This window comes from Pseudoalteromonas sp. NGC95, assembly GCF_015864705.1.
GTDB lineage: Bacteria > Pseudomonadota > Gammaproteobacteria > Enterobacterales > Alteromonadaceae > Pseudoalteromonas > Pseudoalteromonas arctica.
On the sequence record NZ_JADYWR010000020.1, the window covers coordinates 1 to 57,671 of the forward strand.

Below are 57,671 nucleotides of genomic sequence, written 5' to 3' on the forward strand. Positions count from 1 at the left end.
CTGAAGGGCCGTTGAAGACTACAACGTTGATAGGCAAGATGTGGAAGTGGTGTGAGCCATTAAGCTAACTTGTACTAATTACCCGTGAGGCTTAACCATACAACGCCAAACGCGTTTTATGTGATAGTGAAACAAGCGAAGAAGTTAATATAACTAAAGTAGATATTACTTAGAAAGACTTAAAAAATATTATCAGATATTTTCCAAATTCAGTTAGTGCGTAGTAATACGGATTAACGCCCAAATTTGCTTGGTGACAATAGCGTTTTGGACCCACCTGATTCCATGCCGAACTCAGTAGTGAAACGAAACAGCGCCGATGATAGTGTAGCATTTGCTATGTGAAAGTAGGACATTACCAGGCTTCAAATTGTAGAAAGCCCGAATCTAACGATTCGGGCTTTTTTACGTCTGCAGAAAAGTGAAATACGCACAATTAATGCACACTCACATCAACACCCATCACGTAGGTCGGGCGAGCGCAGCGACTCCCGACGCTAAAATCACAACAAAATCCCTCAATAACTCAGTCGGCCAATACAGCAGCATTTGCTATGTGACTCTCCACCGCTGTGGGCACTACGACATCACCAGGCTTCAAATTGTAGAAAGCCCGAATCTAACGATTCGGGCTTTTTTACGTCTGAAGAAAAGTAAAATACGCACAATTAATACACACTCACATCAACACGCATCACGTAGGGCGGGCGAGCATAGCGACTCCCGACGCTAGAATCACAGCAAAAATCCTCAATACCCCAGTCGGCCAATACAGTAGCATTTGCTACGTGACTTTCTACTGCTGTGGGCACTATGACATTACACAAGCTTCACATTGTAGAAAGCCCGAATTTAACGGTTCGGGCTTTTTTACGTCTGCAGAAAGTAAAATGTGAACCAATAACGAACAATCAATGCCATAACATCATCGAGTAATTGCATTAAATACCTTCATGATGAAACTAAACCCGAAAGGTTCTCGTTTTTGAAAAGTGTAGTAAGGTTAAACGTAGGTGAATAGCGTACTACTTATTTAACTATCTTAATTCATATTTAATCTTTTTTACTTTCTATAAAAGCTAATTACTCTCATTTCCTTAGATAACAAATTTAATTTTGCTTTGTTACTGTCTTTGATTTAGGATCAAATCAGTTTAAAACCAAGAACTAACAGCCTGTGTATAGATTATTAATTAGCGCCATATCCATTTTATTTTGTTTTTCTGTGTCGGCAGTTGAAGTAACTGATCTATATCAAGATATTTTAAAAGTGGATGACAAAACACGAGACACTCGATTAGCTGCGAGTCGTAAAGCTTTGCTCAATGTTTTAGTGAAAGTAAGTGGTGATGAAACTGCGGATCAAAATAAATTAGCGCAGCAACGTACTAAAGATATTTCTGATTATATGCTTAAGTTTGAATATGACGAGAGAGCAAATGGACAATTGAAACTCGTTGTTAAATTTGAAGCTCGAAAGATCAACGCGCTAATCAAAGAGTTAAACTTACCTTTATGGGGAGTACAACGCCCATTAGTCGCAATATGGTTAGGTATTGAAGACAATTGGCGCAGAGAATTAGTAACACAAGAAAGTTACCCGCAATTAGAGCAGTTAATTTATGACAAAGCAGGACGCCGTGGTCTGCCTGTCGTTGTGCCATTACTTGATTTACAAGATAGACGTTTAGTAGGTATTCCTGAGGTATGGGGTAACTTTTCTGAACCAGTAGAAGAGGCCTCTAGACGCTACAGTGCTGAGCGAAGTATTACAGCAAGAATGTATAAAGAAGCGGATAGCGAAAATTGGATTTTAGATTGGCGTTTTACTAATGATGATCAATTTGATTCAAATAGATTAACGGGCGATAAGCAGCAAATAGTGAGTCAAATGATTGATACCTTAGCTCGAGGCCTTGCAAGCGAGTACGCTATTGATCCAAATGCTTATTATGAACAAGCCGCGGCCACGCTAACATTAAAAGGCACGCAAAGTTTTGTTGATGTTGAATTAGCAAAGCAAAGATTATTGAACTTAAGCGTTGTTACGCAAGTTAAAATTGTTCGTAAAACACCAGAATTTGTAGAATTTAAACTAAACCACACTGGTAATCTAAGTGATCTTAAAAAAGGGCTAGGGTTAGACTCCTCATTTAAAGATTATGAGGATCCACGCGCTTTTTATCATGTTGTTGATAAAAATAGCTTAGAGTATCAATGGATAACGCCATAATGCTAACTTCTGAGCCGATGCAAATGGCATTACCGGTTACCTTGCCGGATGACGAAACATTTGCATCGTACTTTGGTGGGGAAGATTCGTTAGAGGTTAACCATTTAAAAGATAGCTTTTCGAAGTTAGCTAAAAAGTTTCAGTATACTTATTTATGTGGGTTAGGTGATTCGGGTAAGTCTCACCTTTTGTATGCAACCTGCATTAAAGCACAAGAGCGTGGCCTATCTAATATGCTGCTGTCTATGCGCGAAGTAATTGACTTTGGACCTATGGTATTAGACGGTTTAGAAGCACTTGATGTTCTATGTATTGATGACGTGCATTTAGTTGCAGGCAATGATGCATGGGAAAAAGCACTATTCAACTTTTTTAACCGGTTTAACGAACCCGGAAAAATGTTAGTAGTAACTGCCGATTTACTTCCTAGCATGCTTAATATCTCGCTGCCTGACTTAGAGTCTCGCTTAACGTGGGGAACAACCTTTCAAATTCGTTCTATGAGTGATGACGATAAAGCACAAGCACTTGTTAAGCGCGCTCATATGCGCGGCCTTGAATTAAGTGATGAGTGTGCACGCTTTTTACTAACCCGTTTAAGCCGTGATATGCGTGCTTTATTAGATGTACTCGACAAATTAGATCATGCATCTATGGCAGCACAGCGAAAATTAACTATTCCTTTTATAAAATCAACGTTAAAGCTGTAGTAGGTCTAGAATCTAGACCCTTCTTTCAGTTATCATAAGCTATTATCAGAGCGTGTTTACCTTTCCTGATTGGAATTTGTTTAACTTAAGAGTGCTTTAATCGCGTCGTGAGGGCTTTAGCGTAGTATTTATATGCGAAACCCGAACAACAAAGAACGTAGCCTCCGAGATAAACACTTCAAACTGCATGTGTTTGGTCTTTATTTAGCGTTATTGCATCACTTATGTAGGAAACTACAGTCCAATGCTTAACCTTATTTAATAACCAACCACACTGTTGTAAAGCAATCTTGAAAGGCCAACACGCTCTTAAGCAATCACCTTCTGTGAAAGATCAGGTATCGAATGAACTTAGAAAACATATTAGCGCAAGCACTTGAGGCGGTAGCCAGTGCCAGTGAAATAGCGCAGTTAGAAGATATCAGGGTTAATTACCTTGGTAAAAAAGGCGAAATCACTAGCTTACTTAAAACGTTAGGTAAAATAGCACCTGAAGAACGTAAAGAAGCAGGCCAAGTTATAAACCAAGCTAAACAAGATGTACAAGCTGCTATCAACGAAAAGCGTGAGTTGCTAGCAAGTAAAGCACTTGAAGAAAAACTAGCTGCTGAAACTATAGATGTAACTCTACCAGGGCGTGTTATGCCTACTGGCGGTTTACACCCAGTTACGCGCACTATTGAGCGCATAGAAAGCTTTTTCGGTGAGTTAGGTTTTGAAGTTAAATCTGGTCCAGAAATCGAAGACGATTTTCATAACTTTGATGCGCTAAATATTCCAGAGCACCATCCAGCACGTGCTGATCATGATACCTTTTATTTCAATCCTAAATTAGTACTACGTACACAAACAAGTGGCGTGCAAATTCGTACTATGGAAACTGAGCAGCCGCCACTGCGCATTATTTCACCTGGACGCGTATACCGTAACGATTACGACCAAACACATACACCTATGTTCCATCAGGTTGAAGGTTTAATGGTTGATACCGATGTTAGCTTTACTGAGCTAAAAGGTATTTTGCATGATTTTTTACGTAACTTTTTTGAAGAAGATATGGAAATTCGTTTCCGTCCTTCATTCTTCCCGTTTACAGAACCTTCAGCTGAAGTAGATGTTATGGGTAAAGACGGTAAGTGGCTAGAAGTACTAGGCTGCGGCATGGTACATCCGAATGTACTTAAGTCTGTGGGCATTGACCCAGAAAAATACACCGGCTTTGCTTTTGGTATGGGTGTAGAGCGTTTAACTATGTTGCGCTATGGCGTAAACGATTTGCGTGCATTTTTCGAAAATGACTTAAAATTCCTGAACCAGTTCCGTTAAGAGTGAAACAATAAAATGAAATTTAGTGAAAAGTGGTTAAGAGAGTGGGTTAATCCTGCTATTGATACGCAAGCTCTTTCGGAACAGCTTTCAATGGCTGGTCTAGAAGTTGATGGCGTTGAGCCTGCTGCTGCCAAATTTAATGGCGTAGTTGTAGGTGAAGTTGTTGAATGTGGACAACACCCAGATGCAGATAAACTGCGTGTTACCAAAATTAACGTAGGTGGCGATGAGCTACTTGATATCGTGTGTGGTGCACCAAATTGTCGTTTAGGTATTAAAGTTGCTGTTGCAACTGTGGGCGCTGTACTGCCTGGTGACTTTAAAATTAAAAAAGCCAAACTACGCGGCCAACCTTCAAACGGAATGCTATGTGCTTTTGTTGAGCTAGGTATTAGCGAAGAAGGCGACGGCATTATGGAATTGCCAAGCGATGCACCAGTAGGCACTGATTTACGTGATTACCTAGGTCTTGATGATAATATTATAGATGTTGATTTAACACCAAACCGTGGTGACTGCTTAGGTATAAAAGGTCTAGCACGCGAAGTAGGCGTTTTAAATAGTATTGACGTAAACGTATTAGATATTCCAGCTGTTACTCCAACAATTGATGACAAAGTATCAATTGAGCTAGTTAATGAAGATGCATGTCCTCGTTACCTTGGTCGTGTGATAAAGGGCATTAACCTTGATGCAGAAACACCGCTTTGGATGGTTGAAAAGCTACGTCGCAGTGGCGTACGTTCAATCGACCCAGTAGTTGATGTTACTAACTATGTATTACTTGAACTTGGTCACCCAATGCACGCGTTTGATTTAAATGCGATTGAAGGTGGTATTAAAGTACGTAGTGCAAACGCAGGTGAAGAACTTGTTTTATTAGACGGTAACACCGCTAAATTAAACGACACAACACTTGTGATAGCCGATCATAACAAAGCACTTGCAATTGCAGGTATTTTTGGTGGTGAGCAATCAGGTGTTACAGATAAAACATCTGATATATTACTTGAAAGCGCATTTTTTAATCCTGTAGCAATTGCAGGGCAAGCACGTAGCTACGGTTTACACACTGATGCTTCACACCGTTATGAACGCGGTGTTGATTTTGCTCTACAACATGATGCAATGGAACGTGCAACAGCACTTCTTCTTGAGATTGTAGGTGGTCAAGCAGGCCCTGTAGTTGAAGCTGTTGCGGCCGATAAACTACCAAAAGTGACTGAAGTACGTCTTCGTCGTGCACGTTTAGACCGTGTTATTGGTCATCATATTGAAGATGCTAAAGTAACAGATATTCTTACGCGTTTAGGTCTTGATGTTAAAGTAGAAAATGAAAGCTGGAGTGCGGACGTACCAAGCTACCGTTTTGATATTCGCATCGAAGAAGATTTAATTGAAGAAGTAGCACGTGTTTACGGTTACAACAGCATTCCAAATGTTGCACCAACTGCAAAACTTAAAATGACGACACATAACGAAGCAACTATTGCGCTTAGCAAGTTCCGCAATACGTTAGTGACTCGTGGTTACCAAGAAGCAATTACATACAGCTTTGTAGACCCTAAAGCACAAGCTATTTTACACCCAGAGTGTAAAGCAATGGTATTACCGCATCCTATTTCAATTGAAATGTCAGCGATGCGTGTAAGTTTAATGCCGGGTTTATTAGCGTCTGTAGCGTATAACCAAAATCGCCAACAGCCTCGTATTCGTTTATTCGAACATGGTCTTAAATTTATAAGCGACGAAAGTGCAGAAAATGGTGTTTACCAAGTCCCGGTTATTGGCGGCGTTATTACGGGTCTTGTAAATGGTGAACATTGGGTTGAAGAAAAACGTAACGTTGATTTTTACGACCTAAAAGGTGATGTTGAAGCCTTACTTGCAATTACTAATGACGTTACTCGCTTTGAAATTAAAGCCGAGCAGTCAGATGGACTTCACCCCGGTCAATCAGCTGTAATATATGTTGATGGCAAGAAGGTTGGTTTTTTTGGTGCTTTACATCCTCAAGCTCAAAAGTCGTTAGATATCAACAACGCAACTTTTGTTTTTGAAATTGAAATGTCAGCAATAGAAAAAAGAAATTTACCGCAAGCAGAAGGGGTGTCTAAATTCCCTTCAAATCGCCGCGACATCGCGATTTTAGTGGCAGACAGCGTTAAATCTGGCGACATTTTAAGCGTGATCGAAAAAGTTGGCGGAAATCAATTGGTTGACCTAAACTTATTCGATGTGTATAAGGGCAAAGGTATTGAGCCAAATTATAAGAGTTTGGCGATTGCTCTAACACTGCAAGCGGTTGATAGAACACTCGAAGAGAAAGATATCAATCTAGTAGTTGATAACGTGGTGGCCGAATTGGCCGAACAGTTTAATGCATCGTTGAGGGACTAGATATGGCGCTTACTAAAGCCGACATAGCTGAACACCTATTTGAAAAGCTCGGGATCAATAAAAAAGATGCCAAAGATTTAGTTGAAGCGTTTTTTGAAGAAATCCGCTCAGCGCTAGAAAAAGGCGAGCAGGTTAAGCTCTCTGGATTTGGTAACTTTGATCTTCGAGACAAAAAAGAAAGACCAGGCCGCAACCCGAAAACAGGCGAAGATATTCCTATTTCGGCACGTCGTGTGGTGACTTTTCGACCAGGTCAAAAGCTTAAAACCCGCGTAGAAGTGGGCACAAGCAAAGCAAAATAAAAAAAGGCAGCGTAAGCTGCCTTTTTATTTGCCTGAATAACCTAGTTATTAAATTATACCAACCTGCATAAATCTTTGATCAATTTAACGAATTAAATTGCACTATAACGTCGTTAAAAATGTTTTATTTAGAACAACTAGATACAAAAATTTTTGCCTAGTTCTAGCGTAATTCCCTTAACGTTAAATAGACCCCATATATAAGCAGATTGGTATTAGGTTATTTTTGCGATTATAAATTAAAACTCTCGAGGAGATACAAAATCACCTGCCATTATTTGCTGAAATGTTTGCTCGGCAAGTACATCTAGGCTGTCTAAGCTTTTACCATTCGTTATTAATTGCTGCTCAATTTCAAACACGTCAATATTTTCAATCCCCGACATTTGCGCTACTTTAGAAAATATATATGCATGCTTAAATTTATCATGTTTATAAAAAAGACTAATAAGTGATGTATACACTTCAGGATTCGGTACGTTGTCTTTTTTATTGAGTTCTAAAGTTTTATAAAGCAAATCGATGGTTTTTTCATCGTCGAACTTAATATAGTACGATGCTAAAAAAAATTGCATTTCGGCACTTTGCGTTACACTTTTGTCATTTTCTATCGCCAATAATTTAGTCAGTGCGTTTTGGTTATTATTTCGTGACCATTGGTAGTAGAGCAAACCTGGATGGTTCGTATTCTGGGTATCTTGATATAAGCGAGTCATTTCTTTAATGCTCGTTAATTGACCGTCAATACGTGACGTTTTTTTAGCTTTTAACTTAATATGTTCAATTTTGGCAGCCACAGTTATACATTGGTTATAGGATTCAAAGTCCTTGAGTAATTGGTATTTATTTTCATCAGTAGGGTCTTTGTATTCTATGTAACGTTTGATAATTACATCAGAACGCTCATCCTTGCAGTGGCTGTCTTTGTTTAAGTCGCTACAAAAGCCAGGTGTTTCTTTGCACACTTGTGCGAGTGTCAAGGGCTCTTCACACCCTGTCAACGTTAGCAAACCCAATAGTACACTTGCTTTTTTAAGCATCCCTTAACCCCAAATGAATATCTACCTTGTTATTCTAACGCAATCATTTAACGCCTAACAGTAGAGAATAACTTCAGATTAAATTAGAATAGCCCTGCCTGAAGTGCATTACTCTCAAAATATAGTGCATTTTTAAAGGCTATCCGTTCAAAATGATAAACTTAGGTAAATAAAATGACCTCATCTCACGAGTTAGAATACACAAATAGTTGGCAAGAGCGCCAAGATTACGCAGAAAGCATGCAACCAATCATTGGTAAACTTTACCGTAATCGTGGTATCGAAATCGCTGTATATGGCCGTCCTCTCGTAAATGCCAGTACTATCGATATTATCAAATCTCACAAAACCGTTGCTCAGTTTGAAGGCACTAAATTACGTTTGCGTGAAAGCTTCCCATTTTTAGAAGCTATCAGCAAAATGGAATTAAACTCTGCACGTATTGATATTGGTAAGCTTGCATATAGTTATTTGTTCACTGAAGCTGCAAAAGGCCGCTCAGTAGAAGAATTTGTAAAAGATGAACTTGCAGAAATAGCTGACTTACCAGCGAAAGAACCACGCGATGTTGTATTGTATGGTTTTGGTCGTATTGGTCGTTTACTAGCGCGTTTATTAATTGAAAAATCAGGTCCATATTCAGATTTACGTTTGCGCGCTATTGTTGTGCGTGGCGGTAAAGATGGTGATCTTGAAAAGCGTGCAAGCTTACTGCGTCGTGATTCAATTCACGGTCCGTTCAATGGCTCAATCACTATTGATAAAGAACGTAACGCAATTAAAGCCAACGGTAGCTACATTCAGGTTATTTACGCTAACTCTCCTAGCGAAATTGATTACACTCAATACGGTATCGACAATGCATTAATTGTTGATAACACCGGTATTTGGAAAGACGAAGCGGGCCTTGGCCAGCATCTAGAGTGTAAGGGGGCTGCAAAAGTATTATTAACAGCTCCTGCAAAAGGTAATATCAAAAACATCGTATATGGTGTTAATAACAAAGATATTTTACCTGAAGATAAAATTGTTTGTGCAGCAAGCTGTACAACCAATGCAATTACACCAACGCTTAAAGCACTAAACGATAAGTTTGGTATTAATAATGGGCATGTTGAAACTGTACACTCGTACACGAACGATCAAAACCTTATTGATAACTACCACAAAGCAGAGCGCCGTGGCCGTGCCGCAGCACTTAACATGGTAATTACTGAGACAGGGGCTGCAAAAGCGGTTTCAAAAGCATTACCAGAGCTTGAAGGCAAATTAACAGGTAACGCAATCCGCGTACCTACACCTAATGTGTCGCTAGCTATTTTGAACCTTAACTTAGCAACAAGCACATCAGTTGAAGAGCTAAACGCATTTTTACGCGATACTGCACTTCATTCAGACTTACGTGACCAAATTGATTACACAGCATCAACGGAAATTGTTTCTACCGATTTAGTAGGTAGCCGTTACGCAGGTGTTGTTGATTCACAAGCAACGATTGTTGAAGATAACCGTATTGTTTTATATGTATGGTACGACAATGAGTTTGGTTACAGCTGCCAAGTAGTTCGTTGTATGCGGGATATGGCCGAAGTGTCATTCCCAAGCTTACCTCGCTAATTTATTTGCAGTGACTTAAAAGCCAGCATGTTGCTGGCTTTTTTGGTCGTGTATTATTTTTAAAGCGTATGCCTTGTGATAGGCTTTAATTAAGAAAATGCACATTCGTTTTACTATTTACAAAATAATGTCAGTTCTGTGAATTAATAAGCAGATAAACTTATTCAACCTAAAGGTTTTTTTCATGAAAATCAGCAGCAATTTCGACAGTGGTAATATCAAAGTTATTGAAGCCACCGATCCTTTAAATATTCAATTAGAAATTAATAAAGATCACCAGTCTGAATTTTATCAGTGGTTTCACTTTCGTCTTGAAACAACGCCTTACCAATTGCATAAGTTAAATATTAATGAGCTTGATAAATCAGCTTACCCAGATGGTTGGGAAGGGTATCAAGCCGTTGCATCATATGACCGCCAAACATGGTTTCGTGTACCATCAAGCTATAAAAATGGCACATTAAGCTTTGAAATTGAACCAGAGTGCGGCAGCGTGTATTTTGCTTACTTTGCGCCATATAGTTACGACCGCCATTTAGATTTATTATCTTGGGCACAAAGCCAAGGCGCTTGCCAATTAATAACGCTTGGTGAAACACTTGATGGCCGCGATATGAGTGTGCTCAAAATTGGTGAGCCAAGTGAAGATAAGAAAAATATCTGGATCACAGCACGTCAACATCCAGGTGAAACAATGGCCCAATGGTATGTTGAAGGTCTACTGCACAAACTTCTTGATGACGAAGACCCACATGCAGCTGCGCTTCTATCAAAAGCAGTGTTTTACGTTGTGCCAAATATGAATCCAGATGGCAGCGCACGCGGACATCTGCGTACTAACGCTAAAGGCGTTAACTTAAACCGTGAATGGCAAACGCCAAGCATGGAAAACAGCCCTGAAGTTTACTTAGTGCTTAATAAAATGCGCGAAGCTGGCTTAGATATGCACTTAGATATACACGGAGATGAAGCTATTCCGTATAACTTTGTGGCAGGCAGCGAAGGTATTCCAAGTTACGATGCTCGTCTTAAAGGCCTTGAAGATAGCTTTAAAGCTGCGCTTTTAACTATTACTCCAGAGTTTCAAGATGAGCATGGCTATCCAAAAGATGAGCCAGGCCAAGCTAACCTTACGGTAGGTTCATCAGCTACTGCTGAAGAATTCAAAGCATTAACGTACACAATTGAAATGCCATTTAAAGACAACAACGATTTACCTGATCCAGACTATGGCTGGTCAGACCGTCGTTCGTATCAATTTGGTCAAGATACGTTAGCGGCAATTGTTAATGTTGTTGATAATTTAAGATAAAACGTTTATTTGAAGGGTATCAATAGTTTTGATGCCCTTTTTGCTTTTAGTAAAACCCCTTTTACAAAAAATAATAATCATATAGCAACTTCACTCCAAAACGTTTTTAACGTTTCTTCGCCGCGTATCATCACCGTATCGGTACAAATCAATCTACTTTCCTTTAAATACTGCTGATGTAGTGCCTTACAATAGCTACGTAATTAGATGTTTTGAAAATTAAGTGTTAACAAAGTTGGGGTACTTAAGTTAAGATTAATTAAATAATGAGTCGGGACGGGAGAGGTAAAACCTTATTTCGTGAAACTTATGTTGCGTAGTAGCTAAAGCAGAGTCTCGTAATTAAAAATAATAAATATAACTATAGAGGATATCCATGGAAGCTTTTGTAAGCGCTGTTAATGATGTTGTTTGGAGTAATGCACTCATCTATTTATGCCTAGGCGCAGGCTTGTTTTATTCAGTATTAACTCGATTTGCTCAAGTTAGACATTTTAAAGAAATGTGTAAGTTATTATTTAGTCCAAACACGTCTGATAAAGGTATCTCATCTTTTCAAGCCCTTGCAGTATCGTTGTCTGGACGAGTCGGTGTTGGTAATATCGCAGGTGTTGCAGCAGCTATCGGTTTTGGTGGACCAGGTGCTATTTTTTGGATGTGGGTTGTTGCTTTTCTAGGTGCAAGTACCGCATATGCAGAATCTACTTTAGGCCAAATTTATAAAACAGAAGAAAACGGGCAATATCGTGGCGGCCCAGCGTATTATTTTGACCGTTGTTTAGGGCAAAAATGGCTAGCTGTTTTATTTGCTGTTTCGGCAATTATTGCATGTGGTGTTTTTCTGCCAGGCGTACAAGCAAATGCGGTAGGTAATGCATTTACTCAAGTGTTTGGCGATGGCAATATGGTTTCTACTAGCTTTGGTGACGTAGGCAGCTTTAAATTGGTCGCTTTGGCAATTATCCTTATTGTTTTGGCGTTTATTATTTTCGGCGGAATAAAGCGTATTGCGAACTTTACGCAAATAGTAGTGCCATTTATGGCGCTTGGTTACATAGTATTGGCACTAATCGTAGTATTTTTAAATTTAGATAAAGTGGGTGATATATTTTATTTAATTATTAGTGATGCGTTTACTGCGCAGGCCGGTTTTGGTGCTGCTATTGGTTGGGGCGTTAAACGCGGTATATATTCTAACGAAGCAGGCCAAGGTACTGGGCCTCATGCAGCAGCCGCTGCAGAAGTTGATCACCCTGCTCAACAGGGGTTAGTACAAGCTTTCTCTGTTTACGTTGATACCATCTTTGTGTGTACTGCAACAGCATTAATGATTTTAATAACGCAGCAATACAATATTGTGGGTGAGTTACCAGCAGGGCAATTTATTGTTCAAAATGTTGATGCAGCCACTGAAGTGGGTTCAGCAGCCTTTACACAAATGGCTCTATTTAGTGTATTTGGTAGCTTTGGGCAGGCATTTGTTGGCATCGCATTGTTCTTCTTTGCTTTTACCACAATACTTGCTTATTACTTTATTGCAGAGACTAATATTGCTTACTTAAATCGTTATTTTAAAGGCAGTATTCCGCTTGTTATCGTGAAGTTTGTGATTATGTTTATGGTTGCATACGGCATGGTAAACAATTCAGGTTATATCTGGACGATTGGTGATATTGGCGTTGGCTTAATGGCCTGGATTAACATACTAGGTATTTTAGCTATTTTCTTCGTAGCTAAGCCTGCTTTGTTATGTTTGAGCGATTATGAAGAACAGAAGAAAAAAGGCGGAAAGATCATATTTGATCCAGTTAAATTAGGCATTAAAAACGCCACGTTCTGGGAAAAACGCTTAGAGAAGCAGTCAAAAGACGCAGAGTAATTAAACTTAGTGGGCAACTTAGAAAATTATCGCCCCAAAATTAGTTATTGGTTTGAATTCAAAAAAGACAACGAGAAATAAAACAAGTACAATAAAGGCGCCGAAAGGCGCTTTTTTTATGCGTAGTATGGAGAGAAGTATGGCGATTATTCGTTGCCCAAAATGTGCAAAATCAATTTCAGATAAACATAAGCAATGTCCGCATTGCGAAAGCAACATTGCAGAGGTAAACGACGAGCAAGTTTTGCAACTTCAGCGCGAACAGCGAATTAAAAAAAAGCAGATGTTTATAAATCACTCCTTTTTGGCGCTTATCTTATTTTTAGGTGGTTTTTTCTGTTTGTACTTTTTACAACCGCAAGAAAAAACGCTTCAGTGGTATGCTTATACTGCGGCTATTGGCGTAGGGTGTATTTGGTATCTTATAAACCGAATTGTTTTAGTGACTCTAAAAAAGAAAAAATGACATGAATATCGACAATCTTGTACAAAATATTACTCCCGAATTATTCGAACGCTTACAATACGGTGCATCAACTGGCAAATGGCCAGACGGTACCGTTTTATCAGACGAGCAAAAGCAACAAACAGTGCAGTTGGTTATGTTGTATCAAGCAAAAGTGGCTCAATCAAACGAGCAATTTACGATTGGTGCTAATGGTGAAATGATCCAAAAGACAAAAGCTCAACTACAAAAAGAATTTAAATCAGACAACGAAATAGCTAGGTTTAGTGAACATGATCTTTAAGCACCTTTTTACACCGAAATGGAAACACCCTAAGCAACAAGTACGTCTTGATGCTATCGAAAAATTAGACATTGAACGTGATGCAACCATATTAAACACGTTAGCACTTGAAGACAGCTCAGCTGAAATACGCCGCAAAGCACTACAAAAAGTAAACGAGTTACCACTTTGGTGGAAAGCGTATAAACAAGATCAAGCATTAAAAGATATAGCAGAGCTTCAAATATCTAATGCTGTTTTAAATAGCGAAAGTGCACTAACACCGCAAATTAAAAACGAATACATAGAGCGTTTTGCACCCGTTAAAACACTCGAAAAGTTAGCGTTTGCAGAAAAAGAACTGCAAGTACGCGTTAAATTATTAAAACGTTTAGCAAATCCAAAACTAGTAGAAAAAGCATTTAAAGAAGGTAGCGAAGAGCTACAAACTCAATTAGTTGAACTTGTTATTACCCATCAATTAATTAAGCCATTAGTAAAGCATGCAAAGGATGGTGCAAAAGCAGCACTTGAAACGCATATTGAAAATGAGCGTTTAGCAATAGAAATGCCACTGCAGGTTGAAAGTGCAACACGTGTTATTTTAGCTAAGTTAAATGCTTTACGTGAAAAAACAGATTTTGGTGTTGTAAATCCACAAGCCGGCGAATTAATGGCCCAGTGGCAAGCACTTGAGCTCAAATGGCTAAGTGATGAGCGTGTTAAGCTTCTTGACGAAAAATATATTTCGATTACCACTAAGTTAGATGCACACATTGAACAGCTAAAAGCGATACACGACAAAGAGCAGCAAAAATTAGCGCTACAACAGCGCCAATTGCTAGCGCTTGCAACTGTTGAAGCGTTAAGTGAGGAAATAGAAAACGCCTTACAGCTAGGCCTTGAAACACCAGAGCAAATTCAACAAGATTGGCTTGATGCAAAAGTAGCGCAAGCTAAGCAAGCTATTAGCGAAACAGAACTTGCTAATAATACGCAATCTAAACTGGCTGTAAGCAAGTTAGAAAAGCTATTTACTCAAGTTGCTAAATTACCTGAGCTAACAACGGCTATTAAAGAGTACAAACTCGCTTTTGCAGCATTATGCGAAATTAAGCCAGCAGAAGATTTAGCGCAATACGATGCAACTCTAACTGAATTTAATAATGGTTTTAAAGCAGCGCGTAGTCATTTAAATATTTTAGATGGTGCACTGCAAAGTACCTTTAAAACACAGTTAAATACGCATAAAAAGCAATTTTTAGCACCAATGAGTGAGCTAGTTAAGCCACTTGAAAAAAACCAAAGCCAAGCAAAACGCAAAGCTCGTGATGTTAAACGCCTAATTGAAGAAGGTCGTTTTAATGTTGCCTTTGGCGTGTTTAAAGGGTTTGAAGAGTTATTTAATACACTCACTGAGCAATATCAACAGCCGCTTGTAAATATTAAAGCGGAACTTGAAGCGCAACTTGCAGATGCTAAAGATTGGCAAAAATACGCTGCAGCACCAAAGCGTGAAGCTTTATTAGAAGAAGTAAGTGTATTAGTAAGTGAAGAGTGTACTGACCCACAACAACGCGCAGAGCAAGTAAAAGTGCTACGCAAGCGTTGGAATGAGTTAGGTCGTTTAGATACAGATGAAGAAAAGCAACAAGGCGTGCAGTTTGATGAAAAAATCGAGCTGTTATTTGCACCTTGTCGTAGTTACTTTGCAGAGCAAGAAGTACAACGCGAGGCCTCAAAAGCACAACGCGAAAGTATTATTAGCGACATGCACGCGCTTCATTTACAGCCTACGGCTGAGGATGACTTTGATTGGAAGCAATATGAAAGCCAATACAATCGTTTAAACAAAGCGTGGCGCAGTGTAGGTAAAGTTGATCCTAAAACATACCGTACACTAAACGATCGTTATAAAAGCGAGCAACAACAAGTACTTGCTTTATTAAACGCATTTCATAAAAGTAATGCCGTACTTAAAAATGAATTAGTAGAAAAAGCGCAGCAATTATCACAAAGCGATGATTTAGCCGCTGCGTGCCAAGAGTTGAAGCAAATGCAGCAGCAATGGCAAACAATTGGTTTTGCAGGTTTAAAAGCTGAAAATGCGTTATGGCAAAAATTTCGTCAATTTAACGATGAAACATTTACTAAACGTAGTAGTGAATTTGAGCAGCAAAAACTTGATCAAAATGAGTCAGATAAACAAGCAGTTGCAGAACTTGCTGAGCTTGAAGCAGCACTTAGCGATGTAAATCAAAGAGCACAGTTGCACGACCTAGAAACAAAAGTGAAAGGGTACACGCAATTTAGATCGTTAGCGCCAAAAGTTACTAAGCTACTAGCAGCTATTGACGATAAACTTGCATTGCTTACAAGCAAATCAGAGCAAGCTAATCTAGATGCGTTAATTACAGCACTTGAAAACAATGAAGCGTTACCAAGTCAGTATCAAGCACCGCTTAAAACAGCATTAAATACAGAGCAACTTATTACGCGAATGGAAATATTAGCGAACGTAAGTTCAACTGATAAGTCACTTAGAATGGCAGAACAAGTAGCCATGTTAGATGACAAACATCGTGGCGAACATGCTGATTTAAACTATTATTTAAAACAGTTATTAGCGCTCAGTGCTGGTTCAGTTGAACCTGACACACTAACGCGACTTAAAGCGACACTTGCAGCTTAATGCACTAGGGCGTGTTGACCTTTCGTGGTTGAATTTGCAGCAGACTGTTTGGTATTTAGGCAAGGCAGAGTCTATGTAGTGTGGTTATTCCCCATAAATAGGCGATAACGCAGCATAAATGCCAAACATGCGCTGCCCTTTGGGTTCTTTCTAGGGACGATTAACTCTTTGTTGCTCGGTTTTGACTTAGCCCGCTAGGTTACAAACCTCACGCCGCGATTAAATCGACCCTAGATTGAACAAATTTCAATCCACAAAGGTCAACACGCCCTAGAACCAGCGTAATATATGCTGGTTACTATTTTAATAAGCCGCTTTAATAGCGGCTTTTTTATGTATCACTAATTTATAAACAAAAGGGTTCTCATGAGAATTTTAGTTATTATTGCAGCGTTATTTTTAACTGCCTGTAATACCACGCAAGGCATATCAGTATATTCATTTACTAACTCTGAGGTTGAGTCTGTACTGGGTAAGCAATTACCAAAGTTAAGTGAAAAAGTAAGCTTAATGGGTTTGCCAGTTCAGTTTGATGTAAACGACTTAAGTGTAAATATTGGGCCTGGTAACCGCGATGTTGTTGTTCTTGGTGCCGATTCAAGCGCTGAAATTAATGCATTCGCACTTAAATACCCAGTGCGTTTAAAGCTACAAATTGAAGGTAGCCCATTTTACGACAGTGAGAAAAAAGCGGTGTTCTTACGCAATATTAAATTACTTGATTCGAGTGTTGATGCCGGTGGTTTTAAAGGTAATTTAGGTGCACTTGATAGCCAAGCAATGGATGTGATTAATGCTTTTTTAGCGGTTAACCCTGTTTATACATTAAATATGGACGACCCTAAAATGATGCTACTCAGTAAACTTCCACTTGATATGAAAGTGGTTGAAGGTGCAATTAAGCTAGTACCTCGTCTGTAAGTAGATCTACCTACTTACAATATACGTATTAATTAGCCTGACTTTCAGGCTAATTAGGTTTTAATATTATGGCGGCTCCTCGTACTGTTCCCACTTCTCGGCTTTCTCGCTTTGCAAAATTAGGCTCACTTGCCACAGGTGTTGCTACCAATATGTTAGTTGATGGCGCTAAGAGCGCGCTAACCGGTAAAGGTTGGGACAATAAAAGCTTGCTACTACAACCTAAAAATATTGAAAAGCTAGCCATACAGTTATCACATTTACGTGGCGCTGCAATGAAGCTCGGGCAATTACTCTCAATGGATGCCGGTGACTTACTCAGTCCTGAATTAGCTCAATTACTTGCTTTACTGCGCTCGGACGCGAATCCAATGCCTCATAAGCAACTTGTAGCGGTATTAAAAGAGCAATGGGGAGATGACTGGCTAGCGCGTTTTTCTCATATTGAATTAAGGCCTTTTGCAGCGGCTTCTATAGGGCAAGTTCATTTAGCTTATAAAGAAAATGGCGATCAGCTTGCTGTTAAAATTCAATACCCTGGTATTGCTAAAAGTGTAGTAAGTGATGTCGATAACGTTATTTCGTTATTAACGATTTCTCGTTTATTGCCAAAAGATCTTAATATTAAACCACTTATTGGTGAGGCTAAGGCACAGTTATTAGCTGAGGCTGATTATAAACGTGAGGCTCAGTACTTAATACGTTATAAAAATGCATTAGCAACTAATCCCCACTTTAAAGTACCCAACGTATATCCAGAGCACAGCACACAACAAGTGCTAACTATGGAATATATAAAAGCAGAACCTATTGAGAGCATTACAGAGCTACCAGATAGTCAAAAAAGCTTTGTTGCAGAGCAACTTATTGATTTGTTTTTTAAAGAAATGTTTGAATTTAAATTAATTCAAACCGACCCTAACTTTGCCAACTTTCATTATCAGCTTGAGACCCAAAAAATTGTTTTATTTGATTTTGGTGCAACGCGAGAAATATCAACCGAGCTTAGCTTAGCGTACTTAGCCTTATTTAAAGCGGGTAGCGAAAACAACCGAGAAGGTGTACTTAAAGCGGCATCACACATAGGTTATTTTAAAAATGACTTAGTTGACGAGTATAAAAACAACGTCATTGATTTATTTTTAATGGCGTGCGAGCCGCTAAGAACAGAAGGGGAATTTGATTTTAAAAACAGCGAACTAGCGCTCAAAATTAAAAATGCAGGGCTTGCCCTCAGTGCACAATCTCAGCAATGGCATACACCGCCCGTTGATGCGCTGTTTATTCACCGAAAACTTGCAGGACTTTATTTAATTGCCGCAAGGCTAGGTGCAAAAATAGATGTAAAAACGCTATTTCAGCACTATTTATAGCGTTTTAATTTACACGTAAGTGCATTTTAAGTAATGAGTGCACTTAATGTATAAAATTGCCATAATGCTCGCGATATTTCGCGAGGTGCATTTATGATAAAACAATTTTTAAACGATCCTAAATTATTGCTAAACGCAGTAGGTGAGGGCATATACGGTTTTGACCTGTCGGGTAATGCGGTGTTTGTTAATCCTGCCGCTGAGCGCATGACAGGCTGGCGAGCAGACGAGTTATTAGGTAAAAAAATACACCAATATCATCACCATACTCATGCTGATGGCACACCTTATCCCGCTGATGAATGCCAAATTTACTGCACCATGTTTGACGGAAAGCGTCGTGAAGTTAAAAATGAAGTTTTTTGGCGTAAAGACGGTAGCTCATTTGCAGTGGAATACACCTCAACACCTGTTTATAAAAATGATGAGTTAATTGGTGCTGTAGCGGTATTTCGCGACATATCACTGCAACAGCAAACACAAAATGCACTGCAAGAGGCACTTGAGCAAGTAAAGCATTTAAGTGAGCAGCTAAAAGATGAAAACAACTACTTAATTGCAGAACTTAACGAAGATTGGCAAGACTCAGGGCTAGTTGGACAAAGTCATATATTTCAAACCATGTTAGATCAAATAAAACTGGTGAGTGAAACCGACAGCACAGTGCTTATACTTGGCGAAAATGGCACGGGTAAAGAATTAGTAGCTCGTAATTTGTATCGACTAAGCAAGCGTAGCGAACAAGCTTTTATAAAAGTAAATTGCGCTGCATTTACCCCAAGTTTGCTAGAATCGGAACTGTTTGGACATGAAAAAGGCGCGTTTACAGGTGCTAATGAACGTCGTAAAGGGCGCTTTGAGCTTGCTGATAAAGGCACCTTGTTTTTAGATGAAATAGCAGAGCTTCCACTTGAGGCGCAAAGTAAATTATTGAGAGTCCTTCAAGAACAAGAGTTTGAACGTGTAGGTGGCAGCAATACGCTAAAAGTAAACATTAGAGTAATTGCAGCGACTAATCGCGACCTGTGGGAAATGGTACAAAAAGGCACGTTTAGAATTGATTTGTATTATCGGCTTAATGTCTTTCCTATAAAAGTACCCGCTCTTAAAAATCGAAAAGAGGATATTCCTTATTTGTGCGCTAATTTAATTGCGCAGCTAAATAAACGACTGGGTAAACATTTAAAAGGGCTAAGTAAAAAAGCAATTACGCAGCTGCAAGCCTACGATTGGCCAGGCAATATTAGAGAGCTGCAAAACGTACTTGAACGCGAAGCTATTTTATCTAATCAGGCGATACTTCAGCTAAGTCAGCCTTTGCAAACGGGTGGTGAAGTAGTTATTAACCCTTCACTTACGCTTGATGAGGCCCAAAAGCAGCATATAACCTCTGTTCTCGCGTTATCGCACTGGCAAATATCGGGTGATAAAGGGGCAGCAGTTAAATTGGGCTTACCTGAAAGTACACTACGCTCAAAAATGCGAAAGTTAGGGATTGCTAAAAATTCGTGATATATCGCGCAGCGCGTTTAATATCGCGAATTTTATTTTATTGTGTTTAAATAAATTGTTTAGTATCAATGATGTAAATAAATTTTCAGCTTGGTCTGAAAGTTGCAAATACTTGCATAATACCCGTCATTATGAAGCAAGTACTATGAAGTTTGATATTAAAGAAGAAGACATGATCATTAAGCCCTATAACACCGAAGGGCCAATTTATATCCGCGAGCAAAAAGGATTTTTTCAGCGCATACGCCGTAATTTAGGTTGGCTGTTAATGCTAACTTTTATTGCAATACCGTGGATCCAATATAACGGACAACAAGCTGTGCTGCTTGATGTGGCAACGCAAACTTTTACTATTTTTGGTCTAACACTCCTTCCTCAAGATTTTATGATTTTAGCCCTGCTATTTATGGTGGGGGCTTTTGCATTATTTTTTGTAACTAACTGGCTTGGTCGGGTTTGGTGTGGTTATACGTGCCCGCAAACAATATGGATGCTCATGTTTTCGTGGGTAGAGCAACGCATAGAAGGCACTCGAAATCAGCGAATTAAATTAGATAAATCACAGTGGACGCTAAGCACTTGGCGCAAAAAAATAACTAAGCACAGTGCGTGGATTGTTATTTCAGTTTTAACCGCCACCTCGTTTATGGCATATTTTATTCCGGCAAAAAGTTTGTATATGGAAATGCTTACGTTTGAGTGGTCAGGTATAACGAGCTTTTGGGTGTTTTTATTTGCTTTTTGCACCTACGGTAATGCTGGGTTTTTACGCGAGAAAATGTGCACAATTGCTTGCCCTTATTCTCGTTTTCAGGCTGTTATGTTTGATAAAGATACGTTGCTTGTTACATATGATAACGAGCGAGGTGAAAGCCGAGGACCACGTAAACGCAAAGCTGATCCAAAAGAGCTTAACTTAGGTGACTGTGTAGACTGTAACTTGTGTGTAGAGGTATGCCCTGCAGGAATAGACATTCGAAATGGATTGCAATATGAATGTATAAACTGTGGCTTATGTATTGATGCCTGCGACGATACTATGGAAAAATTTGGTTACGAAAAAGGCTTAATTAAATACGCGAGTGAAAAACAAATGGAAGGTAAAAAAACCAATCCATTTAGGTTAAAACTAGTAGGATACGGCGCATTAACGGCTTTGTTAATCATTTCTATGTTTGCATGGATGCTGCAACGTACACCAATAGAAGCCTCAGTACTACGCGATAGGAATGCGCTTTATAGAGTGAACTACGAGGGCCTTGTAGAAAACCCTTATACACTTACAATTATTAATAAAACGCAGCAAGCACTGCATTACAGTATTGCCATAGAGGGCTTGCCAGAAGCAACACTCTCAAGTCCAAGTTCTACACTTATACAACCGGGTGCGATGAAAAGAGTCCCCGTTACTGTAACAGCCGATGGTTACGATATTGAGCGTAAAGTGAGTAAGTTACAATTTATTGTAACAGCGCAAGAAAACGCCAGCATTACGATAACCAAAGATAGTCAGTTTTACAAAAACTAAGATTGATAAAGTAAGGTCAATTATTTTATATCAGTTGGCCTTGCTTACTTTTTAAGTTGTGAGAAATAAACTGTTTAGCGCTATCTAAATCGGTAAATAGGCACTCACTAAAATTAACGTTTCTTTTTGCACACTCTAAAATGCGCTTCATTTGATTTATAGCGATAGCTGATGTGAGTACAAACGCGCTACTTAGGCAGTTGTTTGCTTTCATTAAATGGCTAATATCTATCATTTCTTTTTCTGCCTCAGGCGTTGCAGCCAAAACATCAAAAGAATCACTAATATAGGCCCAAGGCTGATTTTTGAGTGACTTTATTTTTTCGCATAGTTCAATTTTAAACGCACGAAGAAGCCCTGAGGTGATGTATCCCGAAAAGCGAGCGATAACAACGTTATTTTCAGTATAGAGGCTTACCTGTCCATATTTGTTTTTAAACCCCAATGTATACTCCTTGAATTTGAGGGAAAGTTAACCTTATACTTTTAAATTCAATAAAACCAGTTCTTTTGGGTTGTTTTTTGTTGTTAAGTTGTTACTTGTGCATAGTTGTTTTAACGGGTATCGAATTTAATGAATACCCGTATTTGAAGGGGGGATTAATCTTATATAGAGGTTTTAATGTAATTTAGCGCGCTCGTTATAACGGCTACTTGTGCCAAAATACATTCTTCATCGGTGGCTGTTGGGCTATCTGGGTATACCTCTGTTGTGGTTACATAGGGTGCATCTGTAAAGCCCATACACAAACCTAAATCGCGTGCTGCGTAATTAATCACGCCAAATTGCTCTTGAGGTACGCCTATTAGCTGGTTATTTTCATCGCTCGGTGCAATATGAGTTACCTTTGCAACGCTTTCTATAATGACTTTTTGAAACTCCGGCTCAGGCTTTTTGGTATCTGCAACTAAATAAAACCCGTCAGGTATGTTCCAGTTAGTATTTGTAGTGCCTTCACGCGCAGCGAGTGCGGGTCTAAATTCACTGTTATCACTATCTGTTGTTTCGTGTAAATCAATATGAGCGACTAAGTCAGTACCTAATGATTTTATAAACGCCATAATAGCGGCTGATTCTTGAGCTGGGCTGCCCTCGTAAAATGAGCGATTAGGATCAATAGCGTCTGGGTTCCAGCGGTTTATAGTCTCATATCCCCAAGGGCTAATGCAGGGGGCAACAATAATATTAAACTGTTCGCAATATTGCATAGCCGATGTTTTAGCAAACCTAAGTGCGCCATGTACGCCACTGGTTTCGTAGCCATGTACACCACCGGTGATTAAAACAGTTGGTTTATTAGCATTAAAGTTAGGCGTTTTTAATATATATAATGGGTAAGTGCCAGCGGTGTAATTAAGCTCGCCGTATTGCTCTATATTTAATGTGTTTTTAAGGTCATTGATTAGCGTTACGACTTCGTTTTGGTAACTGCGTTTAATGTTTTGGCGTGTTAACCACTGGGCTTTATCGTTGTTATTCCATTTTTGTCCAGATGTGCCAATAGGGTATGTGCTGTTAGTCATAATAAACCTTTATATCAATTGTTATTAGCTTTCCTATAAATAAGGAGGGCAATTACAATTGGTAGAGTTACTTAGTAAAGGCGTAGCTTAACGCTGAGTAAATTAGCGTGCAAATTAAAACGTTAAAGTCATATTTTTTATAGCGCGCGATTGCTGGGATTTAATATAGCTTTGGTTTGCGTATTCACCCGAAATACTACCGAATCGATCGCGTTTCACACTAATTGTTAAATCACACGTTTTACCTTGATCTACTTGCGAGCTGCTAAACATATCTAAACTTTGCAGATCTATTTCAAGGCGCGAAGTGTTAAGCGCAAAAAGCGTTGATTGTAAAAGTGTTTCATTATTATTGTTAGTGCAGCTACTGCTAAGTTCTACTTGGCTAGTACTATTAGGATCAGTGCCATCTAACTGAACTGTAAGGGGACTATTAATATCAAAATTTTGATTGTTACTCGGGGTTAAAATAATAAAATTTAAAGGCAACTCCACGCTCGAATTAGCATTTATGCCATCATCCCGTTTAAATTTTATATCAAACTGTTGGTTATCGTCAGTGGCATTTATATACGCTTGGTAATCAACGTCTAAAAAGTCGGTATCTTTTGTAAGTACAATAGCAGTGCTATTAACAACAGCTTGTAATGAGTCGCTATCGCTTAAAATAATGTTAGAGCCATTAGCATCGCCTGCATTTAGTTCTGCGTTAACACGCGTGCGGTTACCGTCAGAAACTAGTTCAAAACCTGCCCAAATACCTTGTGTTTTTACTAAATCCGACTCTGTTTCTGACGTGCAAGCGCATAATGCTAAAATTAAAGCCGTTGTGGTAATGCATTTTTTAAGCATGTTAGCTCCTTTAAACCACTTAATTAGGCTATAAATAATTGTTTAATTGGGGATATACCTAACAATTATATGAAGTGTAAGTTTGTATATGTGCATTGTTACACAACAAGCTATCTATAAATGTTTAAATTTGTTAACGGGTGTAAATAAAACATTAATCACCAGGTTTAAAAACTAACTTACCAATTAAATTGTTTACTAAGTAAGCACCGATTTAGCGCTAAATGTATTACAAAAGAGTATGTTACAATTAAGGTAAAGCATATCTTCATATTGAGTATTATGGCGCAGTATATTGCTACTCCAAGTTGGCTAGGCCGTTTTTTTACCCGTATTAAACACGTAGCTATTGAACAAGAGCGCCTTGTTGTGCATTTTAGAGGTGCTCCCGCACGGACATTTTTAATTAAAGACTTTTATAATTACTCAATATTTAAAAACCGTTTATTTAGCGCCAAAATTAATTTGTGCGACAGTAGTAATACATCAATTAGCTTTTTAAACAAATCACAAGCGAACGCTTTAAATACGGCCCTTAACACGCGGTTTTCAGCCCTGCTTGAGCAAAAGGTAAATAACGCAAAGATTTCGCTCAAGCGCTATGCTTTAGATGAGTTTTTACGTGATAGTTCCATAAAAACACTTAATAATGATGTGTTTTTGCTTACCAAGCAGTACGCTAAAAGTACAAGTGTGTGGCAACAGCACTTATCGCCAAGTAGTATTAAATTTTTAAATATACTGAGCACTACACCCAATACTCACGATGCAATTGCACAGTTGCGCCATAAATATGAAAAAAAACAACTAACTCTTAAAAATGACTTTTTTAATCAAGTAGAGTCAAATCCATTAACAACAGAGCAGCGCTTAGCGGTAATACGCGATAACGATAAAAATTTAGTATTAGCGGCAGCAGGCACAGGTAAAACATCTGTGATGGTAGCAAAGTCTTTAGATTTAATAGCATGCAATATTGCCAAGCCTGAGCAAATTTTGGTGCTGGCCTATAATAAAACAGCAGCAAATGAGCTTAAAGAGCGCTTTATTGAACGCGCCACGCATGCAAAATTGCATACCAAAGCACCCACTATTTTAACATTTCATGCGCTTGGGCTTAAATTACTACAAAGTGCCAAAAAGCCAATCGAGTTGTCAAAATTTGCAACTGACCCAGTTCAATTAAATAGTTGGTTAACTGGGTGGGTAAGTAAAAAAATACAAACTGAGCCACAGTTTTTAAAAGCATTTGTAGATTTACTCCATGAGCCGATTGATATATTTAGCTTTAAAGATAATGCACAGTACGAGCGGTACGTACGCGATAACGAATACCGTAGCCTTGCGGGTCATAAAGTAAAAAGTTATCAGGAAGTGCTTATTTCAAACTGGCTACATTTGAATTGCGTGGCGCACAGTTATGAGGTGAATTATCACTTTAATCAAGTCGCAGAGCTAAGTGGGCAATACCAACCAGACTTTTATATACCTCAATACGATATTTACTTAGAGCACTTTGGCATTGATAGGCAAGGGAATACTCGTGCCGATATAGATAAAAAACACTATAACGAGCAAATTGCATTTAAGCGTAAATTACATAAACACAATGGCACTACTTTACTCGAAACCTTTCATTACAACTGGGTAGAAGGAAAGCTTGAGCAAACTCTCGCAAAGCAATTAAAGCAGCATAATGTTGAATTAACACCTTTAAGTAACGATGAGATTTTTCATACATTAAATAACTCAGGGCAGTTACAGCAAGGCATTGATAAGTACATAAAATGCTTACAAGCTATTCGTGTAGAGCAATTAAGTAATAAGCAAATAGCGCAGCGCATCAAGCAAAGTGGTATTAAAAATTACCAGCAATATACAAACTTGTTAGTGCAAATTCATGATGCTTATATAAATGAACTAAACGCGCAAAGTACCATTGATTTTGACGACATGATTATTCAAGCAACAAAGGCGATAGTAAGCGGAGATTTTAATATTGTGTGGAGCCACATTTTAGTTGATGAGTTTCAAGATATATCAAGCGCGCGTATGGCTTTCATAAATGCCATATTAAAACATGGTAACGGAATACGCTTTACTGCGGTTGGTGATGACTGGCAAGCAATTTATCGGTTCTCGGGTGGTAATTTAGCGCTTACTACACGCTTTAATGAATTAGTGGGCAGCCACTCACTTACTATGTTGCAAAAAACATTTAGATATAACAATAGTATTAGTGATGTAGCAGGGCGTTTTGTAATGCAAAACCCTGAGCAATATAAAAAGCAGATCAGCACACATACACAAGTAACCACACCACAAGTTATTTTATTAGACGATTTATACCAAGGTACTAAATCGATAGAAATGAAAGTACAACAGAGCATAAGCACTATTCAAAAAAATGATGCATCAGCGAGCATTGCCATACTTAGTCGATATAGATACATGTTAAATAGCGTGCAACAGCATTTAAAAGATAAAAAGCATACAAACTCTCTTTATTTTTGGACATTGCATAGTGCCAAAGGGCTTGAAGCCGATTACTGTATTATTATTGGTTTTGAACAAGGTAAATTAGGGTTTCCTAGCGATAATCAAAATAATGTGCTGGTGGAGGCGTTATTACCAGAGCAAGATGAATTCACTCACTCAGAGGAAAGGCGTTTGCTTTATGTAGGTATTACTCGCGCTAAACATAAAGCGTATTTAATTGCAGACCCTTATGCATGCTCAGCGTTTGTAAAAGAATTAGTAAATGACAATTATCCCATTCAAATCGCTTCAACGTTGTTTAATAAGTCGCAACTAAAGCAAAGAGAGTGTAGTACGTGCAGCGACGGTTTAATAGTGCCAAAAACGGGTCAATATGGTGATTATTATAGTTGTACTAATACGCAAATTTGCGAAACTAAATTACGAGTGTGTAAAAGCTGTAGTGGCCCATCGATTGATAAAAACACGTACTCACAATGTGTGAATACAGAGTGTAAAACGCAGCACCCAATTTGTGAAAAGTGTGGTCGCGAAATGCGTAAACGCAAATCTAAGCACGGTGAATTTTTAGGGTGCAGTGGTTTCGCTCTTAAAGAAGATAATTGTAAAAACACACGAAAAATGATTGTTTAACGGCTAACAGGTAGGTTTACACTTGTCTATTTTATAGAACTATGTAAATAGAAATTACATTCATTAGATTGATTTTAACAAACTATCAATGTCTAATAGAAGAATGAGCTTTAACTGTTGTTTATTATGCATTTTTTCAATAGATTCTTTTTATTAAATGACCATTATTCAGCCCCTGGTCAGGTTGCTAATTGGCGAATAAGTGCACTGCGCATTATTCTATCATTAGTAATGGTGTTATGTTTTGCTGTGGCGTGCCACACGTACACAAGCGCTATTGAATTTAACTTAATTTATATTGTTGTATTAACAAGCAGCTTTCTTGCTACTGCATGTGGTTTACTTATAGCAAGTAAGCGTTTTTATCACTTTAGCGCTCATGCACTTTTAATAGCCATTGTAGCTGCTAGCGTGTCAATGAACTTATTTTTAACAGACCTAGAGCTTGCTAAAGTGGGCTCTATGTATATGTATTCCTGCCCGATAATAGCACTTATGCTACTTGGTTATAGAACAGCTCTTGCTTATGGAATATTAAATATTGCGCCGTTTTATATGATCATCAATAACGTTGATGTCTCGGGTTTAACTGGCATAGCTCAACAACTTCCCGACGCTGACTTATACATTACAGGGCTTATATTTTTATTTTTTAACATTTGTATTCCCCTTGCTGTGGCGCGCACTATTGTGGCTGCTAAGCGTTTAAACAAAACAATGATAAGCGCTAATACACACCTTAAAGATAAAAATGAGCTTTATCGAAGCCTGTTCACCGAATCAAATAAAGCTAAAATTATTGTTGACGAAAATCTTGTCATTACTGATTTTAATCAACATGCTATTGATATGTTTGGTATAAAAAAAGAATTAAAAGAAGGAAGCGTTAATCTTTCTCATTTATTTCCGGCCTTAGTTTTTGACGACTCTAATGCTCAAAATAAAATTGTGAAGTACAAAAAAAGTTATTTTAAAGCCAGTTATCAGCAAATAACAATGAGTACAAACTACCGTGTATATGACTTTTACGATTGCACGCAAGAGCAGCTCATTAAACAAAATTTATCGATGATGGAACAAGAAAATAAACGTTTACGCTTTAGAGACTCGCAAACAAAACTACCTAATAGAGAATGGTTTGAGCTGCAATGCGACAGATTAACAAGCAAATACCAAAAAGGTTTTTATATCGTTGTTGCGCAAAGTGCAAATAGTGAATACTTAAATTTGAAGCTCACTAAAGCCGACTCTCAAGCATTACTTATTAACGCGTACAAGCGTTTAAAAGCGATGCCAGATGGGCCGCTGTTGTGTGCTCATATAGGAGTAGGAAAGCTTGCTTTTATAATTGGCGCAAACTCGCAAAACGAGCTAGAAGATAAGCTATTGATGCAAATAAAAAATACATTAGATAAAACATATAATGTATTTGGCACTAAGTGTCAGCAATCATTTTTATTTGGTTTTGCAAAGTATCCTGATCATGGAAAAAACAGCACAACAGTACTTAGTAATGCATGCGAAGCACTTAAACTAGCAAATTGTAATATGCCCCTTAGTGGTTATAACGAAAAACAATCACAAGCTTTTATTGAAAAATACGAAATTTCAATGTTATTAGATGAAGCGCTTCAGCAGGGCGATTTGTCGGTGCACTATCAACCTAAAGTAGATGCAACGGGTCAATGTATAGGGCTTGAAGCCTTAGCGCGTTGGAACAGTCCAATACTGGGTAATGTGTCGCCAGTGGTATTTATTCCTATTGCCGAAGAATACAGAATGGTTAGTCGGTTAACCGACCTGATTATTCAAAAGGTGTGCGCTCAAATTGCCGATTGGACCAAGGCGGGTTTACCGAGTGTGCCGGTGGCAATAAATATATCTCTAATTGATTTTAGCCAAACCGATTTTATGTCAAAACTGGTTAAATACCTTGCCGACTTTAACGTAAAGCCACCTCAAATAGAGTTAGAACTGACTGAAACCTCTCTTGAGGCAAACCAAGCGCATTCGCTAAAGCTTATGCAAACGCTGCAATCGTGGGGTTTTACTATTTCGGTCGATGATTTTGGGGTCGGTTATTCTAATATTGCACGCCTTGCCGATTACCCTATTAACAAGCTCAAGTTAGATCGCTCATTAATAAGCCAAGTAACGAGCTCCACGCGTCAAAAAAGTTTAGTTAAAGCGGTGCACGTTATGTGTGAAGAGCTTGATATTAAGTGTGTAGCCGAAGGAGTAGAAACCCAAGAGCAAGTAGCAATAATGACGCAAATGGGGTGTAAAGAATTTCAGGGCTTTTACTTTGCGAAACCAATGCCAGCCGAAAATTTTGCACAGCATGTTAGTCGCCATGGCTTAGTGTTTAACCCTAAAGAGATGACGGCTCAACTTTAAATGTATTTAGTGGGCACTATATAGAACATATACACCTAAGGTATGTATGTTCTATAAAACTAGCTGGGTTTTATTACCTAATTACAGAGCTGTTGGGCGTTTATGGTTATTTCGCACTGGTGAATAGCCTCAGCTCCCCAATGCTGTATATCTGATTGAGCAGTGCAGCCTGCATCTTCAATTAAAGCAGTATTGGCATCACATAAGAGTAGCACTGCGTTATCATCTTGTACGTTCACGATAAGCGTGTATTCCCCAAAGGGTGCAAGTTTTCTTAAATCGTTATTAACAGCAGCTTTTAATAACTCATCAGTTGTTGAATAGGATGTTTCACTAAATTTTAATGTGCCATCAACGGCTGTAGCAATATCTTTTAATTGCGAGGCTAAGTCGGCCATCGCCTCTGGATTGTTATTTTTTGAAGTGTAGCAACCGCTAAGTAATACTATGAGGCTTATACAAAGTAAGTGTTTCATTTTATTTGCTCCATACCGTCATCGTGTTGTGTTCATCGTAGCCTGTATCTAGGTTCCAATTTTTAATTGCACTGTAATCAGTATCTAAAAATACGGCATTGGCAATAATGGTTATGTAGTGCTGAATATTACTAACGGCAAAGTCAAAAATATCGTTGTAATGCATAGGCTCGTGCGGCGTTTTTAGTTGTTCAATAAAAGTGGAGTCAACTTCGTTTGGGCGAGGATAAAACAAACCTAAATCAGCAGCAACATGGCGTGCGCAGGCAAATAATCGATAGCTTTCTTCAACATTATTTACTACAAGCTGAAAACCGTTATGCCATGAATTAAAGTTAGGAGCGTGTTGTGCAGCGTAGCTTGGGTGAACCGTTAATAAAGCATGTTGCCAAATTTTTGCAATATCGGTATCAAAATTATCGTCTTCATTCGTACAAGATCCAATATTTTGTTGCACGCGGTCAGCATAACCTAACTCACCTAAATTTAAACGCTGCCAAATAAATGCATCTTGGTTCATTTCGCAGGTACGGTGCGCCGTTTGATTTTGCTCATACGGGCCTACTTTTAATTCAACAACCGGATGCACTGTTATATCCGCAGCAACATGGGCCATATAACCACATAACCAAGCAAAACACTTTTCAAATGCTTCACTTTCAAGTGTTTTGCAGTATTCAATCATGGCTTTAAGTAAATCGCCTGTGTGCTCATAGTGCATTAGGTCGGCCCACGCATTTTGGCTAGGCTGCACTACAGCTAAGTAAGGATAATCGGGGGCTACACAGCCTAGTTCAAGGTATGCTTGGCGTTGGCTTAAAATAAGCTTTGCTTTTTTAGGCATATCCATTTTAGCGAGTGATTTGGTTTGCGTTGCAATATTAACGGCTGTGATGTGCGCAAAAGCACCTGGCATTGTCATATCCTTATGATTTATTAATAGGGGGACAGATTAACATTGAGAGGGGGTTAAATAAAGCCAAGTGAAGTGCTTGTGAGTGTTTAAAAGGGACTAAATTAACTGTTCAATTAGTTGTCCATCTTCGTACAGCTTAGCATATTGGCGTTTATGTTCTTCAAACAGATAGGCACGTAATTGCTCTTGTCCGCTATGAATCTGAGTGATTTTTGCTGCAATCCCTAGGCTACTTTGCCTAACGGGTTCTACATCTATCGATATGCTTTCTTTGTTGGGTAAGATAAAGCTCATGTGCTGTAATTTTTTTAAGCTCTCTACACTTTTTAACGGTTTTAAAAATATTCCAGTACTGGAAATCGATTCAATATTAAAACCTTGGCTTTTAATATTTAGCTCACTCCAGCGCCAACTACGTTGAGTGCCCTTTGTATCAATTACTTCGGGTGCGCTCAAAGTGGGGTTAATTACACCTAACTCATCAATTTTTAATTGCAAGGGAAACCAAAGTTGGTAATTAGCAACTTCAGCAAGCAAAGTTAGATTAGCGTGGGTAAAAAGGTGAGCAATACTCGCGGGTATAGAGCTTTTCATTGTAAGCATATGATCGCGAGGGGAACGTTGTTTTGTATTTGGTTTGAATAACTCAGCTAAAAAATTTACCTCTTCATTAGAAAAGTCCATATTTCACCCTAGTTACATAAAACAATGCACCACCGTAATTTAAACAATGAATTTGATCAATAAATGCTCTGTTTAAATTTGTTTAGTTAATATTTACAAGGGCAAGTATGTAAGCTAAACAATTTATTTAAATGAAGTGCTTAACGCTATCGCTTTTCAGGGGCTTGAATTATTTAACATTTATAAAAATATATTTAGGCTCAAGTGGCTAGCTGTTAAACTACAACATATTAGTTTTATAATTTATATTAGAGTTTACATTATGATATGTGCATTTTTACGTGATCAACAGCCGAAGTTACTAGGTATGTTAGTGGCATTGTTTGGTGTTGGATATTCAATAAATGCAGTGGCTCAAGAGCAAAACCAAACTTTAATTTTAGTGGGGTCAGAGCTTACTACCTGTACTAGCGCAAAGCTTAATAATTGCCAAAAAGAGACTGCTATTGATGGTAAGTCACATAATTTATATACTGTTAGCAACGCTCAAATAAAAAACATCACGCAGCACTGGCCTAATAATAACGTTGAGGCAAAAACGGCTGTATTAAAAACACTTAAAACCTTGCTAGGTAAATCGTCAAATAGCGTATCTAAAACAGATTTATTATGGCTATGGCGCGATATAAATAACCAGCAATTAGAAAGCCTGACTCAGCAAGAATACAACTTTGTATTTGATATGCTAGAAGTGCCGCTACTTGATAAAGACGGTGAGCGCTTAAAAGAGCAAGTAAATACCGATTTTAATATTGAGGTCGCGACTAATAGTATTTTACAATTTGTGTCGGGCAGTTTAAAAGTTAATAACGCAAAACCCACCATGCTTGCTATTACGGCATCGAGCCGCGACCCTTATGAGTCGGCAGATGTAGCGCAGAGTCTTTTAGCACAATCAAATATAAACACTCAATGGTTAGCACTAACGCCAGCACTTGCTAAAGCGATTACGAGTAACTCGTGCGATGAATTACCCGCTCTCAGAAATACATTAATGAATGTGTATAACCGGGAAGCAATTTATCCAGAGTACACAAAGGCCGAATACGCTTTATGCAAAAGTGGCACTAATGCACTTGTATCACTTATTAAAAATAGTACCGGTGTGATGTTTAATAGCGGTAATGCAGCATTAACTCACAAGGTATTATTTGATCAAAACAATAATCCATACCCGTGGACGCAAGCATTGCAAACTCGCCCAGTAATTGTAGGTGAAGGCGCGGGCGCAGCAATCCAAAGTAAAGTGACGGGCATGCTTACAAATACGACAAGCCTTGAGGCACTTCGCAAAAATGAAAATAACACTAATGCTGGTGGACTTGGCAGCTTTAATTTTGGTGTACTAGATACTCAGTTTAGCGAACAAAACCGTACATTTAGGCTCGCAGCGGCGTTAAATAAAAATGAAGTAAAAAAGACTAAAACAGAGATTCAACATGGTTTTGGTATTGATGAAAATACGGCTTTGGTTGTTATTAAATCGCCAGAAGGTAGTTTAATAACCGTAATAGGCAAAAGTGGTGTAGTGCATTTAGCTAACCAAGGTAAAGCACAACCTGAGAGTAAGAGCTATAGCTACTCGTATTGGCCTACAAGCAGTGTAATTGAAATTACCAATAACACGTTTACTCTAAGCAAGCGCACAATAGATGAGGCGTTACCCGCTATAAAAATACCTCCACTGCCAGTGCAGCGTTTTGGCTCAATTTTAACAAATTCAAAACTGCGATCACTTACTCAAGCTATGTGCCTAAGCCAAGAGCAAAGTGCGGTAGCTCAACAAGATGAGTTTATAATTAGCCTTACAGCAACGAGTGACACACAGTATCATCGCGTTAATGCAAAAGAGTTTGGTTGTGCACTAAGCAATTTAGAGTTAGCTATAAAGTCTATTTAGTTACTAACCTGAGCCAAGGGTTTAAGTTTTTGGCTCTTCTCTATAAAATAGCCACCATAATGATTTAAAAGCCTAGCCAAGGCCTTACTAAAAGAGTTTTAAAATGAATAATGAAAATGACGTAATTGATACTTTAGCCGAACTAGAAAGCTTTTTAATAGATGTCGAAAGCGGTGGTTTTGGACTTAAAGGTGTTGCCGGTGTTGGTATGGCTACTAATAACAAAGATGGCAGCCGTTTTGTTGCTGTGTTTGACGATAATCAAAAGCTACTTTTAGCACGCATGATTACAGAAGACGTATTCCAAACAGGGCAAGACATGGTACGAAATGGTGTAGGGCGCAAGCACTAATATTAACTTTACTGAATAACGCCACTGTAAAATGCGTTATTCAGTAAGTATTTATAAATCAAAGTATTGAAATTAAAAGTCCATTTCCCAACCTAGTTGGCACCATGGGTGCTCGTCATCAGCTAATATACTTTGCAATGTAGCAGCCGTATCATTTATTTTTTCAAATAAATCATGACTAAAATTAAAGTCAGGGTTTGGCTCGCTGTACGTTTCTTGAGTTGTAATCTTTTGCCATATACAACGACCAACTACATAACTAGTTGCATATTCTTGCCAGCTAATAAATAAGGTTTGTGCCAGTTTTCCAATAGGCTTAAGGTAATGCCATGCTTCTTCTTCGGTTAAAAAATTAACGCTAACACCACAACGACATAAAAAAGCATAGCGGCCAATATCAAAAGCTCTAATACCACAACGAGCCAGTGAGAATTTATGTATTCCTGCCCAGTCCGACATAATACCTATAGGCGTATTTTGATAGGCAGTAGATTTATTCTCAATGTAGTATCTTGCTAATAAATCATTTCTGGTGAGTTCAGCCATACAACTCATGAAAACTTGGCTATTTGATGTGTTATAAAAAACATTTAAAGTTTCAATTAATTCTTCTTTTGTTGTAACGCCATAAGCATTATCTAAAATACTTAAATTACCGTTAGCAACTGACTCGTCAGTGTAGTTTTTATTGTGATGCTTTAAGGTATTCAATGAATAGCCATTTTGCATTGAAAGGTGCCCTGAGAGGCTAATAAGCCATAATTTTTGCTCTGAACTTAAGGTCGCATCACCCGTAATTACACAAGCTACTTCACTTTGATTGTGCATCTACAATCTCCTTTGTTGTTTGCAGTTTGAGGCATATCTTATTGTAATCAGGATGTATTGGCTGTCCAAGTTCAACGAGCTTTTCACAACACTCCACTGCAAATTCAAGTGAGTATATCCCAAGCCTCTGATGTCCGTATTTATCTGCGGCTAATATTAATATAGGTATTGCTGCATCATATTGCTCTAAGGCAGCTAACGATCGCCCTTTGTAATAGTAGGTTTGTGGTAAATTAGAAAACTCGCTCATCGTGATGTTTGCGAGCTTAATACAGGTATCAAAATCATCTATATCAAAAGCTATGTGAATAAACTTTAAGCTCCAACTTGGTTGGTGTGTGATTTTTGGCATAGCTTGCTTAATCGCATAAATAGCGGCTTGTTTTATTTGCTTCACAATCGCTTTATCTTCGAAGTTTGCCAATTTAGCCATTAACGCATGTAGCATTGCCCAAGCATATTGCTGTTTATAGTCTAAATCAACATAGAGGGCGTAACCCTTGGGTTTATTGGGTTTTCCATCATGATCAGTCGCTGGAAGATCTAATGTTTTGAGTTCTAATTGTGAGTATATATTCTCTTGTATAGAGCCTAGCACGCGAGGGGTTTTATAAAACTTGTTAGGAGATGGTTGTATTTTTTTTGCGATAGTTTCCATTATCAAATTGAAATCAATTGAGTCTGGGCAATATATAAATAAATCAACCAGTAGTGGCCAAGGATCTATCTGTTTTTGTAAATGTAGATTCATAAAGGCGATAAAAACGTCAAATGCTTCATCTAAGCGTTCTAGCTTAGCAAGGCATAAAGCCTGTAAATAATTGCAATCAGCGTGAAAAATTAGAGGGTATGTTTGAGTCGTTATTAAGGCATCTTGGTAGCGACCATTTTCAAATTGTAACGTCGCTATTTTAAGAGCGTTACTTTCCTCATTTTTTTTAAGATCATTTATGTAGTATCGACGGGCGATAATCAAAGCAGAGCGAAGGTCTATATCCTCAGGGCTAGTATAAAAATAAGAGTTTAAATACGTATATGCTTTTTCATAATTTTTAAGGTGCAAATAACACAGACCAATCTCTTTAGTCATATTCATCGCATAAAAACTTTTCATAAGTTCTCGCTGCGCAAGATAAATAGTGAGTGCTATATCATAGTTTTTAAGCTTAAATTCTGCGTGTGCTTGTAAATCTCGCAGCTGATCTATGCTTGCATCTGTAGGCTCTGGCAATGAGGCAAGTAACTTACTAATTTCTGTGTATGCACCCAATGTCCATAAATAGTTAGCAACATAAAGATAAAGTGACTCGTCATTATAAAATACCAAATTGATTCGCTGCATAAGCGTAATTAGCTGCTCAGCTGTAAGCTTAGAATATATACATTGCTCTTCTATTAAGTTACGTAACTGAAGATGCTGCTGCAGTTGTTCAAAGCTAATATTGTGATCAATGTTAGATAGGGCATCGATTCGCAGTGGTAGGCTCTGAATATAATGATGCAGTGCAATAGCAAGTTCACGGTAGTGATTATTTTTATTGGTTACTAACTCACTAGAGATTTTCATACTCTCATCTAAAAATTTAAATACCGTGGCAGATAAAAAGTAATTCTCTGAAAAGAAATCAATTAAAGTAAATGAGACTTGCTGACTTTGATCGACATCCCAAAATAATGGCGACGAAAATAATAACTTCCATTGTTCAACATCGCTGCGAGATAACACATTACAATATAATTCATTGAGTGCTACTTGCAGCTCTGAAATAGAGCGAACACAATTTAACTCGATAGGTTGAGGCTGAACTATTTCAACTTCTGTAGGTGCGGGAGAGGGCTCTTCTTCATCAAAAAATGACTCGTTAATAACGCCTTTTTTTTCGTGCTCATCTTCAAATACTTGATTGGGTGCTTTGTCTTCATTTTTAGCAGGTCGTTTAGCCTCTTTAATAGCTAACTCATATGCTTTTCGTAAATCTTTAAACTCTTCGGGAAACTCTGTTGGCGATGTTTTTTTTAGAATCTCTGTATAAGCGAGTTTAATAAGGCGTTTATCTGTTGTGGCTTCAATGCCTAATATTTTCCAATGGTTCATTACTTCACTCTTTATTTAATGCATGTAATTTTTTAACTGAAACTATTTTTTTATTAGTTAACTTTAATAACTAACTTTAATAGCTAATTTTAATAACTAAGATAGCGCTTTATATTTTCGATCATACGCTCTATTTTGTGGTTATCGTGTGTTTCTAACACTTCCATAAATTGACCAATCGCCTCGCCAATCTCTCGCCTTTTATCGCCTAGATTTTCTTGGAATAGACGCTCTAACTTTGCTTTAAATGCAGTATTTACAAGTTTGTCTTTAGGTAAAACCTTAAGTGCGTTAAGTCGTGAAAAACGTTCACGTAACTCACTTTCATTCAAGCTTTCTTCATTTTCGCCTACATAAGTGCGGTATTTTTTGTCACTTGCAACATTAGTCACTTCAACCTCAAGTACACCATTAAGATCGTAGGTATATGTTAAATATAACTCTTGTATTATATTTAACGGCTCAAGATTTATTTCTAAATCGCCTAAAAATACATTATCTTTAGGGAGATAATGTTCACCCTGATAAATTTTAATGAGTACTTTTTCTTGTTCAGGGTGAGCTGAATAAACAGAACGAGTTTCGCTTACAGGAATCGTCGCGTTCCGTTCTATAATAGGCAAAAACTCAGACTGACCATGTTTGTTGTTTACCTCCACGCCTAAAGTGAATGGGCAAACATCAGTCATTATTACGTCTTTCAATTCTTTAGCACGTGCGCTCATACCTGCCTGAATTGCAGCACCAGTAGCGATAGCATGGTCAGGGTTATATTGAGTTTGCGGTATACGTGAAAACACACGACTAATTTGCTGTTGAAAAATAGGCATACGCGTAGCGCCGCCAACAAGAATAAGTCCATCAACGTCTTCAAGTGTTAAGTCAGCGTCAGACATCGCACGGTTAATAGGAAACTTAATTCGCTCAATTAACTCGCTACACAATGTACGATAATCTTCCAGAGTGAGGGTATATGAATACGTTTTTTCTTTATATTCAAAATTAAAGCTGGCTGTTGACTCGTTAGTTAATTGGCACTTTAAACGCTCGCACAACGACCAAATATTACGTAGTTCACTATCTGAGAAAAAACCTTTGTACAAATCGTTTTTCTTATAAAGATCTTCTTCAATAACGTTAGTAAAGTCGTTACCGCCTAAGTAGTTATCACCCGATGAGGCGTGTATTTCAAATATGTCGTTAAATACCTCAATAACCGACACATCAAATGTACCGCCACCAAGGTCCAGTACTAAGTAAGTTTGCTCACAGTCTTTATTATCGAGCCCATAAGCGAGTGCTGCGGCTGTGGGTTCATTAAGTAATCGCTCAACTTTAAGGCCTGCAAGTAAAGCCGCTTGTTGCGTTGCTTGGCGTTGTTTATTGTTAAAATAGGCAGGTACCGAAATAACGGCTTCAGTAATAGGCTCTTGTAAATAATGTTCGGCTTGCTCTTTAAGGCTTTTTAATAAAATGGCTGATAGTTCAGTTGCGCTATAATCTTGCTCGCCCAATGAAAAGGTTTTATCAGTGCCCATAAAACGTTTAAATTCACAAATTGTGTGTGCGGGGTGGGTTGCTAATCGATCCCTAGCGGCTTGGCCTACAAGAATATAATTGTCTTCCGACAAGCCAACAATTGAAGGAACGAGCACATTACCCTCCATATCTGGAATCAACTTAACCGCGTTATCTTGCCATATTCCCACTACGCTATGAGTTGTACCGAGATCTATCCCTATTTTCATTTTATTTCCCTTACTGAATGACTTAAATCATCGCTATGCTAAGTTACTTAATACAGAGCCTTAAATTCAACTTAGTTTTGCACCGACGTAATTATACAGTTTAATTAAAAACCTATTATTAATATCTGATTGAAAATTATACGCTTAACTTTATTTTATTAAAATAGGTAGCGGTTCTTGATGAGAGCAAAGAGGTCTTTAAAAGAATACATATTGGAGAGGTGCAAGCAGATTAGTATTAAGGTTGATAACAAAAAAATATGGATCTAGATATAGAGTATTATCGAATTGCTGGAAGTAAAGTTTACTGATGGTTAGGTTTAGATTAACGAAAATTGTTATTTTTAAAGGAATTAATTGGTCGGTATGGAGAGATTCGAACTCTCGACCCCTGCCACCCCATGACAGTGCGCTACCAAGCTGCGCCACATACCGATTTGTATGCAATAGTACGTGTATTTTTTTAAAAATCAATAAGCGATTGTTTGTTTGGGTGTTTATTACGCAAGAGACCTAAAAAGGCACTCTTGCGGTGTATTAATTGGCTAGTCTTTATTTAACCACTTTTTGATCGAGTCATACATCTCATCTCGTATTAATGGCTGAGCTTTTTTGTTAGGGTGTAAACTATCGTTTTGCATTAGCTCAGGTTGACCAGCAACATCGAGCATAAAAAAGTTCATTAAATGCGCATTTGTTTCTTCGCTAACGCGCGAGAAAGTGTCTGTAAACATTTTGCTGTAACGCGGACCGTAATTAGGGGGAATGTAAATCTCCATTAAGGCGGTCATCGCATTAGCTGCTTGGCTTTTTTGAATAAGAGACGTTAAGTTAGTTTGCATTTTTTTGACTGGAAAACCACGTAAACCGTCATTAGCACCTAGCTCAATAAGTACATGAGTGGGTTCGTATTGCTCAAGCAATGCATCTAAACGGCGTAGAGCTCCACCAGATGTTTCGCCACTAATACTGGCGTTGATAAGTTCAATGTCGGCTTGTTCGTCATCGTATTTATCTTGTAACAATTTTACCCAGCCTTCTTCTTGTTGAAGTCCGTAGGCTGCGCTTAAACTGTCACCGAGTATTAAAATCGTGTTGTCGGCTGCTGCGCTCAGCGGTTTGATAACTAAAAATAAAATGAATACTAAACGAAGGATTGAATGAGTCATATGTCAGCGCTTTCTCAATTAAATATAATTCAGGTTAATGGTTTGTCTAAAGTAGTCTCTACCTTTGAAGGTGAGCTGCCCATCCTCAGCGACATCAGCTTTAATGTCAAGCATGGCGAGTCTGTTGCTATTGTTGGCACGTCGGGCTCTGGTAAATCAACGTTACTCAGTTTATTAGCAGGGCTGGATACCGCAAGCAGCGGCGAAATATTTTTAGATGGCGAGCCATTACACAATTTAGATGAAGAAGAGCGTGCTGCACTGCGCGCGGCTAAAATTGGATTTGTGTTTCAATCGTTCATGTTAGTACAAAGCTTAACTGCACTAGAAAACGTTATGCTGCCAGCAGAGCTTGCTGGTGAAAGTGATGCAAAAGAGCAAGCAATTGTATTACTTGAAAAAGTAGGCTTGAGCCATCGAATTGACCATTACCCGTCGCAACTCTCTGGCGGTGAACAACAGCGTGTTGCTATTGCGCGAGCATTTATTGGTACACCTAAAATATTGTTTGCTGATGAGCCTTCGGCTAATTTAGACAGCAAAAACGGTAAAATGATTGAGTCGTTATTATTTGATTTAAACACGCAACACGGCACTACGCTTATTTTGGTTACTCACGATGAAGGGCTTGCACAAAAATGTGAGCACATTATTCAAATAGAAGCGGGCTTACTGGTAAAAAGCCAAGTAGAGGACGTTGCTAATGTGGGTTAAGTTAGCGCTTAAGTTATTTTCGCGAGAATTTCGCCGTGGTGAGCTAACAGTTATAAGCGCAGCTATCGCCCTTGCTGTTTTAACCGTGCTTACACTGTCTATGGTTACTGAGCGAATAGGGCAAAGTATTGCGCAAAAAAGCAGTGCTTTTATTGCAGCAGACCGTGTACTTGCAAGCGATCATGTTCTCGACACTGCTTTTATTACTAAAGCACAGAGCCAAAATTTAAAAACGGCGCAAATGGTGTACTTCGACACTATGTTGTTTGCCGATGATGAAATGCAGTTTAGCTCAGTAAAAGCGGCATCTAATGCGTACCCGTTAAAAGGGCAGTTAAAAGTTAAAGACACTTTAACAGGTGAAACTAAGGTTGCTAATAGCGGACCAACGCCTGGTAATGTGTGGCTAAGTGAATCAGTATTTTACAGTTTAAATATTGATATAGGCGCGCAAGTAGAGCTTGGCGCTGCATTATTTAATGTTTCAAAAGTGATTGTAGAAGAGCCCGATGCGCCATTTAATGTATTTTCGAGCAGCCGCCGCGTGCTTATTAATATTGACGATGTGGCAAAAACCGAAGTTGTGCAGCCAGGTAGTCGTGTTTATTATCGCCAACTTTATGCAGGTAGTGAGGCCGATATAAATAGCTTTTACGAGTGGCTTAAACCACAAATGAAAGAAAACCAACAATGGTACGGCGTTAAAGACCGTCAATCACCTATTTCAAATAGTTTAAACCGTGCAGAGAGCTTTTTATTACTTGCCGGCCTATTAGGTATTATTTTAGCCGCAGTGGCTATAGCCGTTTCAGCAAAACGTTATTGTGAACGACAATACGACCCAGTAGCGATGATGAAAACGCTAGGCGGTAGCCGTTCAATGATCCGCAAAATATACATGCTCCATTTATTGCTTGTATGTGCAATGGCGGTAAGTATTGGGCTGTTAATTGGTTATGGCTTGCAAGAAATAGCAACAAGTTACTTATCAAAAAGTATGGGCACAGAGCTACCTTTAGGTGGCTTTAAACCTTGGCTGGTGGCTATAAGCACCGGCGTAATTTGTGCCGTTATGTTTTCTATTAAACCGTTATTTGATTTATTTGATATTCCACCGCTTAGAGTACTGCGCCGTAACTTAGGTGACAAGTTGGCAGTAAGTCGTGTGCATTTAGGCATGAGTGCGCTAACCGTGTTTTTATTAATGTGGTTATTTAGTAACAACATAAAAATAACGCTTATTTTGTTTGTTTCAACACTTGCGCTAATTGGTGTGTTGTTTTTGATATCTAAATTAATATTTGGTGGCGGTCGAAAGCTTGGCTTAAAACCTGGTAACAGTTGGTCGCTTGCAATTGCGTCTATTCAAAAGCGTGCAAATGTGAACGCGGTACAGTTAATTAGTTTTTCGTTAGCGATTAAATTACTGCTGTTTTTAGTGGTACTTAAAAACGACATGATATCTGATTGGCAGTCGCAACTTCCAAGCGACGCGCCTAATGCGTTTTTAGTTAATATTACGCAAAATGAGCTTGAGCCAATTAATGAGTATTTAGCACAAAAAGATATTCAGGTATCAGAGTTTTATCCCACTATTCGTGGACGCGTAAATGCGGTAAACGGCGAGTTGGTAGCACGTTCTGTATCGCTGCAAGACAACGAGAAAAAAGACGAAGAAGCACGTGCAGGTATTGGCCGCGAGCTAAACCTTACATGGCTTAACGATGTGCCTGACCAAAATGAAGTAACACAAGGCACGTGGTTTGGTGAAAATGCGATGGCTGAAGCCTCAGTAGAGGAGTCGATGCTTGAGCGTTTAGATGTTGAGATAGGCGATACGCTTACATTTTTAATTGGTTCGCAGTCGTTCGACGCTAAAATCACCAGTGTGCGCAAAGTTAATTGGGCCACGCTTAAACCTAACTTTTTTATTATTTTAAGCCCAGATGTGCTTGCAGATTTTCCGGCAACGTATATTTCGTCGGTACGTATAAATCCAGATCAAAAGCGTGATTTTAGCCAGTTATTGCGTACTTACCCTACTATTACAGCGATTGATATTGATAACTTTGTTAAGCAAATACAAACAACTATTTCGCAAGTATCACTCGCCATTGGCTTTGTACTTGCAATTGTTGTGCTGTGTGGTGCGCTTGTACTTATATCGCAAGTGCAAGCTAGTTTAGGTGAGCGTATGCAAGAAATTGTAATACTGCGAACGCTTGGCGCTAAAAGCCGATTAATTAAAAACGCGACCTTGTACGAGTTTTTATTACTCGGCGGTTTAGCTGGCTTAGTTGCTGCATTTTTTAGTGATATAGCACTTTTAATTGTGCAGCAACAAATGTTTGATTTAGCAGGTAAGTTACACCCGCATATATGGATTATTGGTCCTGTAGCTGGCGGTGTATTTGTGGCTGGTTTAGGCTATTTAATGATTTCCCGAACACTTAAACAAAATACCCAAGGATTAGTGCGTGCCCTAGGGTAAGCTTAAACTAACATGCTCCTTCAAATGCCCACCTAACACGTGGGCATTTTTGTTTTTCTTTGTACTGGTAATTTATACAGTGCTCTGGCATTATTAGCGTAATTTAAAAATAATAACAATGGAGTGCTGTTTGGCCATTATTTTAGGGATCGATCCTGGTTCACGTTTGACCGGATATGGCGTTGTTGCCCACCAAGGTTCTAAATTTACATACTTAGGCAGTGGTTGTATTAAGTTAGCCGATCATCCTTTTCCGGTTAGGCTTAAAATGATCTATCAAGGCATTACACAGCTTATTGAACAGTTTTCGCCAGAAACTTTTGCCATTGAAAAAGTATTTATGGCGCATAACCCCGATTCAGCTTTAAAACTAGGCCAAGCTAGAGGCGCGGCGATTGTTGGCGCTGCAATGGCCGACTTACCCGTATTTGAATACTCAGCTAGGCAAATTAAGCAAGCAGTAGTAGGCAACGGTGGCGCTGATAAAACTCAAGTGCAACACATGGTAAAAAATATTTTAAAACTACCAGGTACGCCACAGGCCGATGCAGCTGATGCACTCGCTATTGCGATTTGCCACGCTCACTCAGAACAAAATTTAATTAAACTAGCGGGTAGCGCAAGCAAAACCGTTAGAGGACGTTTAAGGAAATAACTATGATAGGCCGCTTAAATGGTATTTTAGTCGAAAAACAGCCACCAGAAATATTACTCGAAGTAAGTGGTGTCGGTTACGAAGTACAAATGCCAATGACCTGTTTTTACGATTTACCAAAAATTGGTGAAAACGCGATTGTTTACACCCACTTTGTAGTGCGTGAAGATGCTCAGCTATTATTTGGTTTTAATAATAAAGTTGAACGTGCCTTGTTTAGAGAGCTATTAAAAGCAAATGGCGTTGGGCCAAAACTTGGCTTAGCTATTTTATCGGGCATGTCGGCAAAGCAATTTGTAAGCTGTGTAAATAACGAAGACTCAACGTCGCTAGTTAAATTACCCGGTGTAGGTAAAAAAACAGCCGAGCGTTTAGTACTCGAAATGAAAGACAGATTAAAAGATTGGGGTAATGATTTATTTACGCCATTTAGCGACAGCGCAGTAATAGAGCCAATGAGCGATGCGACAATAGCTAATAACGCAGCCGATGATGCCGTATCGGCACTGCTTGCATTAGGTTATAAATTGCCACAAGCTCAAAAAGCAGTAAAATCGATAAGCAAACCCGATATGTCTACTGAGGTTCTTATTAGAGAATCTTTAAAATCAATGTTGTGAGTAACCCATGATTGAAGCGGATCGCTTAATTGATGCGACTGAAAAAACAAATGAAGACTCTATAGATCGTGCAATAAGACCAAAACTTTTAGCCGACTACAGAGGCCAGCCTCATGTTAAGCAGCAAATGGAAATTTTTATTGAAGCTGCCCGAACCCGTGGTGAAGCGCTCGATCATTTATTAATATTTGGCCCACCAGGGCTTGGTAAAACCACGCTTGCAAATATCGTTGCCAACGAATTACACGTAAGTATTAAAACAACATCCGGCCCTGTACTTGAAAAAGCAGGCGATTTAGCTGCGTTACTTACTAATTTAGAAGAAGGCGATGTACTCTTTATTGATGAAATACACAGGCTAAGCCCGCAAGTTGAAGAAATACTGTATCCAGCAATGGAAGACTACCAGCTTGATATAATGATTGGTGAAGGCCCAGCTGCGCGTTCTATTAAATTAGACTTACCTGCATTTACACTTATTGGTGCCACTACGCGAGCAGGCTCGCTAACATCGCCACTGCGTGACCGTTTTGGTATTGTGCAGCGATTAGAGTTTTATTCTGTAGAAGATTTGTCGCACATAGTAGGGCGCTCTGCACATTATCTTGGTTTAGAAATGTGTGACGACGGCGCAACCGAAATTGCACAACGTTCACGTGGTACACCACGTATTGCAAACCGTTTATTACGCCGTGTACGCGATTACACACAGGTAAAATCTGACGGTACAGTAAATGCCGAAGTAGCTAAGCAAGCGCTTGATATGATTGACGTAGATAAAAGTGGTTTTGATTATATGGATCGCAAATATTTACTCGCCATAATTGAAAAATTCATGGGCGGCCCAGTAGGACTCGACAATGTAGCTGCAGCTATTGGTGAAGAGCGTGAAACAATAGAAGATGTAATAGAGCCGTTTTTAATTCAGCAAGGATTTATTCAGCGTACTCCGCGTGGTCGAATCGTGTCTGACAGTGCATATCATCACTTTGGTTTACTTCCTAAAAAAGACTAGCCTCATCATATACATTACTTGCTGTGGTTTATTGCGCAGCAGGTAATTGACTTAGTACCCCTTTCTTTCAAATATTTATACGGCTGGTATTTTACCCAAAACCTCAGCACACTGTTGCAAATGTTATTTCAAAATACTTATACGCTTTATAGTTAACTGTTAATTCACAGGGCGTTAAGACTCGCGAAGCTATCCTGCGTACCATTCAAACTAGTAACCGAATTACTTATTGTAAAATAGGTAGGGCAATTATTAGTTTATAAATAATACCAATCTGCTTATATATGGGGTTTACTTAACGTTAAGAAAATTACGCTAGAACTAGGCAAAAGTTTTTGTATCTAGTTGTTCTAAATAAAAAATTTTTAACGACGTTATAGTGCAATTTAATTCGTTAAATTGATCAAAGATTTATGCAGGTTGGTATAAAATATGTAGCGCACTAAATTGTAGGCAAAAAAAAGCCCGCAAAAAATGCGGGCAAACAACAAGTTGAAGGAAGTAATCCAGGGAACTACGTTTTACTGAATTTGGTTTTATCCAGAAAGAGTAAAACAATGTAATACGATAAAATATCCTATTACTAAGAACTTGGCTTAATGAAACTATCTCATTCGGTGCGCTAGTTCGGTATGGGAGAATAATACGTAAGATCATCTTTTTGTTCAAACTAGAAAATTTGTATTTTCAGATTAGAAAAACTAATTCTGTGAATTTTATTGTTGTTTGAATTTTGCGCGTTAATTAATCGTTAAATTTATAAGTTAATGAAATTTCTAGCTTAAGTAATTTCTTTTGATGTGGCTCGGTATTAGTTTTACTGTTACGTGAAGGTAAGGCTTATAGGTTTTGAGTGTTTATGCTCTTATTTTGAATAAACGGCGCATTTTATGACGTTTTACTTATATATTTACGCATATTTATAGTTAGCGAGTTTATTTAAAAGATTAAATAAAATACTGAGGCAAATGGAAATGCCAACTAAAGCTGTTTTTTAACGTTTTTTGTTGCCTATTCATAGCAATACCGTTGTCAGCTTGAAATGGACTAGATACACTAGATGCAACTTTTGACCGTATAAACGGTCATATTTACACAAATTAACCAATTTGCCGTATTTTGAAATTACTTAGGAGTTTAACGTGGGATCAGGGCTTAATTTTTTAGACCTAATTTTAGAAGCAAGCTTGCTTGTTCAGTTAGTGATGTTAGGGCTAGTTGCCATGTCTGTAATGTCGTGGACAATTATATTTCAGCGTAAAAAAGCAATATCAGATGCACTATCAAATGCTAAGAAATTTGAGCAAAAATTTTGGTCTGGTATTGATCTAAGTAAATTGTATAACGAAATATCGTCACGCAGCGGTCAGTCTCAAGGTATTGAAGCCTTATTTACTTCAGGCTTTAAGGAGTTTGCTCGTCATAAAAAGAATACATTTCAAAGTGCGAGTATTGTTATGGAAGGGACGCATCGTTCTATGCGTGTTGCGCTTTCTCGTGAAATTGAAAAAATTGAATCTAGCTTATCGTTTTTAGCAACGGTAGGTTCTATTAGTCCGTACATCGGTTTGTTTGGTACAGTGTGGGGTATTATGAATGCCTTTATTGCACTAGGTGAAGTTAAGCAAGCTACATTACAAATGGTAGCACCCGGTATAGCAGAGGCACTTATTGCGACTGCTATGGGTTTATTCGCGGCAATTCCGGCCGTTATTGCTTATAACCGCTTTTCAAACAGTGTTGAAAAGCTTGAGTCTCACTATATTAACTTTATGGAAGAGTTTGCTAATATTTTACACCGTCAAGCAGCTACACAAATAGAGGCACAAGCGAATGTATCAGCGTAAAAAGCGCCGTCCGGTCGCAGAAATTAATGTAGTACCTTACATTGATGTAATGTTGGTATTACTTATTATATTTATGGCAACAGCACCGCTTATTACACACGGTGTAAAAGTTGATTTACCTAAAATGGAAGAGTCTGATTTAGTTGATACTAAAGATACTCCTCCCATTATTGCTTCAATTGATGCAGAGGGTAAATATTATGTAAGCGTAGGTACTGATCCTGAAGAGCCTATGGAAGCACTTGATGTTGCTGCGGTTATAAAATTACAGTTAATGAAAAACCCTGACGTGCCAGTTATGATTAAAGGCTCGGGTAAGGTGTCGTATCAAGAAGTATTATTACTAATGGATTTTTTGAAAAATGCAGGCGTACCATCAGTAGGATTAATGACTGAATCCTTTGAGGGGAAGTAGCTGTATGAATAGTTCAGTAGTAAAATCGATAGTACTTCATTTAGGAATTGGTGGTTTTTTGTATGCGTCTGCAAACATTCATCCGCCAGCACCTAAAGTAATGGAGGTAACGCTTAATTCGGCTATACCTACGCCAGATAAAGCAGTATCAGCCGTTACAGTTGATCAAAAACAAGTTGAGCAAAAAATTGCTGAACTTCAAAAGAAAGAAAAAGATAAAAAAAGTGCTGAAGACAAACGTATCCGCGATTTAGAACGCAGAGCGGCCAATGCACGTAAGCAACGCGAATCTGAATCTAGGCATATTAAAAAGCTAGAGCAAGAACGTAAAGCTAAAGAAAAAGAAACAGCCGAGGCGCAAGCACAAGCTAAAAAAGCACGTGCCATTGAGCAAAAAGAGCGCGCTAAAGCTAAGCAAGCTGAAAAGCAAAAGCAAGAAGCTGAAAGTGCAGCAAAAGCTGCTGCTGATAAGCGTAAAACCGAAGAAGACGCACTTAAAAAAGCAGAAGCTGAACGTAAAAAACGTGAAGAAGAAGCAAAAGAGCGTGCAGCCGAGGCCGAACGTAAACGCCAGCAAGCAATGCAAGAGCAAATGTTACAAGAGCAACTTGCCAAAGAGCAGGCTGCCCGTAGTAAAATACGTCAACAACAAGTGGTAAGCGAAGTTGATAAGTACCGTGCATTAATTATGGCGCGTATTCAGCAAAACTTATTGATTGATGAAAAAATGAAAAACCAACAGTGCCGAGTAAATATTCGTTTAGGTTTTAATGGTTTAGTAACGCAAGTTAAATCATTAGGTGGCGATAAGTTGGTATGTGAAGCTGCATTAAGAGCAGTGCGCATGGCCGACACATTACCGGTATCTAAAGATAAAGACGTATTCGAACAACTTAAGAATATTAATTTAACAATCAAGCCAGAATTTTAAAGGAATGATATGTTCAACAAAATAAAAATAGCCTGTTTAGTTTTACTGTTTGGGTTTGTGGGTGTTGCTAATGCAGCACTTGAAATTGTAATAACTGAGGGTGTAGACGGTGCAAGGCCCATTGCTATAGTACCTTTTAAGTACCAAGGTGTTGGCCCAATCCCTGAAAAATTAAGCAGTGTTATTGCTGCCGATTTAATGCGCAGTGGTAAATTTAAACCTGTAGATGTAGCGCAAATGCCACAACAGCCAACCAAAGATAGCGAAATTGATTACGCATCTTGGGTTAATAAAGGTGTGGAAGCGATATTAGTGGGCGAAGTTGAGCAGCAAACTGATGGGCGTTACTTAGTGCGTTATGAGTTAGTTGACGTGATCCGCGGCCAAATTACCGGTGGCAATACACAAATGATGAGTAATGGTAAGCTAGTTAAAAGCCAAGATCATATTTTGGAAGCGCGTGAAAGTGTTATTGGTGAAAGTGGTTTTCGCCGTTACTCTCATCGAATCAGTGACGTTATTTATGAAAGATTGACTGGTGAAAAAGGCGCATTTTTAACTAAAATTGCCTATGTAATAGTACGTGATAATGACCCTAAGCCTTATCAACTCGTTGTTGCAGACTATGATGGATTTAATGAGCAAGTATTACTTCGCTCAAAAGAGCCTTTAATGTCGCCAGCGTGGTCGCCAGATGGTACTAAGTTAGCGTATGTAACGTTTGAAAACCGTCAAAGCCAAATTTACATTCAAGATATATACACAGGTAAGCGCGAAATAATAGCAAGCTACCGTGGTATTAACGGTGCACCTCAGTTTTCGCCAGATGGTAAAAAGCTACTTTTAGTGCTTTCTAAGGACAAGACGGGTGCAACAGAAATTTACTTGCTTGACCTAGCTACACGTAAAGAAACACGCTTAACAAATCACCGTAGCATAGATACTGAGCCATCTTGGCACCCTAATGGTCAAGATATTGTGTTTACATCTGAAAGGGGTGGTAATGCTCAGATTTATAAGTTAAATTTAAAAACTGGTAGGTCACAGCGACTCACCTTTGATGGTGATATGAATCTTGCTGGTTCAATAACACCAGATGGAAAAGAATTAGTGATGGTTAACCGTACCAACGGGCAGTACCATCTTGCTAAGAAAGAGCTGGCTACAGGCGCGTTCCAAGTATTAACGAGAACACGCCTAGATGAATCACCGAGCATAGCGCCAAATGGTTCGATGATTATATATAGCACGCTTCATAATAATAAACAGGTACTTGCGCTAGTATCGATGGACGGCCGCTTTAAGGCACGGTTACCTGTGCTAGACGGACAAGTAAAGGCACCAGCTTGGTCGCCATACTTACAGTAATATTACTGGTTTACTCAAAATAGGAATCTACTCAATGAAACTTAACAAAATACTTAAAGGCCTGCTAATTGCTGTGCCAGTAATGACATTAGCAGCTTGTAGCTCATCTTCAGATATTGATGAAGGTGCTGCAAACCAATCAAATCAAGGCGTTGTTGAGCAATCAACTAACACTGATACGGTTGAAGTTGCTACAATTTCTCCTGAGCAACAAGCAGAAGAACAACTTCGTCAAAAGTACGAAGCACTTCGTCAAGAGCAAGTAATCTACTTTGATTTTGATACTGCGACAGTTGAAAGCAAGTACGCAGACTTACTTCGTGCACATGCTGAGTTTTTAGTTCAAAACTCATCAGTTAAAGTACTAATTGAAGGCCATGCAGATGAGCGCGGTACTCCAGAGTACAATATTGCACTAGGTGAGCACCGTGGCCAAGCAGTTGAAAAATACTTATTAAGCCTAGGTGTTTCAGCTAGCCAAATGTCAGTGGTAAGCTACGGTGAAGAGAAGCCAATGGTTAAGTCTCGCACTGAATCAGCTTTCGCTAAAAACCGCCGTGCGGTACTAGTTTACTAAGATAAGAGATATTATGAAGCCGAAAATTATTTTGGCAGCCATGATATTGAGCGGGAGCACCCAGTTAATGGCTGCTCCCGCTCCTGTTTCAGAAGCTGCGAGTTCACAATCAAGTATTGAGAAGCGATTAGCGTCGCTTGAGAATATGATGCAACAGCGTAACTTTTTGCAAGTTGAGTTACAGCAACAGCTTAACTTGTTACAAGACGAAGTAAGCCAAATTCGAGGTGTAACCGAAGAGCAAAGCTACAAGCTTGAAAAAGTACTGCAGCGTCAGCGTGAGTTGTATCAAGAAATTGAAAACCGCGTGAGCCAGGCTTATACACAGCCAGCAGCAGCTCCCGCAACTGATTACACGCAACAAAGCAATGCACAGACCTATAGCAGTGACTTATCTGAAAATGAAGCCTATGAGCGCGCTGTCGCGTTAATAATGAAAGATAAACGCTATGACCAAGCGATTCCTGAATTTCAAACGTTTTTAACTACCTACCCAAACTCTGTCTATGCGTCTAATGCGCATTATTGGTTAGGGCAGTTGCTTACTATTAAAAATGATGGTGTAAAAGCAGTAGAGCACTTTAAAGTCGTTGTGAACGAATTTCCAAATTCTAATAAACGCCCAGATGCGATGCTAAAGTTAGGCACACTTTTACAAGATCAAGGTTCAGCGGCGCAAGCGCAAAAAATATTGAGCGATCTTATCAATCAATACCCAAGTACAACCGCTGCAAAACTAGCAACTGATCGTTTAGGAAACTAAAGTTCACTAGCGATTAAATTTCTAGTTAGGGCGAGCAAACTACATGGAAACTCTCGAAGAATCTTGGATTTGCATGTAGTTTGAGCACAAACGGTTTAATTTTGTGCATCTAGACATAAAAACTTAAAAAAAGAGACAATTTCGGTTGCACTCATTTTATAAATAAGTATTATAAGCGCCCGCAGCAAACGAATGGTTACCCCACTCGAAATGCGACAAAAAGAGCGGGTTATTAGCTCAGTTGGTAGAGCAGTTGACTTTTAATCAATTGGTCGATGGTTCAAATCCATCATAACCCACCATTCTTTGAATGGTCTTTTATCGGCGGATTTACGTAGAATACTAAGTTGTTATAAAACGCAACGTCAGAGCGGGTCATTAGCTCAGTTGGTAGAGCAGTTGACTTTTAATCAATTGGTCGATGGTTCAAATCCATCATGACCCACCATTCTTTATTCCTTGTGAATAGTGTGTGGCATCAATCGGCGGATTTACGCATGCTTTAACTTAGAAATAAGTTAGCAACTGGAACGGGTTATTAGCTCAGTTGGTAGAGCAGTTGACTTTTAATCAATTGGTCGATGGTTCAAATCCATCATAACCCACCATTCTTTATTCCTTTGAATAGTGATTGGTTCCAATCGACGGATTTACGTAAAGTAGTAAGTTGCATTTAAAACGCAACAATAGAGCGGGTTATTAGCTCAGTTGGTAGAGCAGTTGACTTTTAATCAATTGGTCGATGGTTCAAATCCATCATAACCCACCATTCTTTATTCCTTGTGAATAGTGTTTGGCATCAATCGGCGGATTTACGTAAGCTTCATTCATAATTGAATAAGTGCATAGAGCGGGTTATTAGCTCAGTTGGTAGAGCAGTTGACTTTTAATCAATTGGTCGATGGTTCAAATCCATCATAACCCACCATTCTATGAGTAGTTTTAATCGGCGGATTTACGTAAGTTTATTCAAAATGAATAAGCGTATGAGCGGGTCATTAGCTCAGTTGGTAGAGCAGTTGACTTTTAATCAATTGGTCGATGGTTCAAATCCATCATGACCCACCATTCTTTATTCTTATGAATAATGTTTGGCATCAATCGACGGATATACGTAAGCTTCATTCATAATTGAATAAGCGCATAGATTGGGTTATTAGCTCAGTTGGTAGAGCAGTTGACTTTTAATCAATTGGTCGATGGTTCAAATCCATCATAACCCACCATTCTATGAAAGTTTTAATCGGCGGATTTACGCAGCTTTTTACAAAGCAGATTTATATTAGAGCGGGTCATTAGCTCAGTTGGTAGAGCAGTTGACTTTTAATCAATTGGTCGATGGTTCAAATCCATCATGACCCACCACTCTCTAATACTTTCCTTTATATTCTTTTTTAAATTCCCATTCTATTTTTTATAAACAGCTTAACTAGTTTGCTGTTATTTATGTTTATATTCTCGTATAATTCGCCCTAATTAATGCACTGTAGATAAGTGGTCGAGAACATGAGTCTAGCTCAAACTATTATGCCTGAAGGTTATATTTTCCCCCCTAAGCCAGCACCGTTAACAAATGACGAGCAAGGCGAATATAAAGCGCGTATAAAACAATTACTAAAAGATAAAAATGCAGTACTTGTTGCACATTATTATACCGATCCTGAAATTCAAGCACTTGCAGAAGAAACCGGCGGCTGCGTTGCCGATTCGCTAGAAATGGCACGTTTTGGTGCACGTCACGATGCAGATATGATCATCGTCGCGGGCGTGAAATTTATGGGCGAAACAGCCAAAATTTTAACGCCAAATAAAACGGTTGTTATGCCAACGCTTGAAGCGACGTGTTCGCTAGATATTGGTTGCCCAATAGACGAGTTCTCAGCGTTTTGTGATGAGCACCCTGACCGTAAAGTGGTTGTGTATGCAAACACCTCTACCGCAGTTAAGGCGCGTGCAGATTGGATTGTAACCTCATCATGTGCACTTGAAATAGTAGAGCACCTTGATGAGCAAGGCGAAAAAATCATTTGGGGCCCAGATAAGCACCTTGGTAGTTATATTCAAAAAAATACCGGTGCTGATATGCTTATGTGGAATGGCGCATGTATTGTACATGACGAATTTAAAACTAAAGCCTTAAAAGATATGAAGGCGCTACACCCAGATGCAGGCGTATTAGTTCATCCTGAGTCACCAGCAGAAATTGTTGCACTTGCCGATTCGGTTGGATCTACGAGCCAATTAATTAAAGCTGCGCAAACAATGGACAATAAAAAGTTTATTGTAGCAACCGATCGCGGCATCTTTTATAAAATGCAGCAACTATGTCCAGATAAAGAGTTTTTTGCGGCTCCAACGGCAGGTGAGGGCGCTTCATGTAAAAGTTGCGCACATTGCCCCTGGATGGCAATGAATGGCTTAAAAGCGATTGAGGAAGCCCTCATAAGCCCTAAAGGTAAAGAAGTATTCGTTGATATGGATTTACGCGAAGGCGCACTTAAGTCGCTTAATCGCATGCTTGAATTTACTGCGAGCATGGCTAAGTAATTTTAAAAGTATAAATTAAAACGGTTAGGTCTTAGATTTAGCCGTTTTTTGTGCCTATAGATAAGCTATTGCTTGATAAGTAAGCATTTAAAGGCTCATATTTAAAAATGCCTTGCACCTTAAGGGTCTATTTCATACTATAGCGCGCTGTTGCATTACACAATTGCAGCACTGTGGAGGGATGGCTGAGTGGCTGAAGGCGCACGCCTGGAAAGTGTGTTTAGGTTTATCCCTAACGAGGGTTCGAATCCCTCTCCCTCCACCATTATTCTTAGAACCCAGTTACTAATATCGAAAGGTATTAGTAACTGGGTTTTTTAATGCCTTCGCAATGACTAACTATTAACTAAATAGAGTGTTGATAACATGCTTACAAGCTCATGTTTTTCAATTGGCTTTGAAACGTAACCATCAAATAACTGTCTGTATATTTCTTTTTGCTCTGTAAAAACATTAGCGGTTAACGCGATAACAATTTGTTCGTTATTAAGCGCCTTAATTTTTTTACATGCCTGAAGACCATCCATTTTAGGCATTTGAATGTCCATAAAGATAATGTCTGGCTTGTGTGACTCGTATAATGAGATTGCTTCTAACCCATTGTTGGCAATAATAATGGTGGCTTTTGTAGGCTCAAGCATCGCAGATGCAACAAGCTGATTTATTTTATTATCTTCAGCTAATAAAATAGTTTTTCCAGATAGGTCAGGAAGCTCAACATTTTTTGTTATTAATGTGCTTTCATCAATCTGTGCTTGTTTTAATGGTAAGTACACATAAAACTGACTACCTGAATCTAATTGGCTGGTTACTTTAATTTCGCCATTCATTAAACCTATTAATGATTTAGTAATAGGTAAGCCAAGACCTGTACCGCCATATTCACGCGTAGTTGATTGCTCTGCTTGTTCAAAGCGCTCAAACAATCGCTCTATAGCCTGCTCAGAAATTCCAATTCCGGTGTCTGATATACAACAACATATTTTGTTTTCGTCGGTTAGCCTAAACGTTACTGTAACGCCACCTTGCGACGTAAACTTAATCGCATTAGATATTAGGTTTAAAAATATCTGTCTTAGTCTAACGGGGTCGCCCACCCAGTACTTATGCTCAATATTAATTATAAATTTAAGGTATATATTTTTATCACTGGCTTGCAGGCCAAGATCAGAGTCTAAGTGGTGAATAAGTTCAAAAAGGTCGAATGATTTATATTCTAATGAAAGCTTCCCAGCTTCAATTTTAGAAAAGTCGAGGATATCATTAATAATAGTGGTGAGTGAGCGGGTCGAATAAAGTGATTTTTTTAAATACTCTTTTGATTTTTCATTCAATGGCTGCTCTTGCAGTAACTGTAATGTACCTAGTATGCCGTTCATAGGTGTGCGTATTTCGTGACTCATATTTGCTAAAAATTCAGATTTAGCTTGTGATGCCTGTTCAGCTAATTCTTTAGCATGTCCGAGAGCTTGTTCGTGATTAATTTGTTCGGTCAAATCGTATGCTACACCCAAATAGCCAACAATTTCATTTTCGTTATTTAATAAAGAGGTGACACTTATATTAACTTGTATGTGCTCGCCTGTAGAAGAAATGTATGTCCACTGATTGATATCAGGCTCTGTAGCCGTTGCTTTTAAGATAAACACTTCAAAACCAGGGAAAACAGGTTCATTTAACTCTGCACTAAGCTGTTTGGCTTTTTTTATAATTTCTTCTTTTAAATGAAAAATACCCGGGTTTTCAATTCCAATAACGTCTTGCGCTTTATAGCCTAATAACTTTTCAGAGGCGGGATTAAACAAAGTAATTAAGCCATTTATGTCGGTCGCAATAATAGAGTAACTGGCACTGTTTAAAATACTTTGTTGAAGCATACTTATATCGGCAATTTCTTTAGTACGTAATTTTACTTCTTTTTCTAATTTTAAATTTGTTTGCTGCAGCATATGCTTATTTTGTTTAGCTTTGATAATTCTTCGCTGTGTTCTTTGTGCTCTACGGTAAAAAAACAGCTGAATTATCAAAGTTATAAACATACAAATAAGGGTATAAAAAACACCATTGACAATAGCTTGATATTTACTCGGTAAGTGTAGTGATTCAATAAATGTGTCTGAAGCACTAAGTGTGATTTCCCATGTTCTTCCCATCACTTTAATTACTTTATTTAACTGATAATCAGCCGAGTTGCTTTTAATGCCGTAGCTAAAAAAGTCAGTTTTAACGTTGTTACCTATGTCGCTAATGACTAGCTTATTTTCATCAGCTTGGGAAAGAGAGTCTAAAATATTGTCTATTAATAAAGGGGAGTAAGTCCATCCAATTAATTGCTCTAAACGCTGGATTTTATCAGTTGGAATAATAATATTTTTATAAACTGGTAGTAAAATTAAAAAGCCTTGTTGCGATTTGTTATCCGCTTGGATTAACGTAATAGGCGCCGATAATTGAACTTGGTTATTAATTGCAGAATTTAATGCTGCTTTTTTACGTGTACTTTCCGATGCAATATCGAGTCCTAGAGCCCGTGAATTACTTTGCTCAGGAAATATATACTGAATAATAAAGTGCTCATCACTTTCGTTAGCTAGTTTATTTAGTTTGAATATTTGGTTAGGTCGATCGGATTTTGCAGTTTTTAAGAATTGAGCTAAGTTTTCGGCATTCACTTTTCTTATAAAACCAATACCATTTGCTCCAGGGAATTCTTGGGCGTAGTTGCGACTGTTAGAGTAATTAGAAATTGTTTGGTAGCTTAAATTATTAACGCCAATGCCGTGTATAAATCCTTTTAAACCGTATAGCCCATATTTATATAAGGCGAATCTGCTAGTAACGCCTGTTGAGAGTGAAGAAAGGCGGTTGTTGAGGGCTTCATTTATTTTGTTATTAACAGCATCTTGATGTGCAGCGTGGGCAAAGTAAGTTAATACAATACCACTGATGAAAAAAATAGCATGAGTAAGCACCGAGATTAATAACCTTTTACTAACCGGTCGTCCTGAAAACATTAACTCATCCTTTATTATTAATATACTGACAGTATATCTGTTTTATCATCGAAATAAATATAGCACTTATTATTCAGGATACAACTTTGTTATTAATTAGAATATATATATTTTATAAAGGTTTAGAGTGGATGTAATATAAAAAGTTGATTTTACTCACCAAGATAAGACGAACATGTATATAAATATAATAATTTTTATGTTTTTTGCTACTTTATAGCGAACAACAAAAGTATTAGCTAAAGGTGCTGATTTTTATATTTATCGATTTTTTAGTGAATATTAGGTGCTCAAAAAACAACGGATAGCTTTTAGTTTTTGCTTATAACTTTACTTTGTTAAGTTTAAATAAAGTAAAATTTAACCAATATTATGACGCTTTTAAAGGGAACTATCGGTATAGGTTCGAGCGAGCAAGAGACGATGCTCACCTTACTTTTATAATTCATCCGAAACAAAACAAACACTTAATATTTTATAATATGAAAATTAAAACATTAAAAACTTATATTGTTCTATATTTTAGTAGCGTGAAAGAAAACGTGATTACTTAAAATGTAATTACCTTATGACATGTTTACCGTGTAGGTCGAAAAAATACACGCTGCTATGCACTGCACAGTTAAAACTTAAACAAAACAAGGTAACGGAGATAACTATGGCTCACCGAGTATCTAAATTACTTGCGGCAACAGGCGCAGTATTAACATGTATTTCTATTCCTTCGTATGCCGCTGTTAATGGGCTGACAGAACAAGATGAATTTAATATAAAACTTAGATCAATTTATTTTGACCGTGACTACGATAACGACGCAAGTGACGATTCAACTTTTGCTCAAGGTATAGAGCTCAATTACACATCGGGTTATATAAACGATTTAGTGAGTGTGGGTGTATCGACGTACACCGTGATGGATATTAATTCTACGGGTTCAGCCGCAGGTAATATTTTGCCAGCAGGTAATGAGAGCGGTGGAGTTGACGATAGCTTTTCTAAATTTGGACAATATTTTTTAGATTTTAAATTGGGCAACAACGGTCACGTTAAAGTGGGCGGGCAAAA

Annotated in this window: 44 protein-coding genes, 10 tRNA genes and 2 rRNA genes (1 of these 56 running past the window's edge); 43 read left to right on the top strand and 13 right to left on the bottom strand. The window is 38.4% G+C overall.

What is annotated here, in order from left to right; genetic code table 11:
* The 7 genes from I6E70_RS16060 to ihfA form a co-directional block, all read left to right on the top strand.
* A 23S ribosomal RNA gene (locus I6E70_RS16060) occupies positions 1-99 on the top strand; the annotation flags it as partial.
* Positions 100-249: 150 nt separating this feature from the next.
* Positions 250-364, top strand: a 5S ribosomal RNA gene (rrf, locus tag I6E70_RS16065).
* An 813-nt stretch (positions 365-1,177) separates the two neighbouring features.
* A complete protein-coding gene (locus I6E70_RS16070) occupies positions 1,178-2,233 on the top strand; it encodes a DUF2066 domain-containing protein (RefSeq protein ID WP_197189184.1) in 1,056 nt (351 codons plus the stop codon).
* Positions 2,233-2,943 carry a DnaA regulatory inactivator Hda gene (gene hda / locus I6E70_RS16075; RefSeq protein WP_007580342.1) on the top strand — a complete coding sequence of 237 codons (711 nt, stop codon included), beginning with the start codon at positions 2,233-2,235 and terminating at the stop codon, positions 2,941-2,943. The genes I6E70_RS16070 and hda overlap by 1 nt, the downstream gene beginning before the upstream one ends.
* A 345-nt stretch (positions 2,944-3,288) precedes the next feature.
* Positions 3,289-4,269, top strand: coding sequence for a phenylalanine--tRNA ligase subunit alpha (pheS, locus tag I6E70_RS16080; protein ID WP_002960692.1), 981 nt, complete (start codon positions 3,289-3,291; stop codon positions 4,267-4,269).
* A 15-nt stretch (positions 4,270-4,284) separates the two neighbouring features.
* Positions 4,285-6,672 (top strand): phenylalanine--tRNA ligase subunit beta, encoded by a 2,388-nt coding sequence (pheT, locus tag I6E70_RS16085; protein WP_007580344.1) that lies wholly within the window; start codon positions 4,285-4,287, stop codon positions 6,670-6,672.
* 2 nt (positions 6,673-6,674) lie between these two features.
* The gene (gene ihfA, locus I6E70_RS16090) at positions 6,675-6,974 is read left to right on the top strand and encodes an integration host factor subunit alpha (RefSeq protein ID WP_002960690.1); all 300 of its coding nucleotides are present in this window, start codon (positions 6,675-6,677) and stop codon (positions 6,972-6,974) included.
* A 239-nt stretch (positions 6,975-7,213) separates the two neighbouring features.
* Here ihfA and I6E70_RS16095 read toward each other — a convergent pair whose 3' ends face one another.
* Positions 7,214-8,014, bottom strand: a complete 801-nt coding sequence (locus I6E70_RS16095) for a DUF2989 domain-containing protein (RefSeq protein ID WP_024593069.1) — start codon at positions 8,012-8,014, stop codon at positions 7,214-7,216.
* A gap of 174 nt (positions 8,015-8,188) precedes the next feature.
* Here I6E70_RS16095 and I6E70_RS16100 point away from each other — a divergent pair, with 174 nt between their 5' ends.
* From I6E70_RS16100 to ccoG, 10 genes are all read left to right on the top strand, one after another.
* Positions 8,189-9,631 carry a glyceraldehyde-3-phosphate dehydrogenase gene (locus I6E70_RS16100; RefSeq protein WP_007580346.1) on the top strand — a complete coding sequence of 481 codons (1,443 nt, stop codon included), beginning with the start codon at positions 8,189-8,191 and terminating at the stop codon, positions 9,629-9,631.
* Positions 9,632-9,815: 184 nt separating this feature from the next.
* On the top strand, positions 9,816-10,943 hold the full coding sequence (locus I6E70_RS16105; RefSeq protein ID WP_197110724.1) for a M14 family metallopeptidase: 1,128 nt from the start codon (positions 9,816-9,818) through the stop codon (positions 10,941-10,943).
* A 376-nt stretch (positions 10,944-11,319) separates the two neighbouring features.
* Positions 11,320-12,822: an alanine/glycine:cation symporter family protein gene (locus I6E70_RS16110; protein ID WP_010554016.1), complete on the top strand. Its 1,503-nt coding sequence runs from the start codon at positions 11,320-11,322 to the stop codon at positions 12,820-12,822.
* Between the two features lie 139 nt (positions 12,823-12,961).
* Positions 12,962-13,288, top strand: coding sequence for a hypothetical protein (locus tag I6E70_RS16115; RefSeq protein ID WP_197189185.1), 327 nt, complete (start codon positions 12,962-12,964; stop codon positions 13,286-13,288).
* 1 nt (position 13,289) lies between these two features.
* Entirely contained in the window at positions 13,290-13,571 is a 282-nt protein-coding gene (locus I6E70_RS16120) for a YeaC family protein (protein ID WP_007378333.1), read from the top strand.
* On the top strand, positions 13,561-16,242 hold the full coding sequence (locus I6E70_RS16125) for a DUF349 domain-containing protein (protein ID WP_197189186.1): 2,682 nt from the start codon (positions 13,561-13,563) through the stop codon (positions 16,240-16,242). Before I6E70_RS16120 ends, I6E70_RS16125 begins: the two co-directional genes overlap by 11 nt.
* Positions 16,243-16,608: 366 nt before the next feature.
* On the top strand, positions 16,609-17,163 hold the full coding sequence (locus I6E70_RS16130) for a DUF1439 domain-containing protein (protein WP_197189187.1): 555 nt from the start codon (positions 16,609-16,611) through the stop codon (positions 17,161-17,163).
* A gap of 68 nt (positions 17,164-17,231) precedes the next feature.
* A complete protein-coding gene (locus tag I6E70_RS16135) occupies positions 17,232-18,536 on the top strand; it encodes an ABC1 kinase family protein (protein WP_197189188.1) in 1,305 nt (434 codons plus the stop codon).
* A 93-nt stretch (positions 18,537-18,629) separates the two neighbouring features.
* Positions 18,630-20,048 carry a sigma-54 interaction domain-containing protein gene (locus I6E70_RS16140; RefSeq protein ID WP_197189189.1) on the top strand — a complete coding sequence of 473 codons (1,419 nt, stop codon included), beginning with the start codon at positions 18,630-18,632 and terminating at the stop codon, positions 20,046-20,048.
* Between the two features lie 145 nt (positions 20,049-20,193).
* The gene (gene ccoG / locus I6E70_RS16145) at positions 20,194-21,576 is read left to right on the top strand and encodes a cytochrome c oxidase accessory protein CcoG (RefSeq protein WP_197189190.1); all 1,383 of its coding nucleotides are present in this window, start codon (positions 20,194-20,196) and stop codon (positions 21,574-21,576) included.
* Between the two features lie 25 nt (positions 21,577-21,601).
* Here the strand turns inward: ccoG and I6E70_RS16150 are convergent, their stop codons facing one another.
* From I6E70_RS16150 to I6E70_RS16160, 3 genes are all read right to left on the bottom strand, one after another.
* On the bottom strand, positions 21,602-22,021 hold the full coding sequence (locus tag I6E70_RS16150) for a hypothetical protein (RefSeq protein WP_197189191.1): 420 nt from the start codon (positions 22,019-22,021) through the stop codon (positions 21,602-21,604).
* Between the two features lie 161 nt (positions 22,022-22,182).
* Positions 22,183-23,100: a M14 family metallopeptidase gene (locus tag I6E70_RS16155; protein ID WP_197189192.1), complete on the bottom strand. Its 918-nt coding sequence runs from the start codon at positions 23,098-23,100 to the stop codon at positions 22,183-22,185.
* Positions 23,101-23,214: 114 nt separating this feature from the next.
* The gene (locus I6E70_RS16160) at positions 23,215-23,952 is read right to left on the bottom strand and encodes a hypothetical protein (protein ID WP_197189193.1); all 738 of its coding nucleotides are present in this window, start codon (positions 23,950-23,952) and stop codon (positions 23,215-23,217) included.
* Positions 23,953-24,234: 282 nt separating this feature from the next.
* On the opposite strand from I6E70_RS16160, the gene I6E70_RS16165 reads away from it, so the two are divergent.
* Entirely contained in the window at positions 24,235-27,084 is a 2,850-nt protein-coding gene (locus I6E70_RS16165) for a UvrD-helicase domain-containing protein (RefSeq protein ID WP_197189194.1), read from the top strand.
* A 126-nt stretch (positions 27,085-27,210) separates the two neighbouring features.
* Complete coding sequence (locus I6E70_RS16170) at positions 27,211-29,481, top strand: putative bifunctional diguanylate cyclase/phosphodiesterase (protein ID WP_197189195.1); 2,271 nt, start codon at positions 27,211-27,213, stop codon at positions 29,479-29,481.
* A gap of 77 nt (positions 29,482-29,558) precedes the next feature.
* On the opposite strand, the gene I6E70_RS16175 is transcribed toward I6E70_RS16170, so the two are convergent.
* The 3 genes from I6E70_RS16175 to I6E70_RS16185 all read right to left on the bottom strand — a co-directional run bounded on the left by I6E70_RS16175 (position 29,559) and on the right by I6E70_RS16185 (position 31,557).
* Positions 29,559-29,957 (bottom strand): hypothetical protein, encoded by a 399-nt coding sequence (locus I6E70_RS16175; protein ID WP_165726865.1) that lies wholly within the window; start codon positions 29,955-29,957, stop codon positions 29,559-29,561.
* A 1-nt stretch (position 29,958) separates the two neighbouring features.
* Entirely contained in the window at positions 29,959-30,873 is a 915-nt protein-coding gene (locus I6E70_RS16180; RefSeq protein WP_197189196.1) for a zinc dependent phospholipase C family protein, read from the bottom strand.
* A 96-nt stretch (positions 30,874-30,969) separates the two neighbouring features.
* A complete protein-coding gene (locus I6E70_RS16185; RefSeq protein ID WP_197189197.1) occupies positions 30,970-31,557 on the bottom strand; it encodes a hypothetical protein in 588 nt (195 codons plus the stop codon).
* Between the two features lie 262 nt (positions 31,558-31,819).
* On the opposite strand from I6E70_RS16185, the gene I6E70_RS16190 reads away from it, so the two are divergent.
* Complete coding sequence (locus tag I6E70_RS16190) at positions 31,820-33,457, top strand: cyanophycinase (protein WP_197189198.1); 1,638 nt, start codon at positions 31,820-31,822, stop codon at positions 33,455-33,457.
* Positions 33,458-33,560: 103 nt separating this feature from the next.
* The gene (locus I6E70_RS16195) at positions 33,561-33,809 is read left to right on the top strand and encodes a hypothetical protein (protein WP_024593050.1); all 249 of its coding nucleotides are present in this window, start codon (positions 33,561-33,563) and stop codon (positions 33,807-33,809) included.
* A gap of 72 nt (positions 33,810-33,881) precedes the next feature.
* Here I6E70_RS16195 and I6E70_RS16200 read toward each other — a convergent pair whose 3' ends face one another.
* From I6E70_RS16200 to I6E70_RS16220, 5 genes are all read right to left on the bottom strand, one after another.
* Entirely contained in the window at positions 33,882-34,637 is a 756-nt protein-coding gene (locus I6E70_RS16200; RefSeq protein ID WP_197189199.1) for a DUF1266 domain-containing protein, read from the bottom strand.
* A complete protein-coding gene (locus tag I6E70_RS16205) occupies positions 34,621-36,732 on the bottom strand; it encodes a CDC27 family protein (RefSeq protein WP_197189200.1) in 2,112 nt (703 codons plus the stop codon). Before I6E70_RS16205 ends, I6E70_RS16200 begins: the two co-directional genes overlap by 17 nt.
* Positions 36,733-36,821: 89 nt before the next feature.
* A complete protein-coding gene (locus I6E70_RS16210; RefSeq protein ID WP_197189201.1) occupies positions 36,822-38,480 on the bottom strand; it encodes an Hsp70 family protein in 1,659 nt (552 codons plus the stop codon).
* 358 nt (positions 38,481-38,838) lie between these two features.
* Positions 38,839-38,915 (bottom strand) — tRNA-Pro (locus tag I6E70_RS16215).
* A 110-nt stretch (positions 38,916-39,025) separates the two neighbouring features.
* Positions 39,026-39,649 (bottom strand): arylesterase, encoded by a 624-nt coding sequence (locus tag I6E70_RS16220; RefSeq protein ID WP_007580376.1) that lies wholly within the window; start codon positions 39,647-39,649, stop codon positions 39,026-39,028.
* On the opposite strand from I6E70_RS16220, the gene I6E70_RS16225 reads away from it, so the two are divergent.
* The 21 genes from I6E70_RS16225 (at position 39,650) to I6E70_RS16325 (ending at position 53,857) form a co-directional block, all read left to right on the top strand.
* Entirely contained in the window at positions 39,650-40,363 is a 714-nt protein-coding gene (locus I6E70_RS16225; RefSeq protein WP_007580378.1) for an ABC transporter ATP-binding protein, read from the top strand.
* On the top strand, positions 40,353-42,854 hold the full coding sequence (locus I6E70_RS16230) for an ABC transporter permease (protein WP_197189202.1): 2,502 nt from the start codon (positions 40,353-40,355) through the stop codon (positions 42,852-42,854). Before I6E70_RS16225 ends, I6E70_RS16230 begins: the two co-directional genes overlap by 11 nt.
* 130 nt (positions 42,855-42,984) lie before the next feature.
* The gene (ruvC, locus tag I6E70_RS16235; RefSeq protein WP_002960649.1) at positions 42,985-43,509 is read left to right on the top strand and encodes a crossover junction endodeoxyribonuclease RuvC; all 525 of its coding nucleotides are present in this window, start codon (positions 42,985-42,987) and stop codon (positions 43,507-43,509) included.
* Positions 43,510-43,511: 2 nt separating this feature from the next.
* Positions 43,512-44,129 (top strand): Holliday junction branch migration protein RuvA, encoded by a 618-nt coding sequence (ruvA, locus tag I6E70_RS16240; RefSeq protein WP_002960647.1) that lies wholly within the window; start codon positions 43,512-43,514, stop codon positions 44,127-44,129.
* A gap of 7 nt (positions 44,130-44,136) precedes the next feature.
* Positions 44,137-45,144: a Holliday junction branch migration DNA helicase RuvB gene (gene ruvB, locus I6E70_RS16245; protein ID WP_007580382.1), complete on the top strand. Its 1,008-nt coding sequence runs from the start codon at positions 44,137-44,139 to the stop codon at positions 45,142-45,144.
* A gap of 1,142 nt (positions 45,145-46,286) precedes the next feature.
* A complete protein-coding gene (tolQ, locus tag I6E70_RS16250; protein ID WP_007580384.1) occupies positions 46,287-46,991 on the top strand; it encodes a protein TolQ in 705 nt (234 codons plus the stop codon).
* Positions 46,978-47,406, top strand: coding sequence for a protein TolR (tolR, locus tag I6E70_RS16255; protein WP_007580386.1), 429 nt, complete (start codon positions 46,978-46,980; stop codon positions 47,404-47,406). The genes tolQ and tolR overlap by 14 nt, the downstream gene beginning before the upstream one ends.
* A gap of 4 nt (positions 47,407-47,410) precedes the next feature.
* Positions 47,411-48,337 carry a cell envelope integrity protein TolA gene (gene tolA, locus I6E70_RS16260; protein ID WP_007580388.1) on the top strand — a complete coding sequence of 309 codons (927 nt, stop codon included), beginning with the start codon at positions 47,411-47,413 and terminating at the stop codon, positions 48,335-48,337.
* A gap of 9 nt (positions 48,338-48,346) precedes the next feature.
* Positions 48,347-49,705, top strand: coding sequence for a Tol-Pal system beta propeller repeat protein TolB (gene tolB / locus I6E70_RS16265; RefSeq protein ID WP_007580390.1), 1,359 nt, complete (start codon positions 48,347-48,349; stop codon positions 49,703-49,705).
* A 34-nt stretch (positions 49,706-49,739) separates the two neighbouring features.
* A complete protein-coding gene (pal, locus tag I6E70_RS16270) occupies positions 49,740-50,282 on the top strand; it encodes a peptidoglycan-associated lipoprotein Pal (RefSeq protein ID WP_007580392.1) in 543 nt (180 codons plus the stop codon).
* A 13-nt stretch (positions 50,283-50,295) separates the two neighbouring features.
* Positions 50,296-51,045: a tol-pal system protein YbgF gene (ybgF, locus tag I6E70_RS16275; RefSeq protein ID WP_024590479.1), complete on the top strand. Its 750-nt coding sequence runs from the start codon at positions 50,296-50,298 to the stop codon at positions 51,043-51,045.
* A 226-nt stretch (positions 51,046-51,271) separates the two neighbouring features.
* Positions 51,272-51,347: transfer RNA gene (locus I6E70_RS16280), tRNA-Lys, on the top strand.
* A 70-nt stretch (positions 51,348-51,417) separates the two neighbouring features.
* Positions 51,418-51,493 (top strand) — tRNA-Lys (locus I6E70_RS16285).
* Positions 51,494-51,577: 84 nt separating this feature from the next.
* Positions 51,578-51,653, top strand: a tRNA-Lys gene (locus I6E70_RS16290).
* Between the two features lie 85 nt (positions 51,654-51,738).
* Positions 51,739-51,814, top strand: a tRNA-Lys gene (locus I6E70_RS16295).
* Between the two features lie 83 nt (positions 51,815-51,897).
* Positions 51,898-51,973, top strand: a tRNA-Lys gene (locus tag I6E70_RS16300).
* A 64-nt stretch (positions 51,974-52,037) separates the two neighbouring features.
* Positions 52,038-52,113, top strand: a tRNA-Lys gene (locus I6E70_RS16305).
* An 82-nt stretch (positions 52,114-52,195) separates the two neighbouring features.
* Positions 52,196-52,271, top strand: a tRNA-Lys gene (locus tag I6E70_RS16310).
* Between the two features lie 63 nt (positions 52,272-52,334).
* Positions 52,335-52,410, top strand: a tRNA-Lys gene (locus tag I6E70_RS16315).
* Between the two features lie 141 nt (positions 52,411-52,551).
* Positions 52,552-53,592: a quinolinate synthase NadA gene (gene nadA, locus I6E70_RS16320; RefSeq protein ID WP_007580396.1), complete on the top strand. Its 1,041-nt coding sequence runs from the start codon at positions 52,552-52,554 to the stop codon at positions 53,590-53,592.
* A 175-nt stretch (positions 53,593-53,767) separates the two neighbouring features.
* Positions 53,768-53,857: transfer RNA gene (locus I6E70_RS16325), tRNA-Ser, on the top strand.
* A 70-nt stretch (positions 53,858-53,927) separates the two neighbouring features.
* Here I6E70_RS16325 and I6E70_RS16330 read toward each other — a convergent pair.
* The gene (locus I6E70_RS16330; RefSeq protein WP_169060075.1) at positions 53,928-56,606 is read right to left on the bottom strand and encodes a CHASE domain-containing protein; all 2,679 of its coding nucleotides are present in this window, start codon (positions 56,604-56,606) and stop codon (positions 53,928-53,930) included.
* Positions 56,607-57,264: 658 nt separating this feature from the next.
* On the opposite strand from I6E70_RS16330, the gene I6E70_RS16335 reads away from it, so the two are divergent.
* On the top strand, positions 57,265-57,671 hold the 5' portion of the coding sequence (locus tag I6E70_RS16335; protein ID WP_197189203.1) for an OprD family outer membrane porin. The gene runs 919 nt beyond the window's last position; only the first 407 of its 1,326 coding nucleotides appear in the window; its start codon is at positions 57,265-57,267; the stop codon falls past the right edge of the window.

Excerpts from the sequence above, each read along its gene's own strand:
- hda (WP_007580342.1), top strand. The coding sequence starts at position 2,233 with ATGCTAACTTCTGAGCCGATGCAAATGGCATTACCGGTTACCTTGCCG.
- pheS (WP_002960692.1), top strand. The coding sequence starts at position 3,289 with ATGAACTTAGAAAACATATTAGCGCAAGCACTTGAGGCGGTAGCCAGT.
- pheT (WP_007580344.1), top strand. The coding sequence starts at position 4,285 with ATGAAATTTAGTGAAAAGTGGTTAAGAGAGTGGGTTAATCCTGCTATT.
- ihfA (WP_002960690.1), top strand. The coding sequence starts at position 6,675 with ATGGCGCTTACTAAAGCCGACATAGCTGAACACCTATTTGAAAAGCTC.
- I6E70_RS16095 (WP_024593069.1), bottom strand. The coding sequence starts at position 8,014 with ATGCTTAAAAAAGCAAGTGTACTATTGGGTTTGCTAACGTTGACAGGG.
- I6E70_RS16100 (WP_007580346.1), top strand. The coding sequence starts at position 8,189 with ATGACCTCATCTCACGAGTTAGAATACACAAATAGTTGGCAAGAGCGC.
- I6E70_RS16105 (WP_197110724.1), top strand. The coding sequence starts at position 9,816 with ATGAAAATCAGCAGCAATTTCGACAGTGGTAATATCAAAGTTATTGAA.
- I6E70_RS16110 (WP_010554016.1), top strand. The coding sequence starts at position 11,320 with ATGGAAGCTTTTGTAAGCGCTGTTAATGATGTTGTTTGGAGTAATGCA.
- I6E70_RS16115 (WP_197189185.1), top strand. The coding sequence starts at position 12,962 with ATGGCGATTATTCGTTGCCCAAAATGTGCAAAATCAATTTCAGATAAA.
- I6E70_RS16120 (WP_007378333.1), top strand. The coding sequence starts at position 13,290 with ATGAATATCGACAATCTTGTACAAAATATTACTCCCGAATTATTCGAA.
- I6E70_RS16125 (WP_197189186.1), top strand. The coding sequence starts at position 13,561 with ATGATCTTTAAGCACCTTTTTACACCGAAATGGAAACACCCTAAGCAA.
- I6E70_RS16130 (WP_197189187.1), top strand. The coding sequence starts at position 16,609 with ATGAGAATTTTAGTTATTATTGCAGCGTTATTTTTAACTGCCTGTAAT.
- I6E70_RS16135 (WP_197189188.1), top strand. The coding sequence starts at position 17,232 with ATGGCGGCTCCTCGTACTGTTCCCACTTCTCGGCTTTCTCGCTTTGCA.
- I6E70_RS16140 (WP_197189189.1), top strand. The coding sequence starts at position 18,630 with ATGATAAAACAATTTTTAAACGATCCTAAATTATTGCTAAACGCAGTA.
- ccoG (WP_197189190.1), top strand. The coding sequence starts at position 20,194 with ATGAAGTTTGATATTAAAGAAGAAGACATGATCATTAAGCCCTATAAC.
- I6E70_RS16155 (WP_197189192.1), bottom strand. The coding sequence starts at position 23,100 with ATGACTAACAGCACATACCCTATTGGCACATCTGGACAAAAATGGAAT.
- I6E70_RS16160 (WP_197189193.1), bottom strand. The coding sequence starts at position 23,952 with ATGCTTAAAAAATGCATTACCACAACGGCTTTAATTTTAGCATTATGC.
- I6E70_RS16165 (WP_197189194.1), top strand. The coding sequence starts at position 24,235 with ATGGCGCAGTATATTGCTACTCCAAGTTGGCTAGGCCGTTTTTTTACC.
- I6E70_RS16170 (WP_197189195.1), top strand. The coding sequence starts at position 27,211 with ATGCATTTTTTCAATAGATTCTTTTTATTAAATGACCATTATTCAGCC.
- I6E70_RS16175 (WP_165726865.1), bottom strand. The coding sequence starts at position 29,957 with ATGAAACACTTACTTTGTATAAGCCTCATAGTATTACTTAGCGGTTGC.
- I6E70_RS16180 (WP_197189196.1), bottom strand. The coding sequence starts at position 30,873 with ATGCCAGGTGCTTTTGCGCACATCACAGCCGTTAATATTGCAACGCAA.
- I6E70_RS16185 (WP_197189197.1), bottom strand. The coding sequence starts at position 31,557 with ATGGACTTTTCTAATGAAGAGGTAAATTTTTTAGCTGAGTTATTCAAA.
- I6E70_RS16190 (WP_197189198.1), top strand. The coding sequence starts at position 31,820 with ATGATATGTGCATTTTTACGTGATCAACAGCCGAAGTTACTAGGTATG.
- I6E70_RS16195 (WP_024593050.1), top strand. The coding sequence starts at position 33,561 with ATGAATAATGAAAATGACGTAATTGATACTTTAGCCGAACTAGAAAGC.
- I6E70_RS16200 (WP_197189199.1), bottom strand. The coding sequence starts at position 34,637 with ATGCACAATCAAAGTGAAGTAGCTTGTGTAATTACGGGTGATGCGACC.
- I6E70_RS16205 (WP_197189200.1), bottom strand. The coding sequence starts at position 36,732 with ATGAACCATTGGAAAATATTAGGCATTGAAGCCACAACAGATAAACGC.
- I6E70_RS16210 (WP_197189201.1), bottom strand. The coding sequence starts at position 38,480 with ATGAAAATAGGGATAGATCTCGGTACAACTCATAGCGTAGTGGGAATA.
- I6E70_RS16220 (WP_007580376.1), bottom strand. The coding sequence starts at position 39,649 with ATGACTCATTCAATCCTTCGTTTAGTATTCATTTTATTTTTAGTTATC.
- I6E70_RS16225 (WP_007580378.1), top strand. The coding sequence starts at position 39,650 with ATGTCAGCGCTTTCTCAATTAAATATAATTCAGGTTAATGGTTTGTCT.
- I6E70_RS16230 (WP_197189202.1), top strand. The coding sequence starts at position 40,353 with ATGTGGGTTAAGTTAGCGCTTAAGTTATTTTCGCGAGAATTTCGCCGT.
- ruvA (WP_002960647.1), top strand. The coding sequence starts at position 43,512 with ATGATAGGCCGCTTAAATGGTATTTTAGTCGAAAAACAGCCACCAGAA.
- ruvB (WP_007580382.1), top strand. The coding sequence starts at position 44,137 with ATGATTGAAGCGGATCGCTTAATTGATGCGACTGAAAAAACAAATGAA.
- tolR (WP_007580386.1), top strand. The coding sequence starts at position 46,978 with ATGTATCAGCGTAAAAAGCGCCGTCCGGTCGCAGAAATTAATGTAGTA.
- tolA (WP_007580388.1), top strand. The coding sequence starts at position 47,411 with ATGAATAGTTCAGTAGTAAAATCGATAGTACTTCATTTAGGAATTGGT.
- tolB (WP_007580390.1), top strand. The coding sequence starts at position 48,347 with ATGTTCAACAAAATAAAAATAGCCTGTTTAGTTTTACTGTTTGGGTTT.
- pal (WP_007580392.1), top strand. The coding sequence starts at position 49,740 with ATGAAACTTAACAAAATACTTAAAGGCCTGCTAATTGCTGTGCCAGTA.
- ybgF (WP_024590479.1), top strand. The coding sequence starts at position 50,296 with ATGAAGCCGAAAATTATTTTGGCAGCCATGATATTGAGCGGGAGCACC.
- nadA (WP_007580396.1), top strand. The coding sequence starts at position 52,552 with ATGAGTCTAGCTCAAACTATTATGCCTGAAGGTTATATTTTCCCCCCT.
- I6E70_RS16330 (WP_169060075.1), bottom strand. The coding sequence starts at position 56,606 with ATGTTTTCAGGACGACCGGTTAGTAAAAGGTTATTAATCTCGGTGCTT.